General features: G+C 73.2%; 52 protein-coding genes and 1 riboswitch (2 of these 53 cut by a window edge). Of the genes, 28 read left to right on the top strand and 24 right to left on the bottom strand.

What is annotated here, in order from left to right; all coding sequences use genetic code 11:
* Positions 1–53 carry the 3' end of a hypothetical protein gene (locus FH608_RS25130; RefSeq protein ID WP_139633046.1) on the top strand. It extends 1,510 nt beyond the left edge of the window, so the window shows 53 of its 1,563 coding nt (coding positions 1,511–1,563); its start codon lies off the left edge, out of view; it ends in the stop codon at positions 51–53.
* Positions 54–109: 56 nt separating this feature from the next.
* Here the strand turns inward: FH608_RS25130 and FH608_RS25135 are convergent, their stop codons facing one another.
* From FH608_RS25135 to FH608_RS25160, 6 genes are all read right to left on the bottom strand, one after another.
* Entirely contained in the window at positions 110–3,115 is a 3,006-nt protein-coding gene (locus FH608_RS25135) for an FtsX-like permease family protein (protein ID WP_139633047.1), read from the bottom strand.
* On the bottom strand, positions 3,112–3,924 hold the full coding sequence (locus tag FH608_RS25140) for an ABC transporter ATP-binding protein (RefSeq protein WP_139633048.1): 813 nt from the start codon (positions 3,922–3,924) through the stop codon (positions 3,112–3,114). The genes FH608_RS25135 and FH608_RS25140 overlap by 4 nt, the downstream gene beginning before the upstream one ends.
* Complete coding sequence (locus tag FH608_RS25145; protein WP_226899862.1) at positions 3,921–4,583, bottom strand: ATP-binding cassette domain-containing protein; 663 nt, start codon at positions 4,581–4,583, stop codon at positions 3,921–3,923. The genes FH608_RS25140 and FH608_RS25145 overlap by 4 nt, the downstream gene beginning before the upstream one ends.
* Before the next feature lie 284 nt (positions 4,584–4,867).
* Positions 4,868–6,481: a PH domain-containing protein gene (locus FH608_RS25150; protein WP_139633049.1), complete on the bottom strand. Its 1,614-nt coding sequence runs from the start codon at positions 6,479–6,481 to the stop codon at positions 4,868–4,870.
* 347 nt (positions 6,482–6,828) lie between these two features.
* Positions 6,829–7,329 carry a PH domain-containing protein gene (locus FH608_RS25155; protein WP_139633050.1) on the bottom strand — a complete coding sequence of 167 codons (501 nt, stop codon included), beginning with the start codon at positions 7,327–7,329 and terminating at the stop codon, positions 6,829–6,831.
* On the bottom strand, positions 7,326–7,553 hold the full coding sequence (locus tag FH608_RS25160; protein WP_139633051.1) for a hypothetical protein: 228 nt from the start codon (positions 7,551–7,553) through the stop codon (positions 7,326–7,328). Before FH608_RS25160 ends, FH608_RS25155 begins: the two co-directional genes overlap by 4 nt.
* Before the next feature lie 111 nt (positions 7,554–7,664).
* On the opposite strand from FH608_RS25160, the gene FH608_RS25165 reads away from it, so the two are divergent.
* The 8 genes from FH608_RS25165 (at position 7,665) to FH608_RS25205 (ending at position 17,863) form a co-directional block, all read left to right on the top strand.
* Positions 7,665–9,062: a sensor histidine kinase gene (locus FH608_RS25165; protein ID WP_226899863.1), complete on the top strand. Its 1,398-nt coding sequence runs from the start codon at positions 7,665–7,667 to the stop codon at positions 9,060–9,062.
* Positions 9,059–9,706 (top strand): response regulator, encoded by a 648-nt coding sequence (locus FH608_RS25175; RefSeq protein ID WP_139633052.1) that lies wholly within the window; start codon positions 9,059–9,061, stop codon positions 9,704–9,706. Before FH608_RS25165 ends, FH608_RS25175 begins: the two co-directional genes overlap by 4 nt.
* Positions 9,707–10,068: 362 nt before the next feature.
* Complete coding sequence (locus tag FH608_RS25180; protein WP_139633053.1) at positions 10,069–11,391, top strand: NYN domain-containing protein; 1,323 nt, start codon at positions 10,069–10,071, stop codon at positions 11,389–11,391.
* Between the two features lie 85 nt (positions 11,392–11,476).
* Positions 11,477–12,448, top strand: coding sequence for a C40 family peptidase (locus FH608_RS25185; protein ID WP_226899865.1), 972 nt, complete (start codon positions 11,477–11,479; stop codon positions 12,446–12,448).
* Between the two features lie 393 nt (positions 12,449–12,841).
* Positions 12,842–13,005: riboswitch (cyclic di-AMP (ydaO/yuaA leader) on the top strand.
* A gap of 73 nt (positions 13,006–13,078) precedes the next feature.
* Complete coding sequence (locus tag FH608_RS25190; protein ID WP_139633054.1) at positions 13,079–13,681, top strand: C40 family peptidase; 603 nt, start codon at positions 13,079–13,081, stop codon at positions 13,679–13,681.
* Between the two features lie 707 nt (positions 13,682–14,388).
* The gene (locus FH608_RS25195; RefSeq protein WP_139633055.1) at positions 14,389–15,195 is read left to right on the top strand and encodes a hypothetical protein; all 807 of its coding nucleotides are present in this window, start codon (positions 14,389–14,391) and stop codon (positions 15,193–15,195) included.
* Between the two features lie 17 nt (positions 15,196–15,212).
* Positions 15,213–16,757, top strand: coding sequence for a M48 family metallopeptidase (locus FH608_RS25200; RefSeq protein WP_193318609.1), 1,545 nt, complete (start codon positions 15,213–15,215; stop codon positions 16,755–16,757).
* Positions 16,754–17,863, top strand: a complete 1,110-nt coding sequence (locus FH608_RS25205; RefSeq protein ID WP_193318610.1) for a glycosyltransferase family 4 protein — start codon at positions 16,754–16,756, stop codon at positions 17,861–17,863. The genes FH608_RS25200 and FH608_RS25205 overlap by 4 nt, the downstream gene beginning before the upstream one ends.
* Before the next feature lie 16 nt (positions 17,864–17,879).
* On the opposite strand, the gene FH608_RS25210 is transcribed toward FH608_RS25205, so the two are convergent.
* On the bottom strand, positions 17,880–18,386 hold the full coding sequence (locus tag FH608_RS25210) for an MSMEG_6728 family protein (protein WP_139633056.1): 507 nt from the start codon (positions 18,384–18,386) through the stop codon (positions 17,880–17,882).
* Between the two features lie 182 nt (positions 18,387–18,568).
* Here FH608_RS25210 and FH608_RS25215 point away from each other — a divergent pair, with 182 nt between their 5' ends.
* The 3 genes from FH608_RS25215 to FH608_RS25225 all read left to right on the top strand — a co-directional run bounded on the left by FH608_RS25215 (position 18,569) and on the right by FH608_RS25225 (position 22,130).
* On the top strand, positions 18,569–19,339 hold the full coding sequence (locus tag FH608_RS25215) for a carotenoid biosynthesis protein (protein ID WP_226899866.1): 771 nt from the start codon (positions 18,569–18,571) through the stop codon (positions 19,337–19,339).
* Positions 19,327–20,766, top strand: coding sequence for a phytoene desaturase family protein (locus tag FH608_RS25220; protein ID WP_193318611.1), 1,440 nt, complete (start codon positions 19,327–19,329; stop codon positions 20,764–20,766). The genes FH608_RS25215 and FH608_RS25220 overlap by 13 nt, the downstream gene beginning before the upstream one ends.
* 140 nt (positions 20,767–20,906) lie before the next feature.
* Positions 20,907–22,130 (top strand): glycosyltransferase family 2 protein, encoded by a 1,224-nt coding sequence (locus tag FH608_RS25225; protein ID WP_226899867.1) that lies wholly within the window; start codon positions 20,907–20,909, stop codon positions 22,128–22,130.
* Here FH608_RS25225 and FH608_RS25230 read toward each other — a convergent pair.
* Positions 22,081–22,677, bottom strand: a complete 597-nt coding sequence (locus tag FH608_RS25230; RefSeq protein ID WP_139633058.1) for a glycerol-3-phosphate acyltransferase — start codon at positions 22,675–22,677, stop codon at positions 22,081–22,083. The two genes, FH608_RS25225 and FH608_RS25230, sit on opposite strands and share 50 nt — an antisense overlap.
* On the opposite strand from FH608_RS25230, the gene FH608_RS25235 reads away from it, so the two are divergent.
* Positions 22,652–23,359, top strand: coding sequence for a spheroidene monooxygenase (locus FH608_RS25235; RefSeq protein ID WP_226899868.1), 708 nt, complete (start codon positions 22,652–22,654; stop codon positions 23,357–23,359). The two genes, FH608_RS25230 and FH608_RS25235, sit on opposite strands and share 26 nt — an antisense overlap.
* Positions 23,360–23,364: 5 nt before the next feature.
* On the opposite strand, the gene FH608_RS25240 is transcribed toward FH608_RS25235, so the two are convergent.
* The 7 genes from FH608_RS25240 to FH608_RS25270 all read right to left on the bottom strand — a co-directional run bounded on the left by FH608_RS25240 (position 23,365) and on the right by FH608_RS25270 (position 31,922).
* Positions 23,365–24,465 carry a phosphate acyltransferase gene (locus FH608_RS25240; RefSeq protein ID WP_226899869.1) on the bottom strand — a complete coding sequence of 367 codons (1,101 nt, stop codon included), beginning with the start codon at positions 24,463–24,465 and terminating at the stop codon, positions 23,365–23,367.
* Positions 24,462–25,361, bottom strand: a complete 900-nt coding sequence (locus FH608_RS25245) for a phytoene/squalene synthase family protein (protein WP_139633059.1) — start codon at positions 25,359–25,361, stop codon at positions 24,462–24,464. Before FH608_RS25245 ends, FH608_RS25240 begins: the two co-directional genes overlap by 4 nt.
* Complete coding sequence (locus FH608_RS25250) at positions 25,358–26,812, bottom strand: phytoene desaturase family protein (protein WP_139633060.1); 1,455 nt, start codon at positions 26,810–26,812, stop codon at positions 25,358–25,360. Before FH608_RS25250 ends, FH608_RS25245 begins: the two co-directional genes overlap by 4 nt.
* Before the next feature lie 208 nt (positions 26,813–27,020).
* Complete coding sequence (locus FH608_RS25255) at positions 27,021–27,893, bottom strand: carbohydrate ABC transporter permease (RefSeq protein WP_139633061.1); 873 nt, start codon at positions 27,891–27,893, stop codon at positions 27,021–27,023.
* The gene (locus FH608_RS25260; RefSeq protein WP_139633062.1) at positions 27,890–28,762 is read right to left on the bottom strand and encodes a carbohydrate ABC transporter permease; all 873 of its coding nucleotides are present in this window, start codon (positions 28,760–28,762) and stop codon (positions 27,890–27,892) included. The genes FH608_RS25255 and FH608_RS25260 overlap by 4 nt, the downstream gene beginning before the upstream one ends.
* Positions 28,762–30,042, bottom strand: a complete 1,281-nt coding sequence (locus FH608_RS25265) for an ABC transporter substrate-binding protein (RefSeq protein ID WP_193318612.1) — start codon at positions 30,040–30,042, stop codon at positions 28,762–28,764. Before FH608_RS25265 ends, FH608_RS25260 begins: the two co-directional genes overlap by 1 nt.
* 143 nt (positions 30,043–30,185) lie before the next feature.
* Complete coding sequence (locus FH608_RS25270) at positions 30,186–31,922, bottom strand: AMP-dependent synthetase/ligase (RefSeq protein WP_139633064.1); 1,737 nt, start codon at positions 31,920–31,922, stop codon at positions 30,186–30,188.
* Positions 31,923–32,022: 100 nt separating this feature from the next.
* Here FH608_RS25270 and FH608_RS25275 point away from each other — a divergent pair, with 100 nt between their 5' ends.
* From FH608_RS25275 to FH608_RS25305, 7 genes are read left to right on the top strand one after another with little or no spacing between them, the layout of a single operon-like run.
* The gene (locus FH608_RS25275) at positions 32,023–32,790 is read left to right on the top strand and encodes a metallophosphoesterase family protein (RefSeq protein ID WP_139633065.1); all 768 of its coding nucleotides are present in this window, start codon (positions 32,023–32,025) and stop codon (positions 32,788–32,790) included.
* A gap of 52 nt (positions 32,791–32,842) precedes the next feature.
* A complete protein-coding gene (locus FH608_RS25280) occupies positions 32,843–33,286 on the top strand; it encodes an SRPBCC family protein (protein ID WP_139633066.1) in 444 nt (147 codons plus the stop codon).
* Positions 33,283–34,443 (top strand): ArsA family ATPase, encoded by a 1,161-nt coding sequence (locus FH608_RS25285; protein WP_139633067.1) that lies wholly within the window; start codon positions 33,283–33,285, stop codon positions 34,441–34,443. The genes FH608_RS25280 and FH608_RS25285 overlap by 4 nt, the downstream gene beginning before the upstream one ends.
* Positions 34,444–34,456: 13 nt before the next feature.
* On the top strand, positions 34,457–34,903 hold the full coding sequence (locus FH608_RS25290) for a DUF5304 family protein (protein WP_139633068.1): 447 nt from the start codon (positions 34,457–34,459) through the stop codon (positions 34,901–34,903).
* A gap of 16 nt (positions 34,904–34,919) precedes the next feature.
* Positions 34,920–35,852, top strand: a complete 933-nt coding sequence (locus FH608_RS25295; protein ID WP_139633069.1) for an ROK family glucokinase — start codon at positions 34,920–34,922, stop codon at positions 35,850–35,852.
* A 32-nt stretch (positions 35,853–35,884) separates the two neighbouring features.
* On the top strand, positions 35,885–36,631 hold the full coding sequence (locus FH608_RS25300; RefSeq protein ID WP_226899870.1) for an endonuclease/exonuclease/phosphatase family protein: 747 nt from the start codon (positions 35,885–35,887) through the stop codon (positions 36,629–36,631).
* Between the two features lie 37 nt (positions 36,632–36,668).
* Positions 36,669–37,787: a hypothetical protein gene (locus FH608_RS25305; RefSeq protein WP_226899871.1), complete on the top strand. Its 1,119-nt coding sequence runs from the start codon at positions 36,669–36,671 to the stop codon at positions 37,785–37,787.
* 63 nt (positions 37,788–37,850) lie between these two features.
* On the opposite strand, the gene FH608_RS25310 is transcribed toward FH608_RS25305, so the two are convergent.
* Both FH608_RS25310 and FH608_RS25315 read right to left on the bottom strand, forming a co-directional pair.
* Positions 37,851–38,309 carry a hypothetical protein gene (locus FH608_RS25310; protein ID WP_139633070.1) on the bottom strand — a complete coding sequence of 153 codons (459 nt, stop codon included), beginning with the start codon at positions 38,307–38,309 and terminating at the stop codon, positions 37,851–37,853.
* A 46-nt stretch (positions 38,310–38,355) separates the two neighbouring features.
* Positions 38,356–39,114 carry an alpha/beta hydrolase gene (locus FH608_RS25315; protein WP_139633071.1) on the bottom strand — a complete coding sequence of 253 codons (759 nt, stop codon included), beginning with the start codon at positions 39,112–39,114 and terminating at the stop codon, positions 38,356–38,358.
* 146 nt (positions 39,115–39,260) lie between these two features.
* Between FH608_RS25315 and FH608_RS25320 the strand changes: the two genes are divergently transcribed.
* Positions 39,261–39,968 (top strand): lysophospholipid acyltransferase family protein, encoded by a 708-nt coding sequence (locus tag FH608_RS25320; protein ID WP_139633072.1) that lies wholly within the window; start codon positions 39,261–39,263, stop codon positions 39,966–39,968.
* Positions 39,969–40,177: 209 nt separating this feature from the next.
* Here the strand turns inward: FH608_RS25320 and FH608_RS25325 are convergent, their stop codons facing one another.
* Positions 40,178–40,711: a MarR family winged helix-turn-helix transcriptional regulator gene (locus tag FH608_RS25325; protein ID WP_139633073.1), complete on the bottom strand. Its 534-nt coding sequence runs from the start codon at positions 40,709–40,711 to the stop codon at positions 40,178–40,180.
* 85 nt (positions 40,712–40,796) lie between these two features.
* Between FH608_RS25325 and FH608_RS25330 the strand changes: the two genes are divergently transcribed.
* Positions 40,797–41,222 carry a DoxX family protein gene (locus FH608_RS25330; protein WP_139633074.1) on the top strand — a complete coding sequence of 142 codons (426 nt, stop codon included), beginning with the start codon at positions 40,797–40,799 and terminating at the stop codon, positions 41,220–41,222.
* Positions 41,223–41,356: 134 nt separating this feature from the next.
* Here FH608_RS25330 and mmuM read toward each other — a convergent pair whose 3' ends face one another.
* Both mmuM and FH608_RS25340 read right to left on the bottom strand, forming a co-directional pair.
* Positions 41,357–42,223 carry a homocysteine S-methyltransferase gene (gene mmuM, locus FH608_RS25335; protein ID WP_139633075.1) on the bottom strand — a complete coding sequence of 289 codons (867 nt, stop codon included), beginning with the start codon at positions 42,221–42,223 and terminating at the stop codon, positions 41,357–41,359.
* Positions 42,224–42,566: 343 nt separating this feature from the next.
* Positions 42,567–43,232 carry a Crp/Fnr family transcriptional regulator gene (locus tag FH608_RS25340; protein ID WP_139633076.1) on the bottom strand — a complete coding sequence of 222 codons (666 nt, stop codon included), beginning with the start codon at positions 43,230–43,232 and terminating at the stop codon, positions 42,567–42,569.
* A 72-nt stretch (positions 43,233–43,304) separates the two neighbouring features.
* On the opposite strand from FH608_RS25340, the gene FH608_RS25345 reads away from it, so the two are divergent.
* Positions 43,305–43,568 (top strand): YciI family protein, encoded by a 264-nt coding sequence (locus FH608_RS25345; protein WP_139633077.1) that lies wholly within the window; start codon positions 43,305–43,307, stop codon positions 43,566–43,568.
* Positions 43,569–43,575: 7 nt separating this feature from the next.
* Here the strand turns inward: FH608_RS25345 and FH608_RS25350 are convergent, their stop codons facing one another.
* The 3 genes from FH608_RS25350 to FH608_RS25360 form a co-directional block, all read right to left on the bottom strand.
* Positions 43,576–44,751 (bottom strand): hypothetical protein, encoded by a 1,176-nt coding sequence (locus FH608_RS25350; protein WP_139633078.1) that lies wholly within the window; start codon positions 44,749–44,751, stop codon positions 43,576–43,578.
* 137 nt (positions 44,752–44,888) lie between these two features.
* Positions 44,889–45,881, bottom strand: coding sequence for a LacI family DNA-binding transcriptional regulator (locus tag FH608_RS25355; protein ID WP_139633079.1), 993 nt, complete (start codon positions 45,879–45,881; stop codon positions 44,889–44,891).
* A 108-nt stretch (positions 45,882–45,989) separates the two neighbouring features.
* A complete protein-coding gene (locus FH608_RS25360) occupies positions 45,990–47,495 on the bottom strand; it encodes a sulfatase-like hydrolase/transferase (protein ID WP_226899872.1) in 1,506 nt (501 codons plus the stop codon).
* Positions 47,496–47,707: 212 nt separating this feature from the next.
* Here FH608_RS25360 and FH608_RS25365 point away from each other — a divergent pair, with 212 nt between their 5' ends.
* From FH608_RS25365 to FH608_RS25385, 5 genes are read left to right on the top strand one after another with little or no spacing between them, the layout of a single operon-like run.
* Entirely contained in the window at positions 47,708–49,246 is a 1,539-nt protein-coding gene (locus FH608_RS25365; RefSeq protein WP_139633080.1) for an ABC transporter substrate-binding protein, read from the top strand.
* Between the two features lie 42 nt (positions 49,247–49,288).
* Positions 49,289–50,227 carry a carbohydrate ABC transporter permease gene (locus tag FH608_RS25370; protein ID WP_139633081.1) on the top strand — a complete coding sequence of 313 codons (939 nt, stop codon included), beginning with the start codon at positions 49,289–49,291 and terminating at the stop codon, positions 50,225–50,227.
* Positions 50,224–51,123 (top strand): carbohydrate ABC transporter permease, encoded by a 900-nt coding sequence (locus tag FH608_RS25375; RefSeq protein ID WP_139633082.1) that lies wholly within the window; start codon positions 50,224–50,226, stop codon positions 51,121–51,123. Before FH608_RS25370 ends, FH608_RS25375 begins: the two co-directional genes overlap by 4 nt.
* Positions 51,124–51,155: 32 nt before the next feature.
* On the top strand, positions 51,156–52,793 hold the full coding sequence (locus tag FH608_RS25380) for an alpha-L-arabinofuranosidase C-terminal domain-containing protein (RefSeq protein ID WP_139633083.1): 1,638 nt from the start codon (positions 51,156–51,158) through the stop codon (positions 52,791–52,793).
* Positions 52,790–54,616, top strand: coding sequence for a glycoside hydrolase family 2 protein (locus FH608_RS25385; RefSeq protein ID WP_139633084.1), 1,827 nt, complete (start codon positions 52,790–52,792; stop codon positions 54,614–54,616). The genes FH608_RS25380 and FH608_RS25385 overlap by 4 nt, the downstream gene beginning before the upstream one ends.
* A 106-nt stretch (positions 54,617–54,722) precedes the next feature.
* On the opposite strand, the gene FH608_RS25390 is transcribed toward FH608_RS25385, so the two are convergent.
* Positions 54,723–56,676: the 3' portion of a VIT domain-containing protein gene (locus FH608_RS25390; RefSeq protein ID WP_139633085.1), read on the bottom strand. 464 nt of this gene lie beyond the right edge of the window; 1,954 of the gene's 2,418 nt are visible here — the last part of the coding sequence; its start codon lies off the right edge, out of view; its stop codon occupies positions 54,723–54,725.

Here is a 56,676-nt window from a genome sequence, read left to right on the forward strand (position 1 = left end):
CCCTGGCCAAGGCGTACATGGCCGAGCTGGACAGGCAGCCGGCGGGCGGCTAGACGAGGCGGGCGGGCCGGGCGGACGCGGTCGGTCGAGCGTAGCCGGGCGGGCGCGGCTAGGCGGGCGCGTCGCGGAGGCGTTCGACGCGGATGCCGCGCAGCAGGGCCTCCGAGACCAGCACCGCGGCCAGCAGGCTGACCAGCAGGGCGGCGCCGACGACGGCCGCGACGGGCGCGAGCGCGACCTCGTGCGGCAGCGGCGGCGTGACCGGGGGCTCGGCGAACTGCGGGATCCGTCCCAGCGCCGCCCGGGCCGCCACCAGCCCGGCCACCAGGCCCGCCAGGGTGCCGGTGGCGACCGTGATCACCTGTTCCAGCAGAAGCGCCACCCGCAGCGCCGCCACGCGGGCGCCCGACGCCTCCAGGGCGGCCAGCTCGTACGTGCGCCTCCTCGCCGCCGTGAAGAGCGCGAGCACGGTACGCCCGAGCGCCAGCGCGGCGGCGGCCAGCGCCGACACCAGCAGTAACATCAGCGCCAGCCCCGGCCCCTGACCGGCGAACGAGGCGGCCAGCCCGGCCGAGGTGCGCCGCGACACCACGCTCAGCCCCTGCTCCTCCAGCGCCCGCTCCAGCGCGGCGGGGTCGGCGGACCTGGTCCACACCTGGAAGACGGCCTTGTCGTGGACGCCGTAGGCCATCCTGTCGGCCTGCTCCAGATCCACCAGCACGCCCACGCCGGTCAGCCCGGGCCCGGCGGCCGAGGCCAGCACGGTGCGCACGGGGCCTGCGTACGCGTTGTCCAGGCCCGGCACGGCCTTCCCGCCGAGAGCGCCCACCGCGACGCCCGCCTGCCGCGGCTCGTAGGTGTAGGGGCGCAGCGTCTGGTTGCCCGGCACGGTCACCACGAAGGTGCCGTCGCGGGCGTCCGGGTCCTCGTCCACCCGCCACGACGGCAGGTCGAGGGCGTGCCAGCGGCCGTTCGCGCGGGTGGCGAGCCCGGTGACGGTGACCCGCACGTACAGGTCCTCCTCGGCCTCCGGCGGCGGCGTCGTCTCCCCTCGGACGGCCCGCAGCTCGCAGGCGGCTTCCGCGCAGCCGGGGGGCAGGTTCCAGGCGTGGGTGCCGGAGCGGCCGGTCAGCGCTCCGAGCGGGATCTGCACCGGCCGCAGCTGCCCGGGGACGCGCAGCGTGGCGAAGAGCCGGACCGACCACCCCTTCGGCAGCGGGTCGTGATCGGCCGTGAGGCGGAACCTGTCGCCCCGCAACCACACGCGCGGCGTGGCGGGGCCGGGCAGCGCGGCGGCGGCCTCGGCCAGCGTGCGCCCGCCGGCCAGCTCGGGCCGCCAGTAGCCGACGGCGGCCAGCCGCGCCGGGTCGGTGGCCACCATCTCGGGCGGTCCCGGCACCTTGATGACGGGCGCGGCGGTCCTGCCGCCCGGGTCGGCGGCGTTCACGGCCTCGATGAGCCTGCGCGGCTCCACCGGCCTGACCGTGATCGCGGTGGGCGCGCCGTTGTGGAACCTGGCCGTCTCCTCGTAGTCGCCCGACGTGGCGCTCCACGCCGACACCGCGAACGTGGCCAGCCCGAACGCCGCCCCCAGCACCACCACGCTGCCCGCGGTGACCGGCCCCCTGGCGACCTGCCGCAGCGCCAGGAACGGGCCGAGCCCGCCGTGCCGCCTGGTCAGCCCGAACAGCCGCCTGGTCAGCACCGGAAGTGCCCGGCCCGCCAGCAGCGCCACGCCCAGCGCGACGAGCCCCGGCACGGCCATCGCGCTCGAGCTCTGCCCGGACACGTCCGTGATCACCCCGGTCGCCAGCAGCTCCACCAGGCCGAGCGCGGTGATCGACAGGACCACGGCATCGAGCACCCAGCCCCGCGCCGACCTGCGCGGGGTGCGCCGCCACTCCTCGGTGACCGGGCGCGTGGCCGTGCGCCAGGCCGCCGGCGCGGCGGCCAGCACGCCGCCGAGCATGGCCGCGACTCCCGCCGGCGCCGCCTCGACGGGGAAGCGGACGGGCACGCCCGCGGGCAGCAGCGCGCCGATCATCGTCCCCGCCGCGGCCCGCCCCAGCAACAGCCCGAGCGGGACGGCCACGGCGAGCAGCAGCAGCGGCTCGGCCAGCGCGAACCGCCACACCCTGGCCCGTCCATGCCCCCGCAGCCTGGCCAGCGCGATCTCCGCGCCCCTCGCCCTGACCAGGTCGCCCACGGTCTGGAAGAGCAGCATCCAGCCGAGCCCGACCAGCTGGGCGATCACAAGGAGCGTCGGGACGCCGAGCGAGCCGGCGTTGGCCGACACGACCCGGAGCACGTCGGCGACGCGGGAGAAGACGATGGTGTCCTCGTTCGAGCCCGCGTTCTCGGCGGCGGCCTGCATGGCGGCCAGGACGTCGATGTCGGTGCCCTCGATGCGGTCCGTGTCGATGAAGACGATGCCGTAGTCGGTCCAGCCGGCCTCCGGCTGCCGGGCGCCGGTGAAGTCGACGGCGCCCGCGACGATGTACGTGTCGAGCCGGGTCTCCGGCACCGTGAACAGCGCGTCCGCCTTGTCGCCCTCCGGCCGGCCGGGCGGGGCGAACAGCGTCCTGCCGAACCAGAACGGGTCGGCCGGCGAGCCCGGCCGGTAGATGCCGACGACCTTGAGCGGCGCCGGGTCGCGCCCGGCGTCGCCGACCTCGGCCCTGCGCACCGCGCTCAGGTGGATCGTCTGGCCGAGCGCGAACCCGGAGGCCTGGCCCGCCATCACCTCCATGCTCGCGCGCGGGCAGCGGCCCTCGGCCAGGGTCAGGTGCTCGCACTGCCCGTCCTGCCAGACCAGCGAGAACGCGCGCTTGTCGTCCGCCCTCCCGCTCGTGGCCTCCATGCCGAAGATCGGCGGGTTCGTGAAGCCGGCGCCCCTGGTGAACGCGCCGACCTTGGCCTGGATGCCGCCGCTCGTCGTCGTGTAGCGCCAGCCGCGGCCCTCCAGCGGCGCCGTCCGCACCGCCTCCCTGACGATCGTGGTGCGGGCGGCGGCCGAGTAGATCGGCCCCACCGCCGCCGACGCGATCGGCACGACCGCGATGATCAGGACGACCAGCGACAGCGTGCGGCGCTCCCACAGGCCGCGCAGGATCACGGCTCGGCCCGCCTGAGCGCGATGCCGTCCTCGAGCTCCTCGATCCTGGCCATGGACCCCGGCGGCAGCAGGTGGTGGTACTCGGGCGGCACCTGCACGGCTCCCTCCCTGCCGACCACCACGAAGTCCTCGCCGCGCCGGCCCTCCGCGCCGACCCGGCCGTCCCTGATCGTCACGGTACGGCCCAGCGCCTCGCTCACGGACATGTCGTGCGTGACCACCACGGCGGTCGTGCCGTCGACGTCGGCGGCCCGCTTGATCAGGTCCACGACCCACGCGCCCGACCTCTCGTCGAGCTGGCTCGTGGGCTCGTCGGCCAGCAGCAGCCGCGGCTTGTTGGCCAGCGCCACGGCCAGGGCCAGCCGCTGCTGCTCGCCACCCGACATGCGCCCGGCCGGCCGGTCACCGGCGTCCTGGAGGCCGACGCGGCGCAGCAGGTCCCCGGCGCGGCGCCGATCGCGCTTGACCGCGCGCTGGGCGAACGTCACGTTCTGAGCGGCGGAGAGATAGCCGATGAGGTTGCGTGCGGGATTCTGCAGGACCATGCCGATCTGAGCGGCTCTGAGCCGGTCCAGGCTGCGCTGGCTGAGCCGCCCGATGTCGGCGCCGTTCAGCCACAGCCGGCCCGCGCTCGGGCGCAGCAGCCCGGCCAGCAGCCACAGCAGCGTCGACTTGCCCGCCCCTGACGGGCCCAGCAACGCGACCGTCTCGCCCTCGTCGATCACCAGGTCCACGTCGCGCAGCGCCACGACCTCGACCTCGTGCGCCTTGTAGATCTGCACGATGCCGTCGCACCTGACGACGCTCATGGGCGGCTCTCCGAGCGGTGCCGGGAGACCGTACGGAGCTCGATCACGCGGTCGCAGCGCTCGGCCACCTCGGGGTCGTGCGTCGCGATCACCAGCGTGGTGCCGTCGTCCGTCACCGCGAGCAGCTCGTCCAGCACGACGGCCCGGTGCCCGGCGTCCTGCTCGGCCGTCGGCTCGTCGGCCAGCAGCACCCGCGGCCGCAACGCCAGCGCCCTGGCCACCGCCACCCGCTGCTGCTGCCCGCCGGACAGCTCCTCCACCAGATGACCGGCGAACCTGGCCACCCGCAGCCGCTCCAGCGCCCCGGCCGTCAGCCGCACGGCCTCGCGCGGGGGCCGCCCGGCCGCGCGGAGCGCGACCTCCACGTTCTCGGCCGCCGTGAGCAGGCTCAGCAGGCCGTACGACTGGAAGACCAGCGCCAGCCCGGCACGCAGCTCCGGCTGCTCGTCCAGCGGCACGCCCCCGACCAGGACCCGCCCCTTGGCGGGCGGGAGCAGCCCGGCCAGCGTCGTCAGGAGAGTGGTCTTGCCTGACCCCGACGGCCCCATGAGGGCCACGCGTTCGGCCGGGGCGAACTCCAGGGTGAGGTCCTCGATGATCACCCGCCCGCCCGCGCGGCAGCTGAGGGCTCGGCAGGCGAGCGCCGGTCCAGGCACCACGCGGGGATCATCCACCCGACCGGCGATCACGTCAACGGTTAATGGAGCTGCAACCCGGTTGCAAGTGCGACAAATAACGTTATGTCTGCAAGTCGTGGGCCGCGCGATCAAAGTGTTTGTCCAGTACAGGGGCATGGGCAAACCGAGGGGGATCACGCGGCTCACTGCTTCTCCCACGGCTCCCGGCGAACTCCGGACGGCTCCCGTCCACCGCGGACCAGAAAGGCTTCCGTCCACCGTGGACCGGGAACGCTCACGTCAGTTGCGGGCCGGAAACACTCGCGTCAGCCGCGGGCCGGGAACGGCTCGGGTTCACAGCGGACCAGGAACGGCTCCAGCAGCCCGGGGACCGCCCCGGCGGCCAGCTCCAGGCCCTCGGTCCGACCCACGTCCACCACGTCGTACCGGCCCTTGCCCGCCGAGGTGACGGCGGACACCGTGACCAGGCCCGAGCGGCGCTGGAAGTACGTCTCCGTGATCGTCCAGCCGGAGACGCCCCGGCGGTCCAGGGCGATCGTTCGCCGTACCACCGCGCCCTGCCTGGTGACGAGATGGCGGGTGCCGAGCGCGTGGCCGAGGCTCCTCGCGTCCTCCACGGCCGCCCACATCCCGGCCACCAGCGCCACCGCCGGGACCGCCCAGACCGACGCCCGCAGCCAGGGCCACGGCACCTCCCAGGCCACCGCGCCCGCCATCGCGGCCGGCACGGCGGCCGTCACCAGCGCCCGCACGACCCGCCGGCGCCTGGCCGCCACGGGATGCGCCACCAACGCCTCCGTGGTCAGCCCGGCCATGCCGGCTCCGACCGCCTCGCGAGCCCGTTCCGCCGCCTCACTCGGCCCAGGAGTGATGGCGTGGGCCCTGCTTGCTCCGAGAATGCGCGTGTCGGCCGTGCTCAGGCCAGGGGCGTGCGCGTGGTGTTCGGGCGCCGGCTCGATGCGCGCGATCCTGGCCGCCAGCCGCCAGGCCAGGGCGCGGGGGAGGGGCGGTGCGAGGGCCGCGACGTCCTCCGTCTCGTGCTCGGCCGCCTTGCCGAGCCCGGTGGCGATGGTCTTGACGCGGGCACCGCCGCCCAGCCTGAGCAGCAGCGGCTCGCTGATCTCCACGCCGCGCAGCCTGCGCTCCTCCAGGGTCAGCGACCGGGTGGTCAGCAGGCCGCGGCGGAGCCGGAGCCGGCCGGGCTCGCGTTCCAGCCGGTAGCGGCCCCAGGACTCCGCGAACAGCAGGACGGCGCCGAGACCGCCGGCGGCCACGTTCACGGCGAGGAGCAGGGGCACCGCCACCAGCGGCTGCGCGATCACCCAATCCCACAGGCCGGTCGCCGCCCGGGTTGCGACGCCCTTGGCACCGATCGAGGAGAGCGCCTTGTAGAGCGCCCCGAGCAGGAGCGCGGCACCGGTGAACGTCCACACCGAGAGCGGCGCGTACCTGATCCACGACCAGCGCAACTCCGCCAGCGGGCCGTCGCCGGGAGCCGGTCCTTCCACCGGACCCTGCCGCAGCAGGGCCCGCCGCAACGACTCGGCCTCGTGCCTGGTCACCGGGTTGAGCGCGAGTTCCGTCTCCTCGGCCGCGTGCTCGCCGGTGCCGACCTTCACGACGGTGAGACCGAAGGCCCGCAGCACCGGATCGGCCCGCAGGTTGACGCTGCGCACCCGGTCGCGGGGGATCGAGCGGTGCTGCCGGACGGTGATGCCCGAGCGCAGTTCGAGGCGCTCGGGGGTGAGCCGCCAGCGGGTGGTACGGATCCTGATCATGTCGTACGCCACCACCGCGGCCACGACGAGCACCGCGGCCGCCGCACACGCCGCCACCACGTTGCCCGGCGCCCAGCCGCGATCCGCCAGGAAACGTGCCAGCCCGGCGACCGCGCCTGCCGCCACGGCCAGCGACTTCACCCCAGAGGCCCAGAGACCCCGCCCATCCGGCCGCCGCCACCCCGCATCCGTCCGGTCCGCATCCGTCCGGTCCGCATCCGTCCGGTCCGCATCCGTCCGGTCCTCAGTCGTCTGGCCCGCACCCGCCCGGCTCCCATCGGATCGGGCCTCATCCGGTCGGCCGGCATCTCGTCGAGCCTCATCCGGGCGGCCTCCATGAGGCCGGGCCCCATCCGGCACCGGTGCTCCTTCCTTCGAAGCGACCACCCCGTCCCGGACGCCTGCCCTGTCGTGGGCGAGCGGTCCCTTCGGGGCGAACTCGCGGACGTGGCCTAGGGCGCGGTCGCCGCCCCGCGCGCCGGACCCGTTCACGTCGCGTCCCCCGGCGTCGCCTGCGTGATGGCGGTCAGCCGTTCGGCGAGCTCGGCCGCCACCTCATGGTCCAGCCCCTCGATCTTGACGGCCCCCGCGGAGGAGGCGGTGGTCACCGTGACGTCGGCCAACCCGAACAGCCGCTGCACCGGCCCCCGCGCGGTGTCGACCCGTTGGATCCGCGACATCGGCGCCACCTGCCAGGTGTGGGTGAGCCATCCCTTGCGCGTGTAGACCGCCTCGTCGGTGACCTCCCACCGCTGCACCCGGTAGTAGGCGCGCGGCGCCACGAGGGCCAGCGCCACGCAGCCCGCGGCGAGGAGCCCCGCGCACGCGCCCAGCCAGAGCGGCCGCGCGGTGAAGATCCAGTACGCCGCCACCGTCGCGGCCCCGACCGGCACCATGAGGATCAGCCACTGCACGGTCCACCAGGCGACCGCCCGCGGGTCCGCCTGGTGGCGCGGCGGGCGCAGCTCCGTCCGCGCGATCCCGGTCATCTCCCGCCCTCGGCCTTGCCGGCGGAGTCGGCCACGGCCAGCAGCACGAACCCGAGCACCCCGATCACGACGGCCGCGAACACCTCGTACCCCTCCAGGAACGGCAGCCGATGCACCACGAGCAGGTCGTGCGCCCACCGCCACCATCCGAACAGGGTGTTCAGCAGGCCACCCGCCCCCTGCAGGAGCAGCAGCCAGCCGAGCACCGTCAGCGTCGCCTTCATGGCACCCAGCGTCGTCGCGAGGCCGTGCCGCCCGCGTCGGCCCTAGGTCTCGGCAGGGACAGACTTTGGTCGCTGTCGCCGTACCCCTGGCAGGCCCTAACCTCGATGAGCGTGACGGCACTGCGGGGGGACGGCGCCCACGCCCACGAATACCGGTGGGCGTTGCCGTCGGTGCTGCTCGGAGACGGCCGCGAGGGCCGCCGGGTGCGCCGCTCCACCCGCGACTGGATCGTCGACATCCTCATGTTCCTGGTGGCGTGCGGCATCACGCTCCTGAGCCTGCCGGAGCTCGAGAACTATCCGGAGCCGCTGCAAGCGCTGGAGCAGGTGGTGGGGGCGCTGTCGTGCGCGGCGGTGTGGTTGCGGCGCCGATGGCCGGTGGGCCTGGCGGTGGTGACGAACCTGCTCTCCTCCTACCTGGAGCTGTCGGGCGGAGCCTCGGTGGTCGGGCTGTTCACCGTGGCGGTGCACCGGCCGTTCAAGGTGTCCGGGCCGATCATGCTGTTCTCCATGGCCACCCTGGCCCCGTATGTCCTCCTGCGGCCGCTGGAGGATCTCGACAGGATGTGGTCGGCGGCGCTCGGCATGGCGATCCTGCTGACCGTGTCCGCGTGGGGGATCGTGGTCAGGGCCAGGCGGCAGCTCGTCTGGTCGCTCCGGCAGCGCGCCGACGGCGCCGCGGAGGAGGCCAAGCGGCTGGAGCGCGAGCGCATCGCCAGGGAGATGCACGACGTGCTCGCGCACCGCATCTCCATGCTGAGCCTGCACGCGGGCGCGCTGGAGTTCCGGCCGGACGCGCCCGCCGACGAGATCGCCAGGGCGGCCGGCGCGATCAGGACCAACGCCCACCTTGCGCTCCAGGATCTGCGTGAGGTGATCGGCGTGCTGCGCCACGCGCGGCCGGACGGCGACGACCCGGTGCCCGACCGGCCGCAGCCCACGCTCGCCGACCTGCCCACGCTGGTCGAGGAGTGCCGCCACGCGGGCATGGACGTGCGGCTCGACCTGCGCGCCGACGGCGACGCCCCGGAAGGGCTGGGCCGCAACGTCTACCGCATCGTCCAGGAGGCGCTCACCAACGCCCGCAAGCACGCGGGCGGCACGCCCGTCGCGGTCACCGTCGCGGGCGCGCCCGGCGAGGGGCTGTCGGCGGAGGTGCGCAACCCGGCCGCCGGGGGCCGCCACGGGCCGCGCCTTCCCGGGGCCGGGCTCGCCGGACCGGCGCTTCCTGAGGCACTCGCGGGGTCAGGACGTCCGAGGGCACTCGCGGGATCGGGTCTTCCGAGGGCGCTCTCTGAATCGGGCCTCCCGAGGGCACTCGCGGGGTCGGGACTTTCAGAGGCGCCCGGCGGATCCGGGCTTCCCGGAGCGGGCGCCGGGCTCATCGGGCTGACGGAGCGGGCCGAGCTGGCGGGCGGGCGGCTGGAGCACGGCACGACCGAGGACGGCGACTTCGTGGTGCGGGCGTGGCTGCCGTGGCCGGTGGAGAGGACTGGAGAGGACGCATGATCAGGCTGCTGGTCGTCGACGACGACGCGATGGTACGCGCGGGGCTGTCGATGATCCTCGGCGGCGTCGGCGACATCGAGATCGTGGCCGAGGCCGGTGACGGGGCGGAGGTGCCGGCGCTGGTGGCCGAGCACCGGCCGGACGTGGTGCTGATGGACATCCGCATGCCGGACGTCGACGGGCTCGCCGCCACCGAGGCGCTGCGGCGCACGTCCTCGCCGCCCGAGGTGGTGGTGCTGACCACGTTCCACGCCGACGCGCAGGTGCTGCGGGCGCTGCGGGCGGGCGCGGCCGGGTTCCTGCTCAAGGACATCGCGCCGGGCGACCTGGTCCAGGCCATCAGGACGGTGGCCGCGGGCGAGCCGATCCTGTCGCCCGCGGTGACCCGCCAGCTCATCGCGCACGTGTCCGACGGAGAGGCGGCGGCGCGCACCCGGCGAGCCAGGACGCTGCTCGGCCGGCTCAGCGAGCGGGAGCGCGAGGTGGCGCTGGCCGTGGGGCAGGGCAGGTCGAACGCCGAGATCGGGCGGGAGCTCTACATGAGCGTGCCGACGGTCAAGGCGCACGTCTCGCGCATCCTCACCAAGCTCGACCTCAACAACCGGGTCCAGGTCGCGCTGCTCGTCTACGACGCCGGGACGTAACGACCCCGCCCCCGGGTAACGACCCCGGCTCCGTAACGAGCCGTCCCCGAAACGACGGCCGAACGTAACGACGTCGGCCCCGTAACGACGCCGGAACGTAACGACGTCGGAACGTCACACAAAGTCGGCACTCCAGCGTGCGGAGCCCGCGGCCGCGCGCCGCGTCCCGAGGCGCCGCCCCGGCCCGGCTACCGGGCGGTTCCACCAGGTCGTGCCCGGCGTTCCCGCACGGCCGGGCGCCGCTCCCCGTCCGGCCGCAGATCACCGACCAAGCGCTCGTGCGCGAACGGGCGGACGTTACGGTCAGGTACGCGACAGCCGTACCCTTGTCTGAAAGGGCATGTCACGAAGGGACAAGTGGGATGAGTTCAGCGGGTGAAGGCTTGTCCCGCCCGCTACCGGAGCAGGTGCGGCTCAATGTCGTCGACCTGGCGTCTCAGGTCCTCGGGACGATGCCCGCTGTCTCCATCCCTCCGCCGCTGCGCGGCATAGCCAAGTTCGACCCCCGCAAGCGCGCCAAACTCGGCAGCGCCCCCATCGCGGCGCAGCTGGAGAACGACAAGGAGTTCCGCGAGCTGGTGGCCGAGTCCGTGGCCGCCGGATGGCCGGAGCTGGTCTCCTCGCTGGCCGAGGGCAACGTGCCGCCCGCCGCCGATCCCGTGCTCGTGGCCGCGGCCGCGTACCTCACCCGGCCGCCCGGCTGGGCCGAGATGATCGAGACGGCCCGCGCCGACCTGGAGCGGTCGGCGGTGGCCGCCGAGGGGTCGGAGCGCGAGGAGGTGGTCGCGCGGCTGCGCGAGCAGCTGGCCGCCCAGAAGACCGCCGCCAAGGAGGAGGCCGACCGGCTGCGCGAGCAGATCAAGGCCGCGCGGGCCGAGAACTCCGACCTGCGGCGCAAGCTCCACGACGCCCGCGAGCGGGCCAAGGCCGCGCTGCGCCGTGCCGAGGAGGTGGAGCACGCCGCCCAGGAGACCAGGTCGGCCGCCTCCGCGACGTCCGCGGCGGGCGAGGCGGAGCTGCGGCGGCTGCGCGAGCGCCTGGCCGACGTGGAGAAGCAGCTGGAGGCCTCCCGCCGGGCCGCCCGCGAGGGCAGGAGCATCGAGGACGCCCGCATCAGGGTGCTGCTCGACGCGCTGCAGGACGCCTCGGCCGGGCTGCGCAGGGAGCTGGCGCTGCCCACGACGATCAGCCGGCCAGCCGACTCGGTGGCCGCCGTCACCGGGGAGCGGCCCGGCGTGCGCGGGGTGCCCGCGCGTGCCCTGGCCGACGACGACCCGCAGCTCCTCGACCAGCTCCTGGCCCTGCCGCAGATCCACCTGATCATCGACGGCTACAACGTCACCAAGACCGGCTACGGCACGCTCACCCTCGCCGACCAGCGCAACCGGCTGATGACCGGGCTCGGCGGGCTGGTGGCGCAGACCAGGGTCGAGGTCACCGTGGTGTTCGACGGGGCCGAGCTCAACGCCCCCGTGCAGGTGGTGGCGCCGCGCGGCGTGCGGGTGCTGTTCAGCGAGCCGGGGGAGATCGCCGACGACCTGATCCGCCAGCTCGTACGCGCCGAGCCGCCCGGCCGGGCCATCGCCGTGGTCTCGTCGGACCGCGAGGTGGCGGAGTCCGTCCGGCGGATGGGAGCCAGACCCGTTCCGTCTGGTTTGCTGCTGCGCAGGCTCGGCCGGGCCTAGATTACGATTTGCTGCATTCGGGTGAGCCCCACCCGCCACTTCTGTACTATTTCGCCCCAGATCCATCCCCCTTGGAGGCGACACAGTGAGGTTTGGCAGGGTGCCGGTGGCCGCGGGTCTCGCGTTCGGACTGGTCCTCGCCCCCATAGGCGCCGCCGCCGATCCCAAACCCACGATCTCGCAGGCCAAGGCCAAGCTGGAGAAGCTCAACGACAAGGCCGACAAGGTCGTCGACCGCTACAACACGGCCAACGAGCGCTACAAGAAGGCCAAGAGCACCTACACCAAGCTGAACACCAGCTACAAGCGCAAGCTCGCCACCGTCGCGGACCTGCGTACCGAGGTGGTCGGCATCGCCGTCAACAGCTACAAGATCGGCGCCGACGTGACCTCCCTGCCCGGGCTGATGGGCGCGGACGACCCGCGGGCGCTGCTGGCGGGGCTGACGATCGCGGGGCAGATGTCGAAGGAGCGGGCGGAGAAGCTGGCCGCGTTCGACCGCGAGAACCGCGAGCTGAAGTCCGACCGCGACAAGGCGCAGAAGGCGCTGGAGGCGGCGGACAAGGAGCGGGACGGGGTCGAGAAGGAGCGCTCGGAGATCACGAAGCTGATCACCGAGCAGAAGAAGCTCCTGAACAGGCTGGGCGCCTACAACCCCGGCAACCCGAACAGCACGGGCATCAAGTACACCGGCCCCGCCTCGGGCAATGCCGCCGCCGTCCTGCGCTTCGCCTACGCCCAGGTGGGCAAGCCGTACGTCTACGGGGGCACGGGGCCGGGCGGCTACGACTGCTCGGGGCTGACCCAGGCGTCGTGGCGGGCCGGCGGCGTGTCGCTGCCCCGTACGACGTGGCAGCAGTGGGCGTGGGGGGCCAGCCGCAGGGTCTCCCTGGACGACCTCCAGCCCGGCGACCTCATCTTCAGCGAGGGCCTCGGGCACGTCAGCATCTACGCGGGCAACGGGAAGATCGTGCACGCGCCCCAGACCGGCGACGTGGTCAAGGTGGTCCCCCTCTCCTCCTACGGCCGCAGCCTCGTGGGTGCCGTCCGCCCGTAGCGCCGTCATCTACGATGCCGCATCGTTGACGCGGCATCGCGTTTTTGGAACGTTCCTGGGAGTCGGCGACCCGGGATGACCATGCAACAAATGTGACAAACGCGACAATCGTGGCCTGACAAACGGCTGCGAAAGCAAGTGTGAGCAGGGTCACATTTGAATAACGGTGCCTGGGGTCCCAGCAGGGATTTTCACTCTTACAAACCCCTTTAGCGGATCTTTACAGGACAAGTCTCGAATTGCTGATTCGTCGCGGTTCGGCGTAGCTTCTGGCGTCGTCGCGGCGAACAAGCCATGTCCTCCGCGAACCCGCATCGGTCCCTCCCGATGCGAGACAGATGAAGATCCGCTGGTCACCGCCCGCACATCCCCATGTGAACTCCGTTTCATCGGGCGGTCGGCCCGCCGAATCCGTGCAGCCAGGAGGCACGGAGCCGGGGACCCAGCGATCCCAGTTCCCCAGGGATCAGGGGTGAATCGGCGCGCAGATCGCGCCGTAGGGCTACTTCCAGGCCCGAATCCGTCAGCTAACCCGGTAGGCATTCGTGGAAGACTCAAGGAGCAATCCTGTCTACCTCCCTGCATAACCCCCGTTTGTCCCGCCTTGCCCTGAGTGGCGTAGCGCTCACGATGACCGTGACGGCCGGAGGTCTGACCCTCCCTGCCTCGACGGCGCAGGCGGCGACGAACACGACCAGCACGACGAACACACCGGTCGGCCGGCTGACCGGCGTGACGGCCGGCCAGTCGAGCACCGAAGCGGCCGGCGGTTCGAGCAGTTCCGACTCCGCGGCGAAGGCGGTCACCACCGCCCGCGCCTCGAAGTCGGCCAAGGCCGCGTCACGCAAGGCGGCCAGGATCGCCCGGCAGAAGTCGAAGGCCCGCAAGGCCGTCGCCGTGGCCAAGCACCAGATCGGTGATCCCTACCGGTACGGTGCCACGGGTCCCGGCTCGTTCGACTGCTCCGGCCTCGTCCAGTTCGCCTGGAGGAAGGCCGGCGTGAAGATCCCGCGCGTGGCGAGCAGCCAGTTCGCCGGCGTCAAGAAGAAGATCTCGTGGCGGCACCTCAAGCCCGGCGACCTGATGTTCTTCAACGGGCTCGGCCACGTGGGCATGTACGTCGGCAAGGGCAAGATGATCCACTCGCCCAGGACGGGCGAACGCGTGCGCATCGACCGGCTGGGCGGATGGCGCAAGTCGTCGTTCGTGGGCGCGGTCCGTCCCGGCGCGTAACCCCCTCCTTCTTTTGGTTACGGCACGGCCGGTCTGGCGCCAGTCGCCGCACGTGGCTGAGGGACTCCAGGGAGACGCCCGCTGACCCGCACATGGCCGGCCACCGCAACGCCGCAACCTTGACCTGCGAGGGGGTGAACCCGGGGCCGTCCGCCCTGCCATGGCGGACGGTCCCGGGCCTTGGCTTTTTCCCCAGCCGCTCATCCGAGTCGTCAGTGCTCGGCCGCTCCTGCCGTCCGGTCGCCCGGGCCGGCTACCTCACGTCCACAGGTCCTTCCAGAGCCCTCACGGCCCTCAGAACCCCCGAGCGCCCCGCCGGAGCCCCGCGCGACCCCGCGCCCCGAGTCCCCGGCGTCCCGACCCCCGAGCCTGCGCCTCAGGCCCGCGCCTCAGGCCCGCGCCCGCCTCCGCGCCTGCGCTCTGCACTCGCGCCCGGTGCCCCCGCCCCGCGCCCGGTGCCCCCGCCCGCGTCCTGCGCTGCGCCTGAGCTCTGCGCCCGCCCCTGCCCCCACCGCCTCGACACCCCGACGCCCGAAGTCGGCTCCACCTCAGCACCGTTCGCCTTTGCGCCCTCCGGCCTCGGCCGCAGTCGCCGTAAGCCGTCGCACCACAGCGTCCCCGGACACGGTGGCCCCGCGATCAGCAGGGGTTGAACGGGGCGAAAGCGGGTGGGTGGGCGGCTACGATCGGGCATCGTGTCGGGGTGGGTGAGTCGGCGCACCGCGGTGGTCGCCATCGCGGTGCTCGCCGTCGTCCCCGCCAGCGCGCCCACCCCCGAGTCTCCCATCCTCCCGTCCCAGGCCCGCCACCTGTGGCCTGACGGCGGCGTCGTGGTTCGCGGGGCGCGGTCCGTCGTCGTCGGGCACCACGCGGCGCCCGGCGAGCTGCGGGATCTCGCGCGCAGGGCGGACGCGGCCGGGCGGCGGGTCGCGGAGGTGCTGGGCGGGCCAGTACGACCGCTGATCGTGGTTCCCGGCACCGCCGCGGAGGCCGCCGCGCTGGCACGGGTGGGGTCGGTCGACGGGCTGGCCGCGGTGGCCGACCGCGGGCGGGTGATCGTCGTGCCAGAGGTCTTCGCCCGGCTCAACTCCACCGGCAAGGACGTCGTCCTCGCCCACGAGCTCACCCATGTCACGGCGGGCACCGACGGCCTGCCGATCTGGCTCTACGAGGGGTTCGCCGACTACGTGGGCTACCGCGACTCCGGGCTGCCCGTGCGGATCGCCGCCGCCGAGCTGGCCGTCGAGGTCCGGGCCGGGCGGATTCCGGGTGAATTGCCGGGACCTGCGGCTTTCGCGGCCGACGGCCGGGACCCGCTCCGCCTCGCCCGGGCGTACCAGGAGGCCTGGCTGGCGTGTCGCTTCATCGCTGACCGGTTCGGTGAGGGGACGCTGGTGAGGCTCTACCGTGAGGCCCGGGCGAACGGCGTCGATCAGGCGCTCGCCGCGCTCGGGCTCTCCGCGGCCACGCTGACGGCACGGTGGCGCGACTACGTGCGGGACCAGCTCGCGTGAGGGGGAGGCAGAAGTAGATGAGCGAACGCCGAGATACGGGCGAGGCGGCGCAGGAGGCCGGCGAGGAGGTGGGGGGCTCGGTGACGGCCCTCGGCTCCGGGCCGCGTACCGGAGGGGCGGGCAGCGGTGTGTCCGTGAACGGGGACGGGCAGGAGCGGCCGGGCGACGGCCGGTCCGACGAGGGCGGCGGATCCACGTCCGGCCAAGAAGCGTCCGGCCAAGCAGGGTCCGGCTCGGGAGCGTCCGGCCCGGAAGCTTTCGGCCAGGAAGCGTCCGGCCCGGGAGCCGGTCGAGGGGGCGGGTCACGCGGAGGGGAGGCGGGCGAGCGGCGGCGGTGGCGGCAGGCGGGGGTGGCGGCCGTGCTGCTCGGCCTGGTCACCGTGGCCGTGGCCGCCTTCAGCACCCCCTGGCACCTGATCGCCTCCGGCCCGCCCGACCCCGCGCGCGACTTCACCGCCGCCCAGATCGCCAGGTCGGAGGCGTTCGACGCGGCCACCACGCTGCCGAGCTACCTGGCGCTCGCGATCAGTCTCGTCATCGCCGGGCTGCTGGTGGCCACCCCGGTGGGCGCGAAGCTGGTGGCGTGGCTGAGGGGGCCCTGGTGGGCCCGGGTGATCCTCGGCGTCGTCGTCATCACCGCGCTCATCCAGCTGGTCAAGCTGCCGCTCGCCATCTGGGTCGAGACGCTGCTGCGCGACTACGGCCTGTCCACGCAGCAGTGGGGCCCGTGGGCGGCTGACCGGCTCAAGAACATCGGCGTCGAGGCGGCTCTGCTCTGCCTGACGCTGCTCGTGCTCGTGGCGCTGGCCCGCAGGTTCAGGCGCTGGTGGATCCCGGCCGCCGCCGGGGCGTTCGCGCTGACGATCGTGGTGTCGTTCGTCTACCCGGTGGTGTTCGCGCCGCTGTTCAACGACTTCACACCCATGCGGCAGGGCCCGCTGCGCACGAGCCTGCTCGCCATGGCGGAGCGTGACGGCGTTCCGGTCGAGGACGTGCTCGTGGCCGACGCCTCGCGCAGGACGACGGCGCTCAACGCGTATGTGTCCGGTTTCGGCGCCACGCGCAGGATCGTCGTCTACGACACGCTGCTCAAGGCCCCGCAGCCCCAGATCGAGCTGGTCGTGGCGCACGAGCTCGGCCACGCCAAGCGCGACGACGTCCTCTACGGCACGTTCATCGGCGCGCTGAGCGCGGCGCTGGGCGCCATCCTGCTGTTCCTGATCTTCGGCCCGGTGAGTCGCCGCGTCGGCGTCACGTCGATCGGCGATCCCCGCGCGGTCGGCGCGATCATGGGGCTGATGACCATCGGGTCCCTGATCATGAGCCCCGCCGAGAACCTGGTCACCCGCCACATCGAGGCCAGGGCCGACCTGCACGCGCTCGACCTGACGCAGGATCCGGCGACCTTCATCGAGATGCAGAAACATCTGGCAGTCACCAATATTTCCGACTTGTCGCCGGATGCGGTGGAATATGTGCTCTATGCCTCCCATCCCTCCAGCCCCGAGCGGATCGCGATGGCCCGCGCCTGGGCCGAACTGAACGGCGTGCCGGTGCCGTGACACCTGACGTCAACCACGCCGGGGCGAGCGTGCTCATCGTCACCAACGACTTCCCGCCCAGGCCGGGCGGCATCCAGTCGTTCGTGCACGGTCTCGCGCTGCGCACACCCGGCGTGGTCGTCTACGCGCCCGCCTGGCCGGGCTGCGAGGAGTTCGACGCGCGCCAGCCGTACCCCGTCGTGCGGCATCCGACGCGGCTCATGCTGCCGACCCCGGACGTCGCGCGGCGCGCGGCCCGGCTCGTGGCCGGGCACGGCGCGCGGACCGTGGTGTTCGGGGCGGCGGCGCCGCTCGGGCTGCTCGCGCCCGCCCTGCGCAGGGCGGGCGCGAGGCGCGTGGTGATGCTCACCCACGGCCACGAGGCGTCGTGGGCGGGCGCGCCGGGCTTCCGTGCGGCGCTGCGCAGGATCGGCGGGCACGCCGACGTGATGACCTATCTGGGCGAGTACACGCGCCGGCGCCTGGCCGCCGCCGTCCCCCCGGGCAAGCTGGTACGGCTCGCGCCCGGCGTGGACCTCGCCCAGTTCAGCCCCGGCACCCCCAAGGCCGAGCTGGGCCTGGACGGCCGCCCCGTGGTGCTGTGCGTGTCGCGGCTGGTGCCGAGGAAGGGCCAGGACCAGCTGATCAGGGCCTGGCCCCGGGTGCTGCGGGCGGTGCCGGACGCCGTGCTGCTGCTGGTGGGCGGCGGGCCGTACCGCAGGACGCTGGAACGGCTGGCGGCGGGACACGAGTCGATCAGGTTCACCGGCACGGTGCCGGCGGCGAGCCTGCCGGGCTACTACGCGGCCGCCGACGTGTTCGCGATGCCGTGCCGTACCCGGTGGAGGGGGGTGGACGTGGAGGGGCTCGGGATCGTGTTCCTGGAGGCGTCCGCCACCGGGCTGCCGGTGGTGGCGGGCGCGTCCGGCGGCGCGCCCGACGCCGTAAGGCCCGGCGAGACCGGGCTGGTCGTGGACGGCGAGGACGCGGGCGAGGTCGCCCAGGCGATCGTGGAGCTGCTGAGCGATCCCGGCAAGGCACGCAAGATGGGCACGGGCGGGCGCGACTGGGTCGCCCGCGAATGGGCGTGGGACCAGGTGGCCGCCCGCTTCCACGCGCTGCTCTGACCCCGTCCCGCGGACCTCACCCGGGATCCGGGCGGCCGAGGGGGCTCTCCGCCGCGCGGCGAGGGCGGTCCGACGCGGGCCACACGTAGGGGAGGTCGGAGGGCACACCGGGGAAGAGCGACCGGTAGTGCTCCGGATCCTTGCGCACCAGGGCGGAGCGGTGACTGAGGTGGAACGCCTCGTCACCCAGCCACGGCGGGAGCTCGCCCGCCTCGCCGAGCTCCCGCTGGGAGCGCACCGTCTCGGCGCCGAGGGCACGCCGGTAGTCGGCGTGGAGGGTCGCCGCGCAGGTGTCGGCGTGTTCCAGCGCGCACCAGACGCCGCAGATCTCCAGGCCGTAGCGGGTGAGCGCCTCCTCGTAACCCGCCCACATGGCCACCACGGGATGGTTCCGCCAGCCGTAGTTCGCCACCGTCAGCCCGCGCAGCACCTGTACCGCCTCCACGCGCTGCTTGCCCAGGCGCCGCACGTCCAGGGCGAGCGCGGTCGCGACGAAGTCCGCGTAGGGCAGGAAGGTCTGCATCGTCTCCCCCCGTACCCGGGACGAGCGGCGCCGCACCTGCGCCCGGACCGCAACCTCCGCGTCAGGGCGCCGGCCCTGTGGCGGGAGCGAATCTTGTCCTGATGCTCGGACGGCCGTGAAGCTCGCTTGGGACGCGACGGGGCACGTGCATCCGTGGATGCGGCGGCTGCGAAAGACGGCGTGTGGAACAGACGCGAAGCGAACGGGCGGGACGCGCGGCCCTCGGGCCGGCACGCGCGGTGGGCGCGCTGTGCCTGCTGACCATGGTGGGCCTGCAGGTGGCGTCCGGCCTGGACGCGCGGCCGGAGCGGTTCACCGGTCCCATCGTGGTGCTGCTGGCGGCGTGCGCCGTCGCCTTCGCCGCGGGCGCGTGGGGTCCGCGCAGGGCGGCGGGCGCGTTCTGCGCGGCGGTGGCGATCGGGTACGCGGCCGAGGTCATCGGGGTGCTGACCGGGTTCCCCTTCGGCGCGTACCGCTACAGCGACGTGCTGTGGCCGCAGGTGGCCGGCGTTCCCGTGGTGGTGGCGCTGGCCTGGGGCGGCATGGGGCTGGCGGCGTACGCGGTGGCCGCCGCCGTCGTACCGGCGGGCGGGTGGGCGCGGGTCTGCGCGGGCGCGGGCGCGCTGACGGCCTGGGATCTGTTCCTGGACCCGCAGATGGTCCGGCTGGGCCTGTGGAGCTGGGTCGAGGACGGCTTCTACCGCGGCATCCCGTTGACCAACTTCGCGGGCTGGCTGCTGGTGTCGGCGCTGGTCATGCTGGCCGTCGGGCGCGTCTGCGGCGGTGCCGGCGCGGGGCGGGGGCTGCTGGCGCTGTACACGGTCATGGCGGTGATGGAGACGGTCGCCTTCGCGGCGGTGTTCGACCCGCCCGACCTGGCGGTGGCGGTGGCGGGAGGGATCACGATGGGCGCGTTCGCCGCGCCGGCCTGGAGGCGGCCATGGCAGAGGTGACGGTGATCGGCGGCGGCGTCGGCGGCATGGCGTGCGCGCTGCTGCTCGCCGTGCGGGGGCACGAGGTACGCCTGTACGAGCGGGCGTCGCGGCTGGGCGGCAAGCTGGCCGAGCATCGCCGTGACGGATTCACCTTCTCCCTGGGTCCCTCGCTGCTCACGATGCCGGAGCTGTTCCGCGGGCTGGGGCTGGAGCGCGAGCTGATCGAGCCCGAGCTGCTGTGCCGCTACCGGTTCGCCGACGGCACGGTGCTGGACGCCAGGCGGGACCCGGAGCGGATGGCCGCCGAGGTGGAGCGGCTGGCCCCGGGGGAGGGGCGGGCCTGGCGGGCCTTCCACGGCTGGGCGCGAGGCTGCCTGCGGGCGGCGAACCGGACCGCGTTCGCCGGACCGCTGATCCGACAGCCGGGCGAGGCCCGGCTGTCCGACCTGCTGGCCGTGGCGCCCGGGCGCACCCTGGACGGGCTGGCCCGCCACTACTTCCGTGACCCCCGGCTGCGGCAGTACGTCGGCCGCTACGCCACCTACGCCGGCTCGAACCCGTACCGCGCACCCGCCGCGCTGGGTTGCGTCCCGGCGCTGGAGCACGGCCAGGGCATCTGGTACGTGCCCGGCGGCCTGGCCCGGCTGGCCGACGACCTGGCCCTGCTGCTGAAGGCCGCCGGCGTGCAGGTGCACCTGTCCGAGCCGGTCGCCGCCGTCGAGGCCGACGGCTCCCGGGTCACGGGGGTGCGGCTGGCGAGCGGGGAACGCGTCCCGTCCGCCGTCGTGGTGGCCAACACCGATGCCGCCGCCCTGTACGCCCGCTTGCTGCCCGATCGCCGGCGGCTGCGCCGGATCGCCCGGCTGGGGCTCTCGTCGTCGGCGCTGCTGGTGCTGGCCGGGGTGGAGGGGCGCACGCCCGGGCTGCCCCACCATTCGGTGCTGTTCTCCGCCGACTACGAACGGGAGTTCGCCGACATCTTCGACCGCGGCAGCCCGCCACTCGACCCGAGCGTCTACATCGGCTGCTCGGCGGTGGACGACCCCTCCCAGGCGCCGCCGGGCTCGGAGAACTGGACGATGCTCGTCAACGTGCCCGCCCGCCATCCGCGCCGTTGGCCGATCCGGGTGGAGGCGTACCGGGACCTGGTGCTGGAGCGGCTGGCCGAGCGCGGCCACGACCTGGCGGGCCGGTTGCGCTTCGCCGACGTCTTCACCCCGGCGGACCTGCGCGACCGCTACGGGGCCTGGGGTGGCGCCATCTACGGCAGCGCCTACCGGGGCAGGTCGTCGTCCTTCCTGCGTCCCGGCAACCGGGGCCCGCGGCGCGGCCTGTACCTGGTGGGCGGCTCGGTGCACCCGGGCGGCGGGCTGCCGATGGTGGTTCTGGGCGCCCGCATCGTGGCCGGGCTGGTCGCGCGCGACTTCGAGGGCGGCACACGATGACGCCGCGCCCGCCACGCCGCCGCACGCCGCCGCCGTCTCTCGGACGGTGGACATCGGCGCCGCTGTTTCCCGGGCGATCGGCGCCGGCACAGCGCCCTTCGAGGCGGTGGGCGCTGTCGACGCTCGCCGCCGCTCAGGCCGTGGCGGCCGCCGTCGTCGCCTGCAGGCTCGCGCGCGGCCGGCGGCGGCTGCCCCCGCTCCTGCCCGTCCCGACCGCCGACGTGACGATCTCCGTGGTCATCCCGGCTCGCGACGAGGCGGCCAGGATCGGCCCGTGCCTGCGCTCCGTCCTCGCGGCCCCGGCCGTCACCGAGGTGATCGTGGTGGACGACGGCTCCCGCGACGGCACGGCAGAGGTGGCCGCCTCGCTGGGTGCCAAGGTCGTCACCGCCGAGCCGCTGCCCGGAGGGTGGGTGGGCAAGCAGTGGGCGCTGCGCCACGGGGTGGCCGCCGCCGTGGGTGAGATGGTGGTGACGCTCGACGCGGACGCGCGGCCCGCGCCCGGCCTGTTCGGCGCGCTCGCGGGTGCCCTGGGACGGTACGACCTGGTGAGCGCGGGCCCCCGGTTCGTCTGCGACGGAGCGCTGGAGCAGGCCCTGCACGCGTCCATGCTGGCGACGCTGGTCTACCGCTTCGGGCCCATCGGCCAGGAGAGCCCGCCGCCGCCGCACCGCGTCGTCGCCAACGGCCAGTGCACGGCCTTCCTCCGGGACCGGATGCTCGCGGCGGACGGGTTCGCGCTGGTGCGTGACCGGATGACCGACGACGTGGCGCTGGCCAGGACCCTGGCCGGGCGCGGCTGGAGGGTGGGCTTCCTGGACGCGGGCGACCTGCTGGAGGTCGACATGCACGACTCGGTCGGAGAGCTGTGGCGGGAGTGGGGGCGCTCGCTGCCGCTGCGCGACGTGACCGGGCCCGGCCGGCAGGCGGCCGACCTGGCGGTCATCTGGCTGACCGGGGCGCTGCCCGTGCTCCGCCTGGCCGCCGGCCGGCCCACCGGCCTGGACGTGGCCCTGCTGGCGATGCGCCTGCTGCTGGCCGGTGCGCTGCGCGGCAGCTACCGCGAGCCCGGCACCGGCCTGCTGCTGTCGCCGCTGCTCGACCCGGCGTCCGCGCTCCGGCTGACGCAGGCCACGCTACGGCCGGTCCGTACGTGGCGCGGACGCACCTACCCGGCCGCCGGCCGGGGCGCGCCGAACCCCAGCAGGCCCGCGCCGGACGTCGGCGGCGCGCCGGACGTGGGCGGCGGCCCATCGGACCTCAGCAGCGCATCGGACCTCAGCAGCGCATCGGACGTAAGCGGCGCATTGGACGTCAGCGGCGGCGCGCGGACAGCGCGGCCTGGCCGAAGCGGAGCCCGATGAGGCACATCAGCCCGCCGGTGGCCGCGACCAGCTCCGCCGGCGCGAACAGCAGTTGCAGCACCGGTACGCTGAACACCGCCAGGCGCGCCCCCACCGCGAACGAGCGCCGGGCCACCGCCGTCACCGCCAGCACGGCCACCGCCAGCACGAACGCCGGCGGGCAGATGACCGCGATGCCGCCCGCGAAGGTGAGAACGGAGCGACCGCCCCGGAAGGCGGCGAAGACCGGCCACGCGTGCCCGGCCATGGCCGCCGCCACGGCCAGGTACACCGGCACCACGCTCGCCCCCGTGACCGCGCCCAGCGCGGTGGTGTCGGCGCCGCTGACCAGGAGCCCCGCCAGCGCGGCCAGTACGCCCTTCAGCGTGTCGCCGGCGAACACCGGGACGGCCGCGCGCGGGCCGAGCTGCTCCTTGACGTTCCAGTACCCCGGGTTGCGGTCACCGACGTCGCGCGGATCGACGCCGTGCGCGCGCGCCACCAGGACCGCGACCGGCACCGAGCCGAGCAGGTAGCCGGCGATGACCGCCGTGAGCACCTCGACCATCGCGTCGTTCCACCTCATCCGGTATGGCAGCGCCGGCGCGATGAAGCACATGGCCTTCGACCGGCCGCTGCTGCGGCGCGCCGGAGGGCTGCTGTTCTGGCGGCTGCTCGGCACCGGCCGGGGCCGCACCATGTCGCTGGGCGCGGATCTGCGCCGGTGGGCGCTGTTCGCGGTCTGGCGTGGCGAGGGCGATCTGGAGGAGTTCCTGCGGGCCTCGCCGATCGCCGCCCGCTGGCGGGCGGAGGCGTGCGAGGCGTGGCACGTGCGGCTGGCCCCGGTGTCCTCGCGCGGCGCCTGGTCGGGACGCGACCCCTTCGACGGCCTGGCGGCCCGGCGCGGCGGCGGCGACGGCGGGCCCGTCGCGGTGCTCACCAGGGCGTCGATCCGGCCCGGCCGCCTGCTCGCCTTCTACCGGTCGGTGCCAGAGGTCGACGAGCTGCTGCGGCGCCAGGACGGCTGCCTCGCCTCGATCGGCATGGGGGAGTGGCCGCTGGCCCGCCAGGCGACCTTCTCGCTGTGGCGCGACCACGAGGCGGTGCGCGCCTTCGCCTACCGGGGCCGGGCGCACCGGCGGGTCATCGAGCGGGTACGCGCGCACGACTGGTACGCCGAGGAGCTGTTCGCCCGCTTCATCCCGTACGCGAGCGAGGGCACCTGGGAGGGCGTCGACCCGCTGCGCTGAGCGCGTCACGTCACCGGCTCCGCGGCAGCGACAGCGACCCCGGTCTCGATCCCGGTCTCGATCCCGGTCTCGATCCCGGTCTCGATCCCGGTCCCGGTCTCGATCCCGGTCCCGGTCTCGATCCCGGTCCCGGTCCCGGTCCCGGTCCCGGTCCCGGTCCCGATCCCCGTCGCCGGGCCGTGCTCGGCCAGCGCGTGCGCCATCACGCAGGCCCGGGCGATGGTGGCCGCCGGCGAGGAGCCGTGCGCGACCACGACGGTGCCGCGCAGGCCGAGCAGGGCCGCGCCGCCGTGGGTCTCCGGGGCGTAGCGGCTCGCCAACTCGGCGAGCCGTTCCGGGGAGGCGAGGCCGGCCTCGACGACCATGGTCAGCGCCGTGCGGACGCAGCCCTCGACGTTCTTCAGCACCACGTTGCCGGTGAAGCCGTCGGTGACGATCACGTCCACCGCGCCGGTCAGCACGTCGTGGCCCTCGATGTTGCCGTGGAAGCGCACCGGCAGGCCGGTGAGCAGCTCCGCGGCACGGCGGGCCAGCCGGTTGCCCTTGCCCGGCTCCGAGCCGATCGACAGCAGCCCCACCAGCGGGTCGGGACGGCCGAGCACGGCCCGCGCGTAGCCCGCGCCCAGCAGGGCGAACTGGGCCATCATGGCCGGGCTCGGATCGGCTGTCGCGCCCGCGTCCACCAGCACGCTCGCGCCGCCCCGCAGCGAGGGCAGGGCCACGGCCAGGGCGGGCCTCAGCACGCCGCCGGAGCGGCCGATGCCGCGCGCCGCGCACGAGACCACCGCGCCGGTGGACCCGGCCGACACGAAGGACCCGCCCTCGCCCGTGGCGACCAGCCGGCAGCCGACCGCGAGGCTCGAGGTCTCCAGCGTCGCGGCCACCGCGCCGCGCTCGGCCATCGGGACGGCGTCGTCGGCGTGCACCACCGCGATCTCGCCCGTGGCTCCGTGCGCGCGCAGCTCACCGGTCAGGCGCGGTTCGTCGCCGACCAGGACGACCGGCACGTGGTGGGCGCGCCGCGCCCGCACCGCGCCGGCGACCGTCTCCGCCGGCCCGTGGTCGCCGCCCATCGCGTCCAGGATCACGGGCGCCACGGCGCTCACGGGAGCTCCATGCGGACGCGGCGCTCGGCCCGGCCCGCCCCGGCGGAGGCCGGCAGGTGGCGGGCGAACACGGCCGCCTTGCGGCGGCGCGGCACCCGTACCCGACCGGCCAGCACCTCGAACCCGCGGCGCTCGATCTCGTCGAGGATGCCGCCGTACAGGTCGAAGGCGGCCCGCACGCACGGTCGCGAGGAGGCGACGAGCAGGCCGATGCCGCCGGCGGCGGCGCGGTAGTGGTCGCGGGCGCGCCCGGCCTCGAAGGCGAGCAGCTCCCGGACCGCCCGCCCGCTGCGGGAGGCTCCCAGCGCGCTCCTGTCGACGCCGAACTTGTCCAGGTCCTCCGCCGGCAGGTAGACGCGGCCCCGTGCGAAGTCCTCGGCGACGTCGCGGATGAAGTTGGTGAGCTGGAAGGCCAGGCCGAGCTGGCGCGCGGGCTCGCGGGCCGCCTCCGCGCGGCCGGGCGCCGGCTCCAGGACCGGCAGCATCATCGTGCCGATGGCGGCGGCCGATCCGGCCATGTAGCCGAGCAGGTCGTCGTAGGTGGCGTACGAGGTCACCGACAGATCGGCGCGCATGGACGCGAGGAAGGCAGCGACGTCGCCGTGGTCGATGCCGAAGGAGCGCACGGTGTGCAGGAACGCCGGCAGCACCGGGTCGTCCGCCTCCGCCCCCGCGAGCCCGGCCTCGACCAGGGCGGACAGCCGGTCGAGGGCGCGGGACCGGTCCGCGGTCATCGTGAAGGAGTCGACGATCTCGTCGGCGTAGCGCGCGAAACCGTACAGGGCGTGCACGTGCCGCCGCTTCCACCGCGGCAGCAGCCGGGTGGCCAGGTAGTAGGACCGGCCGTAGCGGGCGTGCAGCCGCCGGCAGCGTTCGTAGCTCGCGGTCAGCGTCAACGGGTCTCCCTGAGAATGCGTTCGGCGGCCAGCCGGCCGGAGATCAGCACGGGCGGCACGCCGACGCCGGGAGCGGTGTACATGCCGGCGAAGTGCAGGCCCGGCACCCGCCGGGCGACCGCGGAGGGGCGCAGCCACGCCGTCTGGGTGAAGCGGTGGTCCAGCGCGAACGGGGTGCCCGCGCTGTGGCCGCGCTCCGCCCAGGCGGGCGGGTCCAGCACCAGGCGGGGCGCGCCCGCCACGTCGCCGTAACCGGCCTCGGCTAGGCGGCCGAGCAGCCGCGCCTCGAGCTCAGGACGCAGGCGGCCCCAGTCGGCGGCCCGCAGGTTGGGCGCGGGCTCCAGGACGCTGAGCGCGGTGTGGCCCTCGGGCGCGGCCTCGCCGTCCGGGGCGGGACAGGTGATGAGCAGGCTGGAGTCCGGCTGCGGCCGGCCCGCCGCCAGCGCGGCGAACGTCTCCCGCCAGGCCCGGCCGAAGCGCAGCGTGTGATGTGCCTGGCCGGTCAGCTCGCGGTCCAGGCCGACGTGCACCACCAGGCACGAGGGGGAGTGGCGGGGGCGGCGCAGCCGCCAGTCGCCCGCCAGGGAGGGCAGCAGGCGCCGGGCCGCCAGCCGGTCGCAGGCCACGACCACCTGCGCGGCGGGCAGCCGCTCGCCGCCGGCCATGAGCACTCCGGTGACGCCGTCGCCGTCGGTCTCGACCCGGCGGGCGCGCACGCCGTACCGGATGCTCGCGCCCAGCTTCTCCAGCAGCGACGCCATGGCGGCCGGGATGGCGTGCATGCCGCCGCGCTCGGGGAAGTACACGCCGCCGACGGTGTCCATGTGCGCGATGACGGCGTAGATGCCGAGCGCGCGCTGCGGCGACAGCCCCACGTACAGGGCCTGGAAGGTGTGCGCCCTGATCAGCCGCGGGTCGGTGAGGTGGCGGGCCGCCAGGCGGTCCAGCCGGCGGAAGCCGCCCAGCCGGGCCAGCCGCAGCAGTGCCGCCGGCCGGGCCAGGCCGCGCAGCCTGGTCATGTCCGCGTCGATGAACGCCGGCCACTCCACCCGGAACATCTCGCCGAGCAGCCGCCGGTACCGCGCGTAGCGGGCCGCCTCCGCGGGCCCGCATACCGCCCGCACCTGCTCGATCATCGCCTCGCGCTCGGGGCGCACGTCGAGCCGCGACCCGTCCTCGAAGACCATCCGGTACGACGGGTCCAGCCGGCGCAGCGGCAGCCAGTGCCGCAGCTCCTGGCCCGCCGCGCCGAAGACCTCGGCGAGCACGCCCGGCATGGTGAGCACGGAGGGGCCGGTGTCGAAGCGGTACGCGCCGACGCGCGCCGTGCCGCAGCAGCCGCCGGGCTCGGCGAGGGCCTCCACCACGGTGACGTCGCGACCGGCCGCGGCCAGATGGATCGCCGCGGACAGGCCCCCGAGGCCCGCTCCGATGACGACCACAGGGCTCATCGGGCGTCGCCCGCGGCGGGCGGGGCGGCCGGCTGGGTCCGGGCCGGCCCGGCACACGAGGTCACCGTGTCCACGCAGGCAACTCCTTCTGTCGCTGTGGCAGCCTTGGCAGGAGGAGCGGGCCCGCTGTGACGCGGGCCGTGACGCGCGTTCCACGGTAACCAATCGGACGCCGGTTCCCGAACGAGACACGCGTGAGAAATCGCGGCTAACCCTTGGTGGACCCCAGCGTCAGACCGGCGACGAACTGCTTGTGGAGGAGCTGGAAGACGACCAGCGTGGGCAGCGCCACCAGCATCGACCCGGCGGCCAGCAGGTTGTAGTCGGTGAAGAACTGGCCGCGCAGGTTGTTCAGGGCCGAGGTGACCGGCAGCTTGTCGCCGGACGACATCAGCACCAGCGCCCACAGGAAGTCGTTGTACATCCAGGTGAACTGCAGGGTGGACAGCGCCGCCAGCACCGGGCGGCACAGCGGCAGCGTCAGCCGCCAGTACCTCTTCCACACCGAGGCCCCGTCCACCAGCGCCGCCTCGGTGATCTCCTCCGGGATCGTGCGCATGTAGTTCGCCATGACGAACACGCAGAACCCGAACTGGAACGCCACGTGGATGAGGATCAGCCCCAGGTAGGAGTCGTAGAGCGACTGCGAGTCCGACAGCCACGCGGGCAGCGGGACGAGGGTGTAGAGCGTGTAGAGCGGGGTGATGAGGACCTGCGGCGGCAGCAGGTTGCCGGCGGTGAAGACGATCAGCAGCGCCTTGCGCCCCGGGATGCGCAGCCGCGCGATGGCGAACGCCGTGAACGACGCCAGCAGCAACGTGATCAGCAGGCCGGGCACCACGATGATCAACGTGTTCAGATAGTAGTGGGGCAGCTCCGCCTGGCTCCACGCCTGGCCGTAGTAGTCGAGGGTGAGGTGCTCGGGCAGCGAGAAGTAGCCCAGCCGGGCGGTCTCCTCGTACGGGCGCAGCGAGGCGTAGACGGCCAGGGCGAGCGGCAGCACCCACCCGAGGGCCACCAGCGCCAGGAAGGCGTGGAGCAGCATCCGCAGCGGCCGGACCGGGCGCCGCGAGGGCGTCATCGCTCCTCCTTGAACAGCTGCGACAGGTACGTGACGATGAACCCCAGCGAGATCACCAGCAGGATCACCGCGATGGCCGAGCCGAACCCGATCCTGCTGGCCTCGCCCACGATGTTCTCGGTGACCAGCACGGACAGCAGCTCGAGCCCGTTCCTGCCCTTGTTGATGGCGTAGACGATGTCGAAGGCCCGCAGCGCCTCGATCACCGTGATGACCAGCACGATCACGTTGACCGGCCGCAGCGTCGGGAAGACCACGCGGAAGAACGTCTGCCGCTCCCCGGCCCCGTCGATCGCCGCCGCCTCCTTCAGCGCCGGATCGACCGCCTTCAGCCCGGCCAGATAGATGATCATGACGTAGCCGACGTGCCGCCAGCCGGCCGCGACCATGACCACCCAGATGTTGATCGAGCTGTCGCCCAGCCAGTCCACGCCAAGCCCGGTCACCGCGTTCAGCACGCCGTAGTCGTGCGAGTAGACGAGCTGCGCGATGAAGCCGACGACGGCCAGCGACAGCACGACCGGCATGTAGAGGGCGCTCTGGTAGACGCGCGACAGGCGCAGCCGCCGGTCCAGCAGCACCGCGCAGAACAGCCCGAACGGAGTCGCGACCAGCCCCAGGAAGGCCAGCCAGAGCAGGTTGTTGCGGACGGCCGACCAGAACGGCGGGTATTCGGCCGCCAGGTCGTGGTAGTTCCTGGCGCCCACCCACTCGATCGGGCCGATGCCGTTCCAGCCGGTGGCCGAGAGCCCGACGGAGGCCAGCGTGGGCCCCCAGATCAGGCCCACGTTGACGACGATGGCCACCCCCAGCCCGATGACCAGCACGGTCACGTCGCGGGCGGAGTAGCGACGGGTCTTGGCGGCCATCAGCGGAAGATGTTGGCCTTCTGCTTCTCGATGCTCACCAGTAAGGAGTCGATCTCGGCCGGCTCGCTGACGAACGACTGCAGCGACGGGATCATCACGGTGGAGGCGAAGTCGGGGCGCGTGTCGCGGTCGAGGAACTGCGCGATGTGCGTGGCCTTCGACACCAGCTCCGCCCCGCGCTTCTGCAGCGCGCTGTAATCCGAGGTGTCGGCCTTGGAGCTGGCGGCCAGCGTGCCCGGGTCCAGCTCGGTGGCGATGTTCTGGGAGGAGGCCTGGGCGAGCAGCTTGAGCAGCGCCTTGGCGCCGTCCACGTTCTTGGCCTTGGCGGAGATCATGTAGCCGTCGATGGGCGCGTCGATCGAGTCCGTCCCGTACGCCGGGTTGATCTCCGGGAAGGTGAAGAAGTCGAGGTCGCCGCGGTCGGCCTCGGGGAACTGCTGGGCGACGAACATCCCCAGGACGTACATGCCGGTCTTCTTCTGCGCCAGCGACTGCCCGGCCTCCTGCCACGTGCGGCCGAGCGCGGCGGGCTGGTGGTACTCCATCAGCCCCCGCCAGGTGTCGAAGACCTGCTTGACCCTGGGGTCGGTCCACGACTCCTTGCCGCCCATGAGCGAGATGTGGAAGTCGTAGCCGTTCGTCCGCATGTTGAGGATGTCGAACGTGCCCATCGCCGGCCAGCCGTCCTTGTCGGCGAACGCGATCGGGACGATCCCGTCGGCCTTCATCCTCCTCGCCAGCGCGGTGAACTCGTCCAGCGTGGCCGGCGGCTCGTAGCCCTTCTCCTCCCAGAGGCTCTTGCGGTAGAAGACCGCCCAGGGATAGTACGTGGACGGCACGAAGTACTGCTTGCCGTCGGTTCCGGTCGACTGGTCCTTGAACGCCTGCGTGTAGTCGCCGCCGATCTCCCGCCACACGTCGGAGATGTCGGTGGCCAGCCCCTGCTGGGCGAAGAACTGCATGCGGTAGCCCGCGAACCAGGTGAACACGTCGTCGGGCGTGCCGCGCAGGTAGCGGTTGATGTTCTCCTGGAACGTGTTGTGGTCAACGGTGTTGATCTTGATCGTGCCCTGGGTGAAGGCCTTGACCTGCGTCTCCAGGGACTTCTTCGGGATCTCGTCGGAGGCGTTGGAGCCGATCGTGACGGTGCCGAGGCCGCCCGAGGACGTTCCGCCGGAGGGGGTGTCGCTCGAACCGCACCCGGCGAGGGCGGCGGGCACGCCGAAGGCGGCGGCCCCGAGCAGGAGGTTGCGGCGGGAGATCGGCGGACGTCGGTCCATGGTGGTTCCTCCTTGCCGGACCTTGCACATTCCCCCGAGTTCGCACACCTTCTTTCAGCGAAAGCCCAAGATCTCCCACTGTCAACGGACATTGCATGACGAATCATGGCGATCCGGCGGGCCATGACCGTGCGCGCGACGCGCTATTTGGAGTCGTAGAGCGCGTCGATCTCCTTCGCGAAGTCCCGCATCACCACGTTGCGCTTCACCTTCAGCGTGGGCGTCAGGTGCCCGCTGTCCTCCGTGATGTCCCCGTCCAGGATCGCGAACTTCTTGATCTGCTCGGCCTTCGACACGTGCTGGTTCGCCCGGTCCACCGCCTCCTGGACCTGCGCCAGCACCGCGGGGTCCGTGCGGGCCTCGGCCGCCGCGGCGGGCAGGGCCTCCGGATCGAGGGTGATCAGGGCGGCGACGAAGGGCCGCCCGTCGCCGACGACCATGGCCTGCGAGATCAGCGGGTGGGCGCGCAGCGCGTCCTCCAGCGGCCCCGGCGCGACGTTCTTGCCCGCCGCGGTCACGAGGATCTCCTTCATGCGGCCCGTGATCCGCAGATAGCCGTCGGCGTCCAGCTCGCCGAGGTCGCCCGTGCGGAACCAGCCGTCGGCGTCGAGCACCTCGGCGGTGGCCTCGTCGTTCTTCCAGTAGCCGGGGAAGACGTTGCGGCCCTTGGCCAGGATCTCGCCGTCCTCGGCGATGCGCACGCTCACGCCGGGCAGCGGCTTGCCGACGGTGCCGATCTTGTTGGCGTACGGCATGTTGACCGTGGTCGGCCCCGTCGTCTCGGTCAGGCCGTAGCCCTCGAAGACCTCGATGCCCGCGCCCCTGAAGAAGTGCCCGAGCCGCTCGCCGAGCGCGCCGCCGCCGGAGACCGCGGCAGAGAGGCGGCCGCCCGTGGCCGCGCGGATCTTGCCGTACACCAGCAGGTCGAACACCTTGTGCCGCAGCCGCAGCCCGAGCGGCGCGCCGCCGGAGGCGCGGCTCCAGGCCACGGCGGTGTCCACGGCCTGGGCGAAGATCTTGCCCTTGCCGCCCGTGATGGCCTTCTGCTCGGCGGAGTTGTAGACCTTCTCGAACACGCGCGGCACGCCCAGCAGGAACGTGGGCCTGACAGCCTGCAGGTCGGGGGCGACGTTCTTCATGTTCGGCGTGTGCGCGATGATCGCGCCCGCCTCGACCAGCGCGACCTGGATGATCCGCGCGAGGATGTGCGCCAGCGGCAGGAACAGCAGCGCCGACGGCTCCTTGATGGTGAACAGCGGCTCCAGCGGGCCGCGCAGCACGTTGAGCGCGGTGAAAAGCAAATTGTCGTGGGTGACGCGGCAGCCCTTGGGCCGCCCGGTGGTGCCGGAGGTGTAGACGATCGTGGCCAGGTCGGAGGAGCCCACCTGAGCCCGGCGGTCGTCGACGTCGGAGGCGGAGACGTCGCCCGGGTCGAGGGAGCCGTCGAGCCGCCAGACCGCCTCCAGCTCGGGCGCGGCCTCCCTGACGGTCTCCTCGTGCACGTCCAGCTCGACGAACGCCGCCCTGACCGCGCTGTCGGACAGGATCCACCCGACCTGCTCGGCCGACGACGTCTCGTAGATCGGCACGGTGACCGCACCGACCGACCAGATGGCGTAGTCGACGAGCGTCCACTCGTAGCGCGTGCGCGACATCAGGGCCACCCGGTCGCCGTGCCCGACGCCCGCCGCGATCAGCCCCCTGGCCACCTCGACCACCTGGTCGCGAAACTCGGACGCGGTGACCACCGGCCAGCCGTCGCCGGCCTGGCGGCGCATCACGACGGTGCCGGGCTCCTGCTCGGCGCGCCGGAAGACGGTGTCGGCCAGGCCGGCGGAGGCAGGCACATCGACCAGGACGGGAACGCTGTACTCGCGCACGGATCAACTCCTCTTCAGGGGACCGCCCGGACGTTACCGCGTCAAGTTACGGACGGGTAGTGTCACTCACGCTAGCAGCCGCACTCCGTATGATTCGCTCATGAAGGTCCATGTCGTCAGTGACGTCCACGGCAGAGCCGACGCGCTGGCCAGGGCGGGTGACGGCGCGGACGCGCTCATCTGCCTGGGCGACCTGATCCTGTTCGTCGACTACGACGACCACGCCCAGGGCATCTTCCCCGACCTGTTCGGGGCCGAGCGGGCCGCCGAGCTCATCGCACTGCGCACGGCCAAGCGCTTCGACGAGGCCAGGGCCATGTCGGCGCGCCTGTGGGCCACGCTCGACGGCGACCCGCGCGAGCACATCGAGCGCCGCGTGCGCTCCCAGTACGAGACGCTCTTCGCCGCCATGCCCACCCCGGCCTACCTGACGTACGGCAACGTGGACCTGCCGCGCCTGTGGTCCGATTACCTCAGGCCCGGCCTGCGGGTGCTCGACGGCGAGGTGGCGGAGATCGGCGGGTTGCGCTTCGGGTTCGTGGGCGGCGGGCTGAAGACGCGCTACCGCACGCCGTACGAGATCGACGACGAGGAGTACGCGGCCAAGGTCGCGGCGGTCGGCGAGGTCGACGTGCTGTGCTGCCACATCCCACCGGCCGTGCCCGAGCTGCTCTACGACGTCGTCGCCAGGCGGTTCGAGCGCGGCAGCGAGGCGACGCTGGAGGCGATCGAGCGCACCCAGCCGCGCTACGCGCTCTTCGGCCACGTCCACAACCCGCTCTACGCGCGCACCCGCATCGGCCGCACCGAGTGCGTGAACGTGGGCCACTTCCGGGGGAGAGGCGTCCCGTACGTGCTCGAATGGTGATCGGCGGAGGGCGGTCCGCCGCGTGCGGCGGGGTTTGCATTACGGTGGTCGCATGGCTGATCGCACGTCTTCGAGCACCACCATCAGCGCGGGCCGGCCCGAGGTCATGGCGGTCATCGCGGACTTCCCCTCCTATCCGGAGTGGGCCGGGCAGGTCAAGAGCGCCGAGGTCCTCGACGGCGACCCCGAGGGCAGGCCGGAGCGGGTGCGGTTCGTCCTCGACGCCGGGGTGATCAGCGACACCTACACCCTCGGCTACACCTGGCACGGCGACGACGGCGTGAGCTGGCAGGTGGTCGAGCCCGGCAGGATGGTCTCCGACCTGCGCGGGAGTTACCGGCTCGCCGACGCGGGCAGCGGGACCCATGTGACGTACGAGCTCACGGTCGATCTCAGCGTGCCCATGATCGGCCTGGTCAAGCGCAAGGCGGAGAAGGTGATCGTGGACACCGCGCTCAAGGGGCTCAAGAAGCGCGTCGAAGGCCGCTCGCGTTGAGCCCCCGGGTCCTGCTCTTCACGGGGAAGGGCGGCGTCGGCAAGACCACGGCGGCCGCCGCCACCGCCACGCTCGCGGCCAGGCGCGGGCTCAAGACGCTGATCGTCTCGACCGACACCGCCCACTCGCTGGCCGACGCGCTCGACGTCGAGCCGGGCGAGGTCGCCCCGGGCCTGCACCTGCACCAGGTCGACACGCAGAAGTCGCTGGAGCGCCACTGGGGCGACCTGCAGCAGTACGCCAGGGGCGTGCTGGGCGAGCTGGGCCTCGACGAGATCACCTCCGAGGAGATCACCGTCCTGCCCGGGGCCGAGGAGATCATCGCCCTGCTGGAGCTGCGCGAGCACGCCCGCGAGGGCCGCTGGGACGTGATCGTCGTCGACTGCGCGCCCACCGCCGAGACGCTGCGGCTGCTCGCCCTGCCCGAGGCGCTCGACTGGCACGTCGGCAGGCTGCTGCCGGTCGGCCGCAGGATCGTGCGGCTGGTCTCGCCGTTCGTGCGCAGCGTGGCCCACGTCAGCACGCCCGGCGAGGAGGTCATGAGCGCCGGCGAGCGCCTGCACCGCGGCCTGATGGAGGTGCGCGAACTGCTGACCGGCGACCACGCCTCCGTGCGGCTCGTGCTCACGCCGGAGTCCGTGGTGCTCGCCGAGGCCAGGCGCACCCTCACCTCGCTCAGCCTGTACGGCTACCGCGTCGACGCCGTCATCGCCAACCGGGTCTTCCCCTCCGGCGGCGCCGACGAGTGGCGCGCCCAGTGGGCGGCGGCGCAGTCCAGGCTGCTGGCCGAGGCGGAGCAGTCGTTCGCGCCGCTGCCCATCCACGTCGTCCCCTACCTGCCCGCCGAGCCCGTCGGCAAGGAGGTGCTGGCCTCGGTCGGCGAGGCGATGTACGGCGAGTCCGACCCCTTCGCCGCCCACGACGTCGAGCCGCCGCTGCGGCTGAGCGCGGACGAGCTGGTGCTGGCCCTGCCGGGCGCCGGCCGGGCCGACGTCGACCTGGCCCGCAAGGGCGACGAGCTGATCGTCACGGCGGGCCCGTACCGCCGGATCCTCGCACTGCCGGCGGCGCTGGCCCGCCGGAAGATCACCGGAGCCGCGCTCCGCGACGGCGTCCTGCGGGTAGTTTTCAGCCCGGGGAGCGAATCCGGCGCCTGAGGAGTTGAGGTGGATGAGCGACCCCGGACGCAGGGAGGGCCAGATGACCGAGAGCAACACCGGCAACGACAGAGATCCGATCGGCACCGTCGCCGACGAGGCACGCAAGCTGTTCGAGTCGATCCAGGGGCGGGCCACCCGCCGGGTCGGCAAGAGCGTGTTCAACTCGTTCACGGGCGGTGGCCGCAAGGAGCGGGACGTGTGGGAGGAGGCCGTGTCCGACCCCCACGACGAGTACATCTGCCGCGCGTGCCCCTGGTGCCGGGCCATCGCGGCGCAGCGCGAGTCGGGCGCCGACGTGACGGGGCACCTGATGGCCGCGGGCGGCGAGCTGTTCGCGGCGGTCCGCGGCGCGTTCGACGCGTTGAGCAAGCCCGCACCCCGCGGGCCGCGCGATGATCGCGATCGTACGAGCCGCGGCGAACATGGCGACAACGTCGAACACATCGACCTGGGATAGGGAGAAAAGGGTCAAAATGCTCACGATCGGTGTCGACATCGGCGGGACCAAGATGGCCGCCGGTGTGGTCGACGACCACGGCGAGATCGTCGAACACACGCTCAGGCCCACCGCCGCCGACCGCCCCGACGTGGTGGCCGAGACGGTGGCCGACGTCGTTCGCGAGCTGAGCGCGGGCAGGGAGATCGAGGCGGTGGGGGTCGGCGCGGCGGGATTCGTCGACGAGAGCCGCTCGATGATCCGCTTCGCCCCCAACCTCGCCTGGCGCGACGAGCCGCTGCAGAAGAAGATCAGCGGCCTCGTCGGCCTGCCGGTGGTGATCGAGAACGACGCCAACGCCATGGCCTGGGGCGAGACCAGGTTCGGCGCCGGGCGGGGGCAGTCCCACGTGGTCTGCATCACGCTCGGCACCGGCATCGGCGGCGGCCTCGTCTTCGACGGCGCCCTCTACCGCGGCCGCTGGGGCATGGGCGCCGAGCTGGGCCACATGCAGGTGCAGCCCGGCGGGCGGCTGTGCGGCTGCGGCAACATCGGCTGCTGGGAGCAGTACGCCAGCGGCCAGGCGCTCGTCAAGGACGCCAGGGAGATCGCCGAGGCCCACCCGGAGCGGGCGAAGACCCTGATCGGGCTGGCCGGCGGCAAGATCGAGGGCGAGGAGGTGACCGAGGCCGCGCGCCTCGGCGACGAGGCCTCGCTGGAGGCGTTCGCCAGCCTCGCCGACTGGCTCGGCCAGGGCATGGCCGACCTGGCCGCCGTCCTCGACCCCGGCTGCTTCATCGTGGGCGGCGGCGTCTCGCGCGCCGCCGACCTGTTCATCGACCGGGCCCGCGAGGTGTTCGCCAAGGCGCTGACCGGCCACGGCCACCGGCCGAACGCCGAGATCAGGCTGGCCGAGCTCGGCGCCTCCGCGGGGGTGGTGGGCGCGGCGGACCTGGCCAGGCGGCGCTGACGATCCGGGTCGGCACCTACAACCTGCACGGCATGCGCGACAGCGTGCCCGCGCTGACCAGGGTGATCGCCGCCATGCGCGCCGACGTGCTCTGCGTGCAGGAGGCGCCCAGGCTCAGGAGGTCCCGGCGGGGCGCGCTGGCCGCCGCCGCCGGGCTGCGGGTGGCGACCCCCGGCCGGGTCGGCGGCGTGGCGGTGTTCACCGGGCCGCGCGTGCGCGTGCTGCACGCCGAGAGCCACGCGCTCCGCCTCTTCCTCGGCCTGGAGCGGCGCGGGCTCGCGCTCGCCGTGGTGGACGTCGCCGGCGCCCGCCTGGCGGTCGGCTCCCTCCACCTCGACCTGCACGACTCCGCCAGGGTGCACCACGCCGCCGAGGCCGTGGCGCTGATGGAACGCGCGGCCGGGCGGTTCGGGGCCACGATCGTGCTCGGGGGCGACATCAACGAGCAGGCGCACCAGCCCGCCTGGCGGCTCCTCGCCGGGCGCCTGGCCGACTGCCACGCCGTCGCGGCCCGCGAACGGCAGGGGGACCGCGCACCCCAGGGGGAGCGCCGAGGAGAGCGCGAACGCCGGGGAGACGGCGCGGAGATCGCGCCTGAGCGGCCCGCGGACGAAGGGCTGACGTTCACCTCCGCCCGCCCCGCCGTGCGCATCGACGGCGTGTTCGCCGCGCGCGAGGCGCATGTCGTGTCGTGCGGGGGAGTGGACGCCTCGAGCGCCGATCTCGCCGGGGCGAGCGACCATCTGCCGGTCGTCGCGGAGCTGCGAATTGGGCACTGACGGGCAAGACCGGCTGCCCACCCCGTAGCATTTGTTCATGACCCGTCGCTCTCAGCGGCGTGCGCTCTCGTTGTTCTTGGCGACGTCCGTGGCCTTGATCCAGGCCGCGCCCGCCGCGCATGCCGATCCCCGCCGGCCCACCACGATCGAGGCGTGGCAGCAGTCGACCAGCGTGCGCCTCCAGGCCGACGGCTCGCTCTCCGACGTGCTCGCCGTCTCCGCCGGCGACGTGTGGGCGGTCGGGCAGCAGGAGATCTGGGACGTGTGGAAGAACCGCGGCACCATCCGCCACTGGAACGGCGAAGGCTGGTCCGAGGTGCCCGTCCGCGACGACGCCTCCTCGGGAAACCTGCGCGGCCTGGCCGCCGCCTCCGCCTCCGAGGTGTGGGCGGTCGGCGACGGGCACGACGGGCTGCCGTACCTCGCCCGCGGCGACGTCAACGGCTTCGACCGGGTCAGGCCGCCGGCCCTGCGGGCGGGCGACTGGCTCGGCGGCGTCGACGCCGGATCAGGGCGGGTCGTGGCGGTCGGCAGCCGCGAGAAGCAGGGGCTCATCCTCACCGGCCAGGGCAACTCCTGGACGGTGCACCAGACCAAGGAGCAGGGCGCCCTCTACGCGGTCGCCGACGGGTTCGCCGTCGGCGACACCGGCACCGAGCCGCTGATCGTCCACTACTCGGGCGGGTCGTGGAAGACCATGCCGGTGCCCTACATCCCCGGCGGCTACCTGCGCGACATCCAGGTCGACAGCGCCAAGCGGGCGGTGGCCGTCGGCGGCGTCTACCAGGGGCCCGACGACATCTCACCCCTCATGCTCACCTGGAACGGCAAGCACTGGCGCGAGCAGCGGCTGCCTGTCTCGGTCTCTGACGTGCGGCTCTACGGCGTGACCGGCGACGGCAAGGGCCGCTACTGGATGACCGGCTACGACCCGTCGCAGCCCACCGAGCCGTTCATGACGCGCTGCGAGAAGGGCCACTGCGAGACCATCCGGGGCGAGGCGCCGGAGGGCAGGAGCAGCGTGCGGCTCCAGGCGCTGGCCTACCTTCCTGGCAAGGGCACGGTGTGGGCGGTCGGGCACGCGGTGGACACCCGTGACCGCTACACCGACGTGGTGGAGTCGTTCGCGCCCAAGACCGTCACCTCGAAGTCGTAACGCTCGCCCGGGGCGTGGGCGGCCGGGCGGAGCCGTCCCTTGGTGGGGTCGTCCTTGGCGGGGTCAGAGGCGGGCGCCGTCGTCCCAGCCGGAGTCGTTGGGCGGGCCGTCGCCCATGCGCACCACCAGCGCCACGAACCCGCCGATGAACGCCGCGACCGCCGTGAACAACGCCCACCCCTCCATGTGCCAGTTCGCCATCGCGGCCACCAGGAGGTAGGCGGGCCCGCCGAACAGCGCGACCCACGCCAGCTTGGTCGGCAGGTCGAGCTTGGGCAGGGGCGGCGGCGGGGGCGGCTCGAAGTGCCCCTCTTCCTCCTCGTCGTCACCCTCGTCCAGGTTCGTCTCGTCCAGGGCGTCCTCGGGCTCGAACTCCTCCGAGGGCTTCACGACCCGGCGGGTGGGCTCGGCGGGGACGTTCTCGCTGTCCGGCCAGGGCTGGTCGGCCGAGTCGCGCTCGGCGGTGTCGTTGAAGGACGCGACGATCTGCCGCCAGACCTCGTCCTCACTCTGGGGCGTCACCTAGATGGACCTCTCCGCAGCGATCGCGACTTCCCCCTGGGTGCGATCAGTCCCTCTGCAAGGGTACCGAGGCATGTGTCCGGATGAAGTCGAGGCTCCCGGCAAAGATCCTGTCGGCATCGTTGTCAAGCGTCGCAACATGGTAGCTATCGGTAAGCTCCTCGATCGTGGCCTGCGGGACCTTCTCGCGGATGATCGCCACACTCGCCGGCTTGACCACGTGGTCCTCGGCGCTGTGGAAGACCAGCAGCGGCTGCGTCAGTTTCGCCAGGTCGGCGCGCACCATCGACCACAGCGCCGGTAGTGAGGCGGCCGCCTTCACCGGGGTGCGCGCGTATGCCAGTTCGCCGGCGCCGGGTTTCTTGATGTCGTTGCCGACCCCGGGCACGGACGGCACGAACCACTTGAGCAGCGGAGCGAGCCTGAGCAGCGGCACGTCGCTCACGATCGACGGGTTGACCACCAGGACACCGCTGATCGCCGCGCCGTGCACCTCGGCCAGGCGCAGCGCCAGGCAGCCGCCCAGTGACAGCCCCGCCACGAAGACATCCCGGCAGCGCCCCTGAAGGTTGGCGAACGCCTTCTCCACCTCGGCGTACCAGTCCTCCCAGCGCGTCCTGTTCATCTCCTGCCACGTGGTGCCGTGCCCCGGCTGGCGGGGCAGCGAGACGCTGAGCCCGTGCCCGGCCAGGAACTCACCCCACGGCCGCAGCGACTGCGGGGTGCTGGTGAAGCCGTGGCAGAGCAGCACGCCGATCTCTCCCGCGTCGTGGTGGTACGGCTCCGCGCCTGGCATGAGCGGCATAACAGCTCCTTGACGGAAATTCATCCCGGAACTGCCCGATCGTCGCACGTTCTTGGGTGTTTGTGCGAGAGCTGGGTAGGAGCACGTCCCGCGGGATGGGAAGATGACTCTGCTCACACGCGACATGCTGGAGAAGAGGTGCCGGGGTGTTCTACTGGGTGGTCAAGGCCATCTTGGGTCCGTTCCTCCTCGCCGTCTTCCGGCCGTGGACGGAGGGCGCGGAAAACGTGCCCAAGGAGGGCCCCGCGATCCTGGCCGGCAACCACCTGTCGTTCGCCGACCACTTCTTCGGCCCGCTGCAGATCCGCCGCAAGGTGATCTCGCTCGGCAAGGCCGACTACTTCACCGGGCGCGGCATCAAGGGCTTCTTCACCCGCCTGTTCTTCAGCGGCGTCGGCACGGTGCCGATCGACCGCTCGGGCGGCAAGGCCAGCGAGGCGGCGCTCCGCACCGGCCTGCGCATCCTGCGCGAGGGCAACATCCTGGGCATCTACCCCGAGGGCACCCGCTCGCCCGACGGCCGCCTCTACAAGGGCAAGACCGGCGTGGCCCGGCTCGCCCTGGAGTCGCGCGCGCCGGTCATCCCGTGGGCCATGGTCAACACGTACGAGATGATGCCGCCGGGGCGGCCGGTGCCCAAGTTCGGCATCCGGCCCGGCGTCCGGTTCGGCAAGCCGCTCGACTTCTCCCGCTACTACGGGATGGAGGACGACCGGCTGGTGCTGCGCGCCGTGACCGACGAGATCATGTACGCGCTGATGGAGCTGTCGGGGCAGGAATACGTCGACAAGTACGCCGCCAGCGCCCGGGTCGAGATGGAACGCGCGGCCCGCGCCGCCGCCGCCAAGCGCTGACCCGCTCAGCGCCCGGCTCTCCAGGGGCAGATCAGCGCTCGCCAGCGCCCCGCCACCTCACGCCGGTGGCGTGCCTGGGCGGCTCATGCCGAGCGCCGTCAGGGCCTGAGCAGCTTGTGCCGAAGGGCCGTCAGGCCCTGAACGGCTTATGTCGGGAGGCCGTCACGGCCTGAGTGGCTGACGCCGGGGGCCGTCAGGGCCTGAGTGGCTTACGTCGGGGCCACCTGGGTCGTCGGTTTCGCCGGGTTCGTCGAGGTCGCTGGGTTCGTCCGGGTCGTTGGGTCCGCGGGGGCGCGTAAGACCGCCTCGGCCTTCTGCATGGCCGTGGTCATGGCCCGGAGCTCGGTGCGGCTGAGCCGGTCGATCAGGAAGGCGCGCACCACCTCCAGGTGGCCGGGCGCCACCCGTTCCAGGCAGCTCAGGCCCGCCTCGGTGAGCACCGCGAGCACCCCGCGCTCGTCGCCGGGATACGTGGTGCGTTCCACCAGCCCGGCCTTCTCCAGCTGGGTGATCTGATACGTCAGCGCGCTCTTCGACACCACGACCCCCCGGGCCAGCTCGGTCATGCGCATGCGGCGCCCTGGCGCCTCGGCGAGTCGCACCAGGATCTCGTACTGCGGATGGGTGAGCCCCGCCGCGGCCTTGAGCTGCTCCTCGATACGCCGCTCGAGCAGGTGGGAGGCCGAGAGGAAGGCGCGCCACGCCGCCATCTCCGTCGCGTCCAGCCATCGGGGGTCCGTCATCGGCCCATTCTACGTGTCGTTCAGATTTGAACATCAAGTGTTAGGGTTGTCGTTCAAATCTGAACGACCATCCAGGAGAGACCGCATGATCGACCAGGCGCGCCCCGTCGCCCTGCTGCTCGCGAGGATCGCCCTCGGCGTGATCTTCCTCGTGCACGGCTACCAGAAGTTCGCGACCATGGGCATCGCGGGCACGACCGCGTTCTTCGAGTCCGCCGGGATCCCGCTGGCGTCCGTCGCCGCGCCGGTGGTGGCGGCGCTGGAGGTGGCGGGCGGGCTGGCGCTGATCCTCGGCGCCGCGCTGCCGATCGCGGGCACGTTGCTGGCCGCCGACATGGTGGGCGCCATCGTGTTCGTGCACGGCTCGGCCGGCTTCGGCGCCGGGGAGGGCGGCTACGAGTTCGTCCTGGCGCTGGCGGCGGCGAGCCTGGCCGTCGGCTTCACCGGCGGGGGAGCGCTGGCCCTCGACACCATCCTGTCCCGGCGCCGCACCGCCCCGGTCGCGGCATAGGAGCCGAGCCCTCAACGGGCCTCGCCGCATCGCCACGAGGCCCGCTGGCGTGCGTGGCTCGTTGATGTGCGAGGCCCGCTCCTCCCGGGACGCGCTCGGCAGAGGCGCAGCCGGGCCGTGCGTGGGATGTGGGCTCAGGAGAGATGGGCGCGGATCTGGGTGATGTGCTCGGGCGTCGTACGGCAGCAGCCGCCGATCAGCGACGCGCCCGCCTCCTGCCACTCCTTGGCCGCCTGGCCGAACTCCACCGGGTCGGCCAGCCCCAGCCAGCGCCGGTGCCCGGCATCCCACGTCTCGCCCGAGTTGGGGTAGACCACCACCGGCAGCCCGCCGGACAGGCACGAGATCAGCCCCGGGATGTGGCGCGGCGCGGTGCAGTTGGCGCCCACGGCCACCACCTGCGGGTTGCCGCCGAACAGCGCGGCCGCCTCCCGGATCGGCGTGCCGTCGTTGAGCCGCTCCCCGTCGCGGCAGGAGAAGCTCACCCACGCCTTCACCCCGGGCGTGCGGGCCAGCAGCCTGGCCAGCGCCCGCGCCTCCGGGTACGACGGGATCGTCTCGCACGCCAGCAGGTCGGCCCCGGCCGCGGCGAGGATCTCCCAGCGCGGCAGGTGCCAGGCGAACAGGCCGTCCTCGTCGAGGTCGTAGTCGCCGGTGTATTCGGCGCCGTTGGCCAGGTAGGCGCCGTACGGGCCGACCGAGGCCGCCACCAGCCCGCCGCCGGCCTCGTCGCGCGCCTGCCCGGCCAGCTCCACCGACAGCCTGATCAGCCGCTCGGCCTCCGCCACGTCGAGCCCGCGGCGGACGAAGCCCGGGATCGTGGCCTGGTAGCTGGCAGTCGTGGCGACGTCGGCCCCCGCCGCGAAGTAGTCGGCGTGCACGCGCCTGATGAGCTCGGGCTGCTCCAGCAGCAGCCGCGCCGACCAGAGCTCGTCGCCGAGGTCGGCGCCGAGCCGCTCGAGGTGGGTGGACAGGCCGCCGTCCAGGACAAGTGCAGTCACCTGTCCAGAGTACGAGCCCCGGCACGCCCCCGATCCCGCGCGGTGGCACGCCTCGCCTGCCCGCCATGGAACTGCGTGCCGGAGGAGGGAAAACTTCGGGTGCCTGGCCTGCCTGGCGGCACGGGTTGAGTACGGGATGAGCACGAGGACGCCCAGCCCGCGATGGCGGACGCGAGGCCGGAGGGCGGAGGTCGGGGAGGTGAGGTCCGAAGGTGGAGGTGAGGTCGGACGGTGGAGGTCGGGGAGGTGAGGTCCGAAGGTGGAGGTGAGGTCGGACGGTGGAGGTCAGGGAGGTGAGGTCCGAGGGTGGCCGAGGTCGGAGGGTGGCGGTCAGGGAGGGAGGTCACGGAGGTGGGGGGAGGGCGGCCAGGTGGGAGAGAGCGTGCGGGTCGAGCACGATCACCTCGCCGGTCCCGATCTCGATCATCCCCCGGCGCTCGAACCCCCGCAGCGCCCGGTTGACGCTCACCCGGCTGGCCCCGATCTCGGCGCCCAGGCCCGCCTGCCCCGCGTGGAGCGGCACCCGGCCGCCCGCGCAGCGCCGTACCAGCCAGGTGGCCACGCGCGAGGGCACGTCGCGCACCGCCGCGTCCGTGAGCCGGTCGTCGAGGTCGCGCACGGTCGCGGCCAGCGTGCGCAGGAGCCGCGCCGCGACGGTCGGCTCTGCGGCGACGAGGCCGAGCACGGTCGAGCGCGGCAGGTACGCCACCTCCACCGGCGTCAGCGCCGTCAGGGTGGCCCGGTGCGGCCCGTCCACGAGGAGGGCCGTCTTGTCGAACGCCACCGGCGCGGCCTCCACGGCGAGCAGCACCTCCCGGCCCTCCGGGCTCGCCCGCCCGGCCTTGACCCGGCCGTCCAGCAGCACGATCAGGTGCTCCGCCGGATCGCCCTCGGTGCACAGCACCTGCCCGGCCGGGTAGCGGCGCCGCCGGGCCGCCGCCTCCAGTCCGCGCAGCCGCCCGTCGTCCAGCCCGCCGAGCATCGGCAGGTCGGCCAGTGTGTACGTCATGTATCCGGTGATACACCACCCTGGTGACCGCCGATGCTGAGCACCCGGCGGACCGGCCCGTAGCGTGCCGGCATGGCGAGATACGTGCTGCACATGACCTTCGACGGCGACCCCGCCCGGCTCGCGGCCCGGCCCGCGCACCGGGAGCACCTGCGGCGGCTCAAGGAGCAGGGGCGGCTGGTGACCGCCGGCCCTTGGGGGGACGACACGGGCGCGATGCACGTGTACGAGGCGGCGGACGAGGCCGAGGTGCGCGACATCCTCCGGGACGACCCCTACACGGCGGTGAACGGCTACGAGATCGTGCTCCTGAAGGAGTGGACCCCGATCCTGTGACCGGGCCTCAGCGCTTCTGCAGGGCCCTGAAGTCGTCCAGCCAGTAGCCCCGGCCGGACAGGCCGTCGCCGCGCGACTTGACCGTGTACGGGGCGAAGACGCTGTTGAGCAGCCACGGCGCCTTGTCCGGCCCGAAGTCCTTGACCATCAGGTCGTCCTGCTTGAAGCCGTACGTGGCGACCGCGAGCCGCCCGGTGCCCCGGTACAGCCGCATCTGGTCGCGCAGGAAGCCGGCCTGGCTCGTGAACCAGGGGCAGGAGGCCAGGAAGTCGTCCCACTGCCGCCGGCTGAACGGCTCGTCGATGGCCGCCTTGATCACCTGCCAGACCGGGGTGCCGGGGGCGAAGCCGTACCTGCCGGCGAACTCGTCGGAGACGGGGTCCTCCAGGTGCCGCTGCCAGTACCACACCAGCGAGAACTCGGTCACCAGGAACGTCTGGTCGTCGCGCATCCGCGGCAGGATGTAGTCGAGGAACGCCTGGGCGTTCTGCGGCGCCGGGATGTGCGGGTGGATGTCCACGCCCTCGATCTCCGGCGTCTCGCGTACGAACGCCATCCAGCGCTCGGCGGCGGGCGTCCGGCGGTCGGCCAGGTCGAGCCGGTTGAGCGCGCCCATGTAGAGCGTGGTGCGGCAGCCGGTGCCGCAGTGCTCGCGCCGGTAGTCGATGACGTGCCGGGCGACGGTCTCGTAGAAGGCGTTGAGCCGCTCGTCGCGCTCGGCGGGCAGGCTCTCGATGAACGGCTCGTTGCCGATGGTGAGGACGTCCACCTTGCCCAGCACGGCCGGCAGCACCTTGTCCAGCCGGGCGAGTTCCGCGGCCATCGCGGCGCTGCCGGGCTCGGGGAAGTGGGCGCCGCCGTACGGGAACTTCAGGCTGAGGATCGTGTCGAAGCCGCGCTCGGCGGTCTCGGTGATGGTGCGGATCGCGAAGTGCGCGGCGGGGTCGCCCTCGTCGGTGGCGGGCATGGGGAAGAACCCGCGCACCCACCCGGTGTGCGACTCGCGCAGCTCGCGGTAGTCGAGCGCGTCGAGGTTCTGGTTGAAGTTGGCGCCCAGGGCGCCGTACGCGGCACCGAGCGGCTTGTCATGGTCCACGGGCTTTCCTCCCTGGGCGGTGGCCGGAGTGACGGTCGAGGCGGCCAGAGCCGCGGTCAACGCGATGATCGACAGACGGCGCAGCATGTGCGTTGCTCCCTGTGCTCGAAGGGGTGACCCGGCATGGTCATCGGCTCACCCGCGCATCCATGTTTGCGCTAACTTGATCTGCCTGTCAATGGGCGGTGGACGGAGGAGAGGGCCGGCGCGGCGCGAGGCGACGGTCAGCGCGGCGGCGCGGTGGAGGCGCGGATCACCAGCTCCGGACGGACGAACCGGGAGGTCACCTCGGGCGCCTCCGAGCCGGAGGGCGCCTCGATCCGGGCCAGCAGGTGCTCCAGGCAGCGGCGCCCCACGGCGGCGAGGTCCTGGCGGACCGTCGTCAGCGGCGGGCTGAGGAACGGCGTGAAGTCCAGGTCGTCGAACCCGACCACGCTCAGGTCGCCGGGCACCCGCCGGCCCAGCTCCTCCGCCGCCCGCAGGACGCCCGCCGCCATCTGGTCGTTGGCGGCGAAGATCGCGGTCACGCCGTCGCCGGCCAGCAGGCGCAGCGCGGCGTCGTAGCCCGACTGCGGCGACCAGTCGCCGGTGACGGGCGGCGGGACGGCCCGGCCCGACCGCTTGAGCTGCCGCTGCCAGGCGGCCCTGCGCCGCTGCGCCGGGTTGGACCCGGCGGGCCCCGCCACGTGGTGGACGGTGGCGTGTCCCAGCCCGAGCAGGTGGTCGACGGCGGCGCGGGCGCCGGCGGCCTCGTCCATGCCGAAGGTGGGGTGCCCGTGCGCCGCGCGGCTGTCGGCGATGACGAGCGGGACCTCCTCCAGGAGCCGCAGGTGCGGGGTGTCGAGCACCCGGGCCTCGATCACGATCACGCCGTCGACCGCGCGGTCGGTCAGGCCGCGGACGGCCGCGCGCACCTCCTGCTCGGTCGGGGCGTCGACCACCGCCACGCTCACCGAGTAGCCGCGGGCCTGCGCCCCGGCGACGACGGACTCCAGGATGCGCACGTTGCCGATGGCGCTGAGGTTGAACATCACCACGCCGATCGTGCCGAAGCGCCCGGTGGCCAGCGCCCGCGCGGCGATGTTGGCGCGGTAGCCGAGCTGCCGCATGGCCGACTCGACCTTCTGCCGCGTCTCCGCGGTCACTCGGTCGTTGCCGTTGACCACGCGGGACACGGTCTGGCCTGACACGCCGGCGAGCTTGGCGACGTCGGCCATGGACGCCCCTCCGGATGCCCTGGTCCCCGGTGGTCGAGTCACGCCGGGCTCTCCCCTCGTCGAATCCGCATGTGGAAGCGCACGATACCCGCCGCGGGCGGCGGGATCTCAGGCCTGGCCCTGGTGATTGACGCCTTCGAAGTCGCTCAAGGAGGTGTCGTAGTCCTTGCCGCCGACAGGGTACATCGACGTCATCCAGTGGTGGAAATTGTCGCCGGAGTCGCGGAGCCGCTGGTAGAGGCGGTGCAGGAGCTCGGCCCTGACCTCGTCGAGCGCGGGGTCGTCGTAGCGGTTGGCCAGCTCGTACGGGTCGCTCTCCAGATCGTAGAGCTCGTTCACGCTCTCCGGGTTGACCACCAGCTTGAACCGGCGCGTGCGCAGCATGCGCTGCGGATAGGGGAAGTGGTGGCCGTGGAACTCCGCGGTGATGTCCTCGCGCCAGCCGGCGGGCTCCTCGCCCAGCGCGAACGGCACCAGGCTGCGCCCGTCGGCGCCCGGGTCGGGCTCGGCGCCCGCGAGGTCGAGGAACGTGGCGGTGTAGTCGACCAGGCTGACGAACGCGTCCGTCGCGTGGCCGCCCGGCGAGCCGGGCACGCGCAGCAGGCCGGGGATCCGGTAGATGTCGTCGTACATGGCCGGGCCCTTGTCGTGCAGGCGGTGCGCCCCGGTGAACTCGCCGTGGTCGGCGGTGAACGCGACCGCCGTGCCGTCCCACAGCCCGAGGCGGCGCAGCGCGCGGGTGAGCCGCCCGATCTGCTCGTCGATGAGCGTGACGTAGCCCCAGTAGGCGGCGATCAGCCGGCGCCTGGTCTCCTCGCTGAGCGTGTCGTGCGTCCAGTGCTCGGAGTAGCGCCGCTGCACGCACGGCTTGTTCGCGAACGTCTCCCCGAAGGAGGGCGGCAGCTCGACCACGTCGGGGGAGTACATCTCCAGGTACTCGCGCGGCAGCAGGTACGGCAGGTGCGGGCCGTAGAAGTGCACCGCCATGTAGAAGGGGCGGCCGTCGCGGTGGTAGTCGCGGGCGTACTCCTCCAGCCGCTCGATCGTCCGGTCGGCGAGGAAGCGCTCGAAGGTGGCCTCCGGCGGCTGGTTCAGGACGCCGGCCAGCAGGTTGCCCGGCTCGCCGTTGGGGAAGACGCCGCGCACCTCCTCGCTGATCTCCGGCTCGGGCAGGCCCCGCTCGGCCAGCCAGGCGAGGTAGCCGGGGTGGCCGACGGGGTTGTGCCAGCCCGGGTAGTGGGGGCCGTCGAAGCCGAACTCGCCGGGGCCGCGGCGCCGCCCGACGTGCCACTTGCCCTCGATGCCGACGTTGTAGCCGCGCTCGCGCAGGCGCCGCGAGAAGGGGGTGAACTCGTCCGACAGCTCCTCCGAGTAGCCCACGTTGCGCTCGTAGTTGGCCAGCAGCCTGTGCCGGTACGGCAGCACGCCGGTGAGGAGACTGGCCCGCGCGGGGGTGCAGATGGCGGACGGCGTGAAGCAGGCGTCGAAGCGCGTGCCCGACTCGGCGATCTCGTCCAGGTACGGCGTGGACACGTGCGGGTTGCCGTAGGTCCCGATGGTGTCGACGCGGTGCTGGTCCGTCATCAGGAAGAGCATGTTGGTGGGCGAGCTCACGGGGCCTCCATGTTTCCGCAAACATCTGTACGACCCCGGCGATCGCCGAACCTGTGAGGTAGACGAGCTCCGAGGCTGTTTCAGAAAACCGCGCCTGTGCGGCCTTGACGCTGATTTACAGCAGCCATAGGTTAGCGCAAACATAGATCCCTGAGGGAAACCCCTCGAAATGGGACAGGTCGATGACGTAGTCGACACGAACAGGAGTCGCCATGGGGCCGCATGACCGGATTCCCGGAGCCCGTCCCGGCGTGGCGGGCGCCGGCCGCCGCACCCTCAGCCGCCGTCAGCTCATCGGCGGCACTACCGCCGGCGCCCTGACGGCCTTCCTCGCGGCGTGCACGGGCGGCGGGCAGATGAGTCAGCGGAGCGCCGCACCCGGCGGGAGCGGCGGCGCCCTCCAGTGGTGGGACCAGTTCCGGCCGCTGACCAAGATGCTGCAGAACGACCTCTTCACCCCGTACATGCAGGAGCATCCGGGCGTGAAGATCGAGCGGCGGCAGATGGACGCGCCGGACCTCGGGCAGGCGCTCCAGGTCGGCCGGCGCAGCAACCAGATGCCGGACGTGCACTCGATGGCGGGCCTCGGCGGCGTCTCGCCGGCCGCCCTGGTCAGCGAGGGCTGGTTCCAGCCCATCGGCAAGCTCGCCGACTTCGCGGGCAGCCCCGTCGGCGACCTCCTCTACGACGGCATCCACCGCTTCAACGGCGACATCTACTCCTTCCCGCCGTTCTCGGGCCGCTGGCACGACGCGGTGCCCTGGTACAACTCCGCGATGCTCAAGCAGGCCGGGATCGACGTGGAGGAGGAGCCGGGCACCTGGGACAAGCTCCGCGAGTACGCGCGCAAGGTCACCACCAGCATGGGCGGCGACGCGTTCGGCATCGTGGTGCCGAGCAAGGAGCCGGAGTACCTCGCCGCGCTGGTGCACCGGCTCGCCATGACGGCCGGCGCGCCAGGACCCGGCGCCATCGACTGGAAGACCGGCGACTACGTCTACGACTCCCCGGAGTACGTCCAGGCCATCGAGTTCCTGGTCTCGCTGCAGAAGGACAAGGTCGTCCACCCCGCCTCCGCGTCGATGGGCCCGCGCGACGCCCGCGCCCGCTGGGCGGCCGGGCAGGCGGGCATCTACCTGTGGGGCGCCTGGTTCGTCGGCGGCCTGCTCGTGGACGAGCCCGAGGCCGTCGAGCGCGGGGTCGGCGTGTGGCACATCCCCTGCCCCGAGACGACCCGCAACTTCGTCTACAACCCGCCGCAGCCCGGCACGTTCTGGGTGTCCAGCCAGTCGAAGCAGGCGAAGACCGCCGCCGAGGTCATGCTGCGGATGACGACGAAGGAGTTCCAGAGCAAGCTGGCCTCCGCCATGGACCAGCCGCCGGCCCTCGTCGAGGTGGTCCAGGAGGCGGACGCCCACGCGGCGTACAAGGCGTGCGTCGCCAACTTCCAGGACGACGTGCGGATCGGCCCGGTGCCCGAGGTCGGCAACCCCGCCGTCTGGCAGGTCCTCGCCGAGATGCGCGACCTCCACCCGAACCTGGGCGACATCGTCCAGTCGGTCCTGACCGGCTCGACCACCGACATCGCCGGCGAGCTCAAGCGCTACAACGACAAGGTCACCGCCGAGCGCGACCGCGCCGTCCAGGCCGTCCGCGAGGAGAAGGGCGCCGAGGTCGACCTCAAGGCGTGGGTCTTCGCCAACTGGGATCCCACGAAGGACTACGACCAGCAGGCCTACGCCGCGCGCTGAGCGCGCCCACCCGGTGCGGCCCTCGACGCTGACAGGAGCGCGATGACGACAACTCACGAGCGGACCCACCCGGGGCGGGGGTGGCCGCGACGCCTGCGGAAAGACTGGTGGATCTACCTCTTCCTGCTCCCGACCGTCCTCGGGTACGGCGCCTACACCGTCTACCCGCTGCTGGCCTCGTGGTGGTTCGCGTTCCTGGACTGGCCGGGCTTCGCGGCGGTCGGCACCTTCACCGGCCTGGAGAACTTCGAGCGGCTCCTGGGCGACGACCTGTTCTGGAACGCCTTCCGCAACTCCCTCGTGTTCCTCGTGATCGCCGTACCGCTGCGGGTCGGGCTGGCGCTGCTGCTGGCGATCGTGCTGAATCGGAAGAAGACGCCGTTCAAGGGGTTCTTCCGCACCCTGTTCTTCCTGCCCGTCGTCACCACGGGCGCCATCGTCGGCGTCGTGTTCACCCTGGTGCTCGACGCGAGCGGCCCGGTGAGCCTGTCGCTGGTCTGGTCGGGCCTGATCGACTCGCCGGCCAACTTCGCCGCCGACGCCGGCACCTCGCTGTACGCCGGGATCGCGGTCTGGGTGTGGAAGTGGCTGGGCATCACCCTGATCTACTGGCTGGCCGCGCTCCAGACCATCCCGCAGGGCGTGCATGAGGCCGCGATGATCGACGGCGCGGGCGCGTGGGCGGAGTTCCGCCACGTGACGATGCCGCTGCTCGTGCCGTTCCTCGTGATCATCACGCTGATCGACACCGTGGCGGCGTTCAACGTCTTCGACCTCATGCAGACCCTCACCGGCGGTGGCCCGTCCTTCTCATCCGAGGTGATCGAGATCTTCATCTTCCGCACGGCCTTCCAGGCCACCGTCCCCCAACTCGGCTACGCGTCCGCGGCGGCGGTGCTGTTCGGGCTGCTGACCGTGGTCCTCGCGGTCGTGCAGGCGCTGGGCATGCGCTGGGCCCGCGGCAGGATCGGCTCGTCATGACGGCCCCGGCCACGACCGCGCCCACGCGGGCGCCCGCCGCCACGGCGACGGGCCGGGCCCGCCCGCCGCGCCGCCCGAGCGTGGGACAGGTGGTCACCGTCGTCGTGCTGCTGGTGCTCGGCGGCCTGTGGGTCTACCCGTTCGTCTGGCTGGTCTCGGCGTCGCTGAAGACCTCGCCCGAGATCTTCGGCAGCGGGCTGAGCCTGATGCCGGAGACGCCGGTCTGGGAGAACTACGCCAGGGCGTGGACGGAGGTGGGCTTCGGCACGTACTTCGTCAACACGCTCGTCATCACGGTCGGCACGGTGCTGCTCGTCGTCGTCCGCAGCGCCCTGGCGGGATACGTCCTCGGCCGCTACGACTTCATCGGCAAGAAGCTGCTCATCGGGATCTTCCTGGTCACCTTCTTCCTGCCGGAGGGGTACACGATCATCCCGATCACCCAGCTCACCGACCAGCTCAGGCTGCTCAACACGCACGCCGGCGTGATCCTCGGGCTGGGCGCCGGCGGGCAGATCGCCTCGACCCTGCTGTACGCGGGCTACTTCCGCCGGCTGCCCAAGGAGCTGGAGGAGACCGCGCGCCTGGACGGCGCCGGACATTTCACGATCTTCTTCCGCGTGATGCTGCCGCTGGCCTGGCCGATCACCGCCACGGTGGTCATCCTCACGTACCTGTTCGCCTGGAACGTCTACCTGCTGCCGCTGGTGTTCACGCTCAGCGAGCCCGATCTGCGCACGCTCGCCGTGGGCATGACGGTGTTCATGGGCGAGCGCGGCACGGACTGGTCGGGGCTGGCCGCGGGCGCGGTGATCTCGCTGATCCCGGTGATCGCCGTCTTCGTCGTGCTCCAGCGCAGGTTCGTCGACAGCATCGCGGGAGCGGTGAAGCAGTAACGGTGAAGGACATCGAAAGGAAGTCACCACACATGCCTGTCCGCGAAGCTCTCGTGACGGTCGACACCCGGCGCCCGGTGGGCCGGATCGACGACGACGTCTACGGGCACTTCCTCGAATCCGCCTTCTTCGGCAACATCGAGGGCGGGGTGTTCGACGAGGGCTCGCCGCTGTCCGTCGACGAGCCCGGCCCGCTGCACGGCGTCCGCGCCGACGTGCTGGAGCTCTGCCGCGAGCTGGGTCCCGGGCCGATCCGCTGGCCCGGGGGCAACTTCACCTCGGCCTACCACTGGGAGGACGGCATCGGGCCGCGTGACGCGCGGCCCACCCGCCTGGAGCTCGCCTGGGGCGGCCTGGAGAGCAACCGGTTCGGCACCGACGAGTTCCTGGCCTGGTGCGAGGCCGTGGGGGCGGAGCCGTACCTGGTGCACTCCTGCCGGGACGTCGACGAGGCGGTGCGCTGGGTCGAGTACACCAACGCCGCCCGCGACACCACGCTCACCGCCCTGCGCGCGCGGAACGGGCGGGCCGAGCCGTGGGGCGTGCGCTACTGGGGCGTCGGCAACGAGGTCTACGGCCCGTGGCAGATGGGCCACCGCTCCGCCGACGAGTACGCCGCGGCGGCCCGCGAGCACGCGCTGTTCATGCGCCAGGTCGACCCGTCGATCCGGCTGATCGGCGTCGGCATCCCCTGGCGGCAGGAGGAGTGGACGCGCCCGCTGCTGGCGCGCGCGGGCGCGTTCTTCGACCACCTGTCCCTGCACCTGTACGGGGCCAGCACCCACCTGTGGACCGGCGACGACTACGACCAGGTCGTCGCCCAGTCCCTGTACTTCGAGCGCGAGATCAACACCTACTCCCGGCTCGTCACCGCGATCTCCGCCGAGGTGGGCCTGGAGCGCCCGCCGGCGCTGGCGCTCGACGAGTGGAACATGCGCCACCTGGAGCCCGCCGACTGGCCGGACCCCGAGGCGGGCGACGACGGGGGCGTCGCCCCGCGCGACCTCCCCGACACCGGCGAGCCCGGCCGGGTCCGGGTGAACCGGTGGAGCCCGCGCACGGTCGCCGACCTGGTCTTCTCCGCGGGCGTGTTCCACGCGATCCACCGGAGCGCGGGCCTGCCCTCGCCGGTGAGCATGGCCAACCCGGTGAACCTGGTCAACGCCAACGGCCTGGTCGTCGCCCGTCCCGGCGGCGCCCTGCGCTCGGCCATCTACCACGTCTGGCACCTCTACCGGCACCACCTCGGCAGGACCGTGCTGGCGTCCGAGGTGGACGGCCCGGCGCGCTCCACGGCGGTCCGGCTCGGAGACAACCGCGGCCCCGACGGTCGGCTGCTCACCGCGCCCATGACCGTCCCGTACCTGGACGTGTCGGCCACCCGCGCCGACGACGGCTCCGTGCGGATCGCCGCCGTCAACCGGCACCGCGACGAGAGCGTGCGCCTGCGGCTCGTGCTCGACGGCTCCGCCGCCAACACGCCCGGACACGCGCACGTCAGGACCCTCGGCGCCGACGCCCCCGGCCCGCACGCCGTCAACACCCTCGACGCTCCCGACACGGTCGCGGTGCGCGACCTCGGCCGCGTCGAGGCGACCGGCGGCGCCTGGGACCTCGCGCCGCACTCCGTGACCGTGCTGGCCCTCGGCGACCTCCGGGGAGAGCGATGACCGGCCACCCCGACCACCCCCGCCCGCTGCTGGTCCGCCCGGCCTGGCAGGACCTGTCCGGTCCGTGGGGGTACGCACCGGACGGCGAGGACCGGGGGCTGGCCGCCGGCTGGCACCGCGACCCCGCCCCCTTCACCCGGACGATCACCGTGCCCTACCCGCCGGAGAGCGAGCTGTCCGGTGTCCACGAAAGCGCGCCCCCCGTCGTGTGGTACCGCCGCACGCTGAGGCCCGCCCCGGCGCCCGGGCCGGGGGAGCGGCTGCTGCTGCACTTCGGGGCGGTGGACTACCGGGCGCGCGTCTGGGTCAACGGCACGCACGTCGGCGGCCACGAGGGCGGGCACACGCCCTTCACCCTCGACGTCACCGAGGCCCTCGTGCCGGGGGAGGAGCAGACCGTCGTCGTCCGCGCCGAGGACGAGCACGACGACGCCACCCAGCCGCGCGGCAAGCAGGACTGGCGCGAGGAGCCGCACGGCATCTGGTACCACCGGACCACCGGCATCTGGCAGCCCGTCTGGGCGGAGGTCGTGCCGGCGCTGCACCTGCGGCGGCTGCACTGGACGCCGGACGTCCCCGGCGCGGCCGTGACCCTGGAGGTGGAGCTCTCGCGCCGCCCCGATCCTCCCGTGGACGTGCGCGTCGTCCTCACCCTCGGCGACGAGGTCCTGGCCGACCAGACCTGCCGTACCGACCGGAAGGACGGGCGCTGGACGATCGCCGTACCCGCCGCCGGGCACCAGATGGAGCAATCGCGGCTGCTGTGGACGCCGGAGACGCCGACCCTGCTGGACGCCCGCGTCGAGGTGCTGCGCGACGGCCGGCCCGTCGACGCGGCCACCTCGTACGTCGGCCTGCGCAGCGTCGGCATCAGGGACGGCAGGTTCCAGCTCAACGGCCAGCCCCGCTTCCTGCGCCTGGTCCTCGCCCAGAACTACTGGCCCGGCTCCCATCTGGCCGCCCCCGGCCCCGACGCGCTGCGCCGCGAGGCCGAACTGGCCAAGGAGCTGGGCTTCAACGGGGTACGGGTGCACCAGAAGGTCGAGGACCCCCGCTTCCTCGCCTGGTGCGACCGGATCGGCCTGCTCGTGTGGAGCGAGATGCCCAGCGCGTACGAGTACGCGCCGAGGACCGTCGAGCGGCTGACCCGCGAATGGCTGGAGGTCGTCGCCCGCGACCGCAGCCATCCCTGCGTGGTGACCTGGGTGCCGTTCAACGAGAGCTGGGGCGTCTGGCACGCGGCCGACGTGCCCGAGCAGCGGCACGCCCTCAGCGCGCTGTACCACCTCACCAAGGCGATCGACGGCACCAGGCCGGTCATCTCGAACGACGGGTGGGAGCACACCGAGAGCGACATCTGGGGGCTGCACGACTACGCGCCGACCGGGGCGTCCATCCGCGAGCGCTACGCCGACCGGGAGGCGCTGGCCCGCATCCTCACCGACCGGCCGCCCGCGCGCCGCGTCGCCCTGCTCGGCGATGCGGTCCGGCGCGGGCAGCCGGTGGTGCTGTCGGAGATCGGCGGGACCAGCCTGAAGCCCCGCGAGGAGGAGTCCTGGCACGGGTACGCGACCGTCGGCTCCACGCACGAGCTGGCCGAGGAGTTCCGGCAGCTCGTGGACGCGGTGCTGGACAGCCCGGAGCTCGCGGGCTTCTGCTGGACCCAGCTCACCGACACCGAGCAGGAGACCAACGGGCTGCTGACCGCGGGCCGGGAGCACAAGCTGCCGCCCGAGACCGTCCGGCGCATCCTCACCCGGCCCGCCCGCTCGACCCCGGCCGAGGCCATCGACGCGGCCCGCCGCGCCGCCAGGGACGGTTAGACGTCCCCTCCCCTCCCGGAGGAGACGGTTAACCCTCCCCTCCGAGAAGGGACGCCTGGCCTCCCTCCGGGAGGGGACGGCTGACCTTCCCTCCCGGAACGGACGGCTAGCCGCGTTTCCAGAAGGGACGGCGGCGGCCGGGCCGGGGATCGCCGGGTTCCGTGGCGCGGCCTGCCGGGCCGGCGGGCCCCGTGGCACTGCCGCCCGGATCGCCCGGTTCCGCGGCCCGGCCGCCCGGGTCGCCGGGGCCGACGAGGGCCGTCAGCACCTCCACGGCCCGGTCGTGCAGGGCCTGGGCGTCGGTGCCCGGCCGCTCGGCCGACTCCAGCTCCCGGGCCAGCGACTCCAGCCGCTCGTTCCCCCCGAGGTAGGCCGCCAGCGCCGCCAGCCGCGAGCCCAGGTCCGCCAGATACATCAGGCTGGGCACGGGCTGCGCCTTCAGCCGCTCCAGCTCGGCCACCAGCTGCGGCCTGACCGCCTCCAGCGGATGGCCGAGCCCGGGCGACTTGCCGGCCCGCTTGCGCAGGCGGCCACCCGGCGCGAACGGAGCGGGCAGCGCGCGCGAGGCGAACGCGTCGCGCGCGCCGGAGGAGAGGCCCGGATCCTGGCCGGTGAGCCCGAGGCCCGGGTCGGGCACCCGCATCCGGGGCGGGCTCGGCGGCCCGGCGGCCATCACCGCCGCCTGCGCCGTGAAGCCCATCATCGGCGCCGTACGCGGCATCTCCCAGCCGCTCGGCGGCTCGACCGGCTGGATGACGCGATGCTCGGGGCCGCCCTCGGCGACCTGCCTGGTGTCGATCGCCACGTACGCGGTGAAGCGGCACAGCACGCCGTACTCCAGCGACGTGCGCACGATCCGCGACTCCAGGTCGTGCTCGCCCATGGCGTACCGGTCCTCCAGCTCCCGCAGGTGCGCGCGGGCCCACACGGCGCGGATGGCCGGATTGTCCACCGCCACCCCCGCGACCTGCTCCTCCCACGGCCTGTCCGCGGCCATCCCGCGCACGGTCAGCGAGGAGCCCGCGCGGAAGCGCCCGTACACGCGCAGCGGCACGCCCGGGAAGATCGACCCGAGGTGCGAGACCGTGTCCGGTTCGACGTCGAGGCCCTTGAGGGACAGGTCCGTCACCAGAGGGGCGCCGATCCTGCGGTGGATCTGCTCCATGGCGGTGTCCAGCCGGTCCTCCGACTCGACCAGCTCGCACCGGCCCGCGCCGAGCCCGGCCAGGCGGCCGAGGAAGCCGGCGTTCACGGCGCGGTCGATGCCGACCGTGTGCACGCGCATGGCCGACAGCGCGCCGCCCGCCTGCTCCAGGATCTGGTCCTCGTTGCCCACCTGCCCGTCGGTGACCAGCACCACGACCCGCTCGCGTTCGGTGCCGGCGCCCAGCAGCGCGACGGCCCGGCGCAGCGGCTCCAGCAGCTCGGTGCCGCCGCGGGCGTCCACCCGGGCGAGATGCTCGACGGCGCGGTAGCGGTTGCGGTCGGACGCCTCCACCAGCCCCTCGTACGCCTCCTCCACCACGGAGTCGAACGTCAGCACCGCGAACCTGTCCAGCTCCGTCAGCGTGTCGACGATGCGCGCGGCGGCCCGGCGGGCGGCCACCATCTTCCAGCCGCCCATGCTGCCGGAGCGGTCGAGCAGCAGCACCAGGTCGCGCGGCACGCGCGTGGCCTGGACCGGCGGCGGGACGACCGTGAGCGCGAACGTGCCGCCCTGCTCGGCCGGTCCGTCCAGCTGCAGGGAGGTCGAGGTGTCGAACGACAGCCGCAGGATGAAGTCGCGGTCCAGCCGCTCGCCGGGGCGCAGGCGTACCGTGCCGCCCTCCTCCTCCACCACGTGCAGGCTGGCGGCCAGCTCGCGCAGCTCCAGCCCGGCCGCGTCCACGCTCGCGCGCAGCGACAGGCGCACCGGGTCGGGGAAGCCGGGCAGCAGGACGGGCGGGCTGATCCTGGACGCGTCGGGCACCGCGTCGGTGTCGGGCGCGGCGCCGTCGCCCGCCGGCGGGCCGTCGAGGGGGCTGCCCGGGATGTAACGCGGGGCCACGACCAGCGGGAAC

It is taken from the genome of Nonomuraea phyllanthi, from assembly GCF_006334985.2.
GTDB classification, from domain to species: Bacteria; Actinomycetota; Actinomycetes; order Streptosporangiales; family Streptosporangiaceae; genus Nonomuraea; species Nonomuraea phyllanthi.

Bases quoted from the DNA above. Each gene is read 5' to 3' on its own strand.
- FH608_RS25265 (WP_193318612.1), bottom strand. From the start codon at position 30,042: ATGGACCGACGTCCGCCGATCTCCCGCCGCAACCTCCTGCTCGGGGCC.
- FH608_RS25140 (WP_139633048.1), bottom strand. From the start codon at position 3,924: ATGAGCGTCGTCAGGTGCGACGGCATCGTGCAGATCTACAAGGCGCAC.
- FH608_RS25290 (WP_139633068.1), top strand. From the start codon at position 34,457: ATGAGCGACCCCGGACGCAGGGAGGGCCAGATGACCGAGAGCAACACC.
- FH608_RS25155 (WP_139633050.1), bottom strand. From the start codon at position 7,329: ATGACCGGGATCGCGCGGACGGAGCTGCGCCCGCCGCGCCACCAGGCG.
- FH608_RS25340 (WP_139633076.1), bottom strand. From the start codon at position 43,232: ATGACGTACACACTGGCCGACCTGCCGATGCTCGGCGGGCTGGACGAC.
- FH608_RS25235 (WP_226899868.1), top strand. From the start codon at position 22,652: ATGACCGCCGTGAGCACCTCGACCATCGCGTCGTTCCACCTCATCCGG.
- FH608_RS25200 (WP_193318609.1), top strand. From the start codon at position 15,213: ATGAGCGAACGCCGAGATACGGGCGAGGCGGCGCAGGAGGCCGGCGAG.
- FH608_RS25350 (WP_139633078.1), bottom strand. From the start codon at position 44,751: ATGCTGCGCCGTCTGTCGATCATCGCGTTGACCGCGGCTCTGGCCGCC.
- FH608_RS25160 (WP_139633051.1), bottom strand. From the start codon at position 7,553: ATGAAGGCGACGCTGACGGTGCTCGGCTGGCTGCTGCTCCTGCAGGGG.
- FH608_RS25305 (WP_226899871.1), top strand. From the start codon at position 36,669: ATGACCCGTCGCTCTCAGCGGCGTGCGCTCTCGTTGTTCTTGGCGACG.
- FH608_RS25300 (WP_226899870.1), top strand. From the start codon at position 35,885: ATGCGCGACAGCGTGCCCGCGCTGACCAGGGTGATCGCCGCCATGCGC.
- FH608_RS25230 (WP_139633058.1), bottom strand. From the start codon at position 22,677: ATGGTCGAGGTGCTCACGGCGGTCATCGCCGGCTACCTGCTCGGCTCG.
- FH608_RS25345 (WP_139633077.1), top strand. From the start codon at position 43,305: ATGGCGAGATACGTGCTGCACATGACCTTCGACGGCGACCCCGCCCGG.
- FH608_RS25275 (WP_139633065.1), top strand. From the start codon at position 32,023: ATGAAGGTCCATGTCGTCAGTGACGTCCACGGCAGAGCCGACGCGCTG.
- FH608_RS25175 (WP_139633052.1), top strand. From the start codon at position 9,059: ATGATCAGGCTGCTGGTCGTCGACGACGACGCGATGGTACGCGCGGGG.
- FH608_RS25280 (WP_139633066.1), top strand. From the start codon at position 32,843: ATGGCTGATCGCACGTCTTCGAGCACCACCATCAGCGCGGGCCGGCCC.
- FH608_RS25330 (WP_139633074.1), top strand. From the start codon at position 40,797: ATGATCGACCAGGCGCGCCCCGTCGCCCTGCTGCTCGCGAGGATCGCC.
- FH608_RS25250 (WP_139633060.1), bottom strand. From the start codon at position 26,812: ATGAGCCCTGTGGTCGTCATCGGAGCGGGCCTCGGGGGCCTGTCCGCG.
- FH608_RS25370 (WP_139633081.1), top strand. From the start codon at position 49,289: ATGACGACAACTCACGAGCGGACCCACCCGGGGCGGGGGTGGCCGCGA.
- FH608_RS25315 (WP_139633071.1), bottom strand. From the start codon at position 39,114: ATGCCGCTCATGCCAGGCGCGGAGCCGTACCACCACGACGCGGGAGAG.
- FH608_RS25325 (WP_139633073.1), bottom strand. From the start codon at position 40,711: ATGACGGACCCCCGATGGCTGGACGCGACGGAGATGGCGGCGTGGCGC.
- FH608_RS25190 (WP_139633054.1), top strand. From the start codon at position 13,079: ATGACCGTGACGGCCGGAGGTCTGACCCTCCCTGCCTCGACGGCGCAG.
- FH608_RS25210 (WP_139633056.1), bottom strand. From the start codon at position 18,386: ATGCAGACCTTCCTGCCCTACGCGGACTTCGTCGCGACCGCGCTCGCC.
- FH608_RS25260 (WP_139633062.1), bottom strand. From the start codon at position 28,762: ATGGCCGCCAAGACCCGTCGCTACTCCGCCCGCGACGTGACCGTGCTG.
- FH608_RS25365 (WP_139633080.1), top strand. From the start codon at position 47,708: ATGGGGCCGCATGACCGGATTCCCGGAGCCCGTCCCGGCGTGGCGGGC.
- FH608_RS25180 (WP_139633053.1), top strand. From the start codon at position 10,069: ATGAGTTCAGCGGGTGAAGGCTTGTCCCGCCCGCTACCGGAGCAGGTG.
- FH608_RS25385 (WP_139633084.1), top strand. From the start codon at position 52,790: ATGACCGGCCACCCCGACCACCCCCGCCCGCTGCTGGTCCGCCCGGCC.
- FH608_RS25375 (WP_139633082.1), top strand. From the start codon at position 50,224: ATGACGGCCCCGGCCACGACCGCGCCCACGCGGGCGCCCGCCGCCACG.
- FH608_RS25380 (WP_139633083.1), top strand. From the start codon at position 51,156: ATGCCTGTCCGCGAAGCTCTCGTGACGGTCGACACCCGGCGCCCGGTG.
- FH608_RS25220 (WP_193318611.1), top strand. From the start codon at position 19,327: ATGGCAGAGGTGACGGTGATCGGCGGCGGCGTCGGCGGCATGGCGTGC.
- FH608_RS25295 (WP_139633069.1), top strand. From the start codon at position 34,920: ATGCTCACGATCGGTGTCGACATCGGCGGGACCAAGATGGCCGCCGGT.
- FH608_RS25355 (WP_139633079.1), bottom strand. From the start codon at position 45,881: ATGGCCGACGTCGCCAAGCTCGCCGGCGTGTCAGGCCAGACCGTGTCC.
- FH608_RS25255 (WP_139633061.1), bottom strand. From the start codon at position 27,893: ATGACGCCCTCGCGGCGCCCGGTCCGGCCGCTGCGGATGCTGCTCCAC.